This window comes from Microbacterium dextranolyticum (assembly GCF_016907295.1).
Taxonomy (GTDB): Bacteria; Actinomycetota; Actinomycetes; order Actinomycetales; family Microbacteriaceae; genus Microbacterium; species Microbacterium dextranolyticum.
Map to the genome: position 1 here is coordinate 1655221 of NZ_JAFBBR010000001.1, position 57671 is coordinate 1712891.

Annotated in this window: 48 protein-coding genes, 1 tRNA gene and 1 pseudogene (2 of these 50 only partly in view); 42 read left to right on the plus strand and 8 right to left on the minus strand. The window is 69.8% G+C overall.

The window, feature by feature from the left end; translation table 11 throughout:
• Positions 1 to 840 carry the 5' portion of a shikimate dehydrogenase gene (locus JOE64_RS07600; RefSeq protein ID WP_204963692.1) on the minus strand. It extends 57 nt beyond the left edge of the window, so the window shows 840 of its 897 coding nt (coding positions 1–840); its start codon is at positions 838 to 840; its stop codon lies beyond the left edge, outside the window.
• Positions 841 to 936: 96 nt separating this feature from the next.
• Positions 937 to 1563, minus strand: coding sequence for a TetR family transcriptional regulator (locus JOE64_RS07605; RefSeq protein WP_204963693.1), 627 nt, complete (start codon positions 1561 to 1563; stop codon positions 937 to 939).
• A 91-nt stretch (positions 1564 to 1654) separates the two neighbouring features.
• On the opposite strand from JOE64_RS07605, the gene JOE64_RS07610 reads away from it, so the two are divergent.
• The 20 genes from JOE64_RS07610 to rpe all read left to right on the plus strand — a co-directional run bounded on the left by JOE64_RS07610 (position 1655) and on the right by rpe (position 26542).
• On the plus strand, positions 1655 to 3490 hold the full coding sequence (locus tag JOE64_RS07610; RefSeq protein ID WP_204963694.1) for a bifunctional sugar phosphate isomerase/epimerase/4-hydroxyphenylpyruvate dioxygenase family protein: 1836 nt from the start codon (positions 1655 to 1657) through the stop codon (positions 3488 to 3490).
• Positions 3487 to 3948, plus strand: coding sequence for a type II 3-dehydroquinate dehydratase (gene aroQ / locus JOE64_RS07615; protein ID WP_204963695.1), 462 nt, complete (start codon positions 3487 to 3489; stop codon positions 3946 to 3948). The genes JOE64_RS07610 and aroQ overlap by 4 nt, the downstream gene beginning before the upstream one ends.
• A gap of 96 nt (positions 3949 to 4044) precedes the next feature.
• Entirely contained in the window at positions 4045 to 4605 is a 561-nt protein-coding gene (efp, locus tag JOE64_RS07620) for an elongation factor P (protein WP_204963696.1), read from the plus strand.
• Positions 4606 to 4608: 3 nt separating this feature from the next.
• Positions 4609 to 5019, plus strand: a complete 411-nt coding sequence (gene nusB, locus JOE64_RS07625) for a transcription antitermination factor NusB (protein WP_204963697.1) — start codon at positions 4609 to 4611, stop codon at positions 5017 to 5019.
• Positions 5020 to 5115: 96 nt separating this feature from the next.
• Entirely contained in the window at positions 5116 to 8085 is a 2970-nt protein-coding gene (locus tag JOE64_RS07630; protein WP_204963698.1) for a DEAD/DEAH box helicase, read from the plus strand.
• A 108-nt stretch (positions 8086 to 8193) separates the two neighbouring features.
• Positions 8194 to 9759, plus strand: a complete 1566-nt coding sequence (locus JOE64_RS07635; protein ID WP_204963699.1) for a Rieske 2Fe-2S domain-containing protein — start codon at positions 8194 to 8196, stop codon at positions 9757 to 9759.
• A 201-nt stretch (positions 9760 to 9960) separates the two neighbouring features.
• Positions 9961 to 10500, plus strand: a complete 540-nt coding sequence (gene pyrR, locus JOE64_RS07640; protein ID WP_204963700.1) for a bifunctional pyr operon transcriptional regulator/uracil phosphoribosyltransferase PyrR — start codon at positions 9961 to 9963, stop codon at positions 10498 to 10500.
• Entirely contained in the window at positions 10497 to 11498 is a 1002-nt protein-coding gene (locus JOE64_RS07645) for an aspartate carbamoyltransferase catalytic subunit (RefSeq protein WP_204963701.1), read from the plus strand. The genes pyrR and JOE64_RS07645 overlap by 4 nt, the downstream gene beginning before the upstream one ends.
• Entirely contained in the window at positions 11495 to 12805 is a 1311-nt protein-coding gene (locus JOE64_RS07650) for a dihydroorotase (protein WP_204963702.1), read from the plus strand. The genes JOE64_RS07645 and JOE64_RS07650 overlap by 4 nt, the downstream gene beginning before the upstream one ends.
• On the plus strand, positions 12802 to 13359 hold the full coding sequence (locus JOE64_RS07655; RefSeq protein WP_204963703.1) for a PH-like domain-containing protein: 558 nt from the start codon (positions 12802 to 12804) through the stop codon (positions 13357 to 13359). Before JOE64_RS07650 ends, JOE64_RS07655 begins: the two co-directional genes overlap by 4 nt.
• Positions 13356 to 14549, plus strand: a complete 1194-nt coding sequence (gene carA, locus JOE64_RS07660) for a glutamine-hydrolyzing carbamoyl-phosphate synthase small subunit (protein ID WP_204963704.1) — start codon at positions 13356 to 13358, stop codon at positions 14547 to 14549. The genes JOE64_RS07655 and carA overlap by 4 nt, the downstream gene beginning before the upstream one ends.
• Positions 14549 to 17839, plus strand: coding sequence for a carbamoyl-phosphate synthase large subunit (gene carB, locus JOE64_RS07665; RefSeq protein ID WP_204963705.1), 3291 nt, complete (start codon positions 14549 to 14551; stop codon positions 17837 to 17839). Before carA ends, carB begins: the two co-directional genes overlap by 1 nt.
• A gap of 79 nt (positions 17840 to 17918) precedes the next feature.
• A complete protein-coding gene (gene pyrF / locus JOE64_RS07670) occupies positions 17919 to 18752 on the plus strand; it encodes an orotidine-5'-phosphate decarboxylase (protein ID WP_204963706.1) in 834 nt (277 codons plus the stop codon).
• Entirely contained in the window at positions 18749 to 19645 is an 897-nt protein-coding gene (gene gmk, locus JOE64_RS07675) for a guanylate kinase (protein ID WP_204963707.1), read from the plus strand. Before pyrF ends, gmk begins: the two co-directional genes overlap by 4 nt.
• 87 nt (positions 19646 to 19732) lie before the next feature.
• On the plus strand, positions 19733 to 19987 hold the full coding sequence (gene rpoZ / locus JOE64_RS07680) for a DNA-directed RNA polymerase subunit omega (RefSeq protein WP_204963708.1): 255 nt from the start codon (positions 19733 to 19735) through the stop codon (positions 19985 to 19987).
• A gap of 118 nt (positions 19988 to 20105) precedes the next feature.
• A complete protein-coding gene (metK, locus tag JOE64_RS07685) occupies positions 20106 to 21299 on the plus strand; it encodes a methionine adenosyltransferase (RefSeq protein WP_204963709.1) in 1194 nt (397 codons plus the stop codon).
• A 10-nt stretch (positions 21300 to 21309) separates the two neighbouring features.
• Positions 21310 to 23361, plus strand: a complete 2052-nt coding sequence (locus JOE64_RS07690) for a primosomal protein N' family DNA-binding protein (protein WP_204963710.1) — start codon at positions 21310 to 21312, stop codon at positions 23359 to 23361.
• Between the two features lie 26 nt (positions 23362 to 23387).
• Positions 23388 to 24347, plus strand: coding sequence for a methionyl-tRNA formyltransferase (fmt, locus tag JOE64_RS07695; RefSeq protein WP_204963711.1), 960 nt, complete (start codon positions 23388 to 23390; stop codon positions 24345 to 24347).
• Positions 24344 to 25780 (plus strand): RsmB/NOP family class I SAM-dependent RNA methyltransferase, encoded by a 1437-nt coding sequence (locus tag JOE64_RS07700; protein ID WP_204963712.1) that lies wholly within the window; start codon positions 24344 to 24346, stop codon positions 25778 to 25780. Before fmt ends, JOE64_RS07700 begins: the two co-directional genes overlap by 4 nt.
• Positions 25781 to 25873: 93 nt before the next feature.
• The gene (gene rpe / locus JOE64_RS07705) at positions 25874 to 26542 is read left to right on the plus strand and encodes a ribulose-phosphate 3-epimerase (RefSeq protein ID WP_204963713.1); all 669 of its coding nucleotides are present in this window, start codon (positions 25874 to 25876) and stop codon (positions 26540 to 26542) included.
• A 39-nt stretch (positions 26543 to 26581) separates the two neighbouring features.
• Here rpe and glsA read toward each other — a convergent pair.
• Positions 26582 to 27960 (minus strand): annotated as a pseudogene (glsA, locus tag JOE64_RS07710) (glutaminase A).
• Between glsA and JOE64_RS07715 the strand changes: the two are divergent.
• The 13 genes from JOE64_RS07715 (at position 27857) to pyk (ending at position 42497) form a co-directional block, all read left to right on the plus strand.
• Positions 27857 to 28120 carry a phosphoribosyl-ATP diphosphatase gene (locus JOE64_RS07715; RefSeq protein WP_204963714.1) on the plus strand — a complete coding sequence of 88 codons (264 nt, stop codon included), beginning with the start codon at positions 27857 to 27859 and terminating at the stop codon, positions 28118 to 28120. The pseudogene glsA and the gene JOE64_RS07715 overlap by 104 nt on opposite strands.
• A 52-nt stretch (positions 28121 to 28172) precedes the next feature.
• A complete protein-coding gene (gene hisG / locus JOE64_RS07720) occupies positions 28173 to 29015 on the plus strand; it encodes an ATP phosphoribosyltransferase (protein ID WP_204963715.1) in 843 nt (280 codons plus the stop codon).
• Positions 29015 to 29779, plus strand: coding sequence for an imidazole glycerol phosphate synthase subunit HisF (hisF, locus tag JOE64_RS07725; RefSeq protein ID WP_204963716.1), 765 nt, complete (start codon positions 29015 to 29017; stop codon positions 29777 to 29779). Before hisG ends, hisF begins: the two co-directional genes overlap by 1 nt.
• Entirely contained in the window at positions 29776 to 30129 is a 354-nt protein-coding gene (gene hisI / locus JOE64_RS07730; RefSeq protein ID WP_204963717.1) for a phosphoribosyl-AMP cyclohydrolase, read from the plus strand. Before hisF ends, hisI begins: the two co-directional genes overlap by 4 nt.
• Positions 30126 to 30737 carry a Trp biosynthesis-associated membrane protein gene (locus JOE64_RS07735; RefSeq protein WP_204963718.1) on the plus strand — a complete coding sequence of 204 codons (612 nt, stop codon included), beginning with the start codon at positions 30126 to 30128 and terminating at the stop codon, positions 30735 to 30737. The genes hisI and JOE64_RS07735 overlap by 4 nt, the downstream gene beginning before the upstream one ends.
• A gap of 31 nt (positions 30738 to 30768) precedes the next feature.
• On the plus strand, positions 30769 to 30999 hold the full coding sequence (locus tag JOE64_RS07740; RefSeq protein WP_204963719.1) for a DUF6704 family protein: 231 nt from the start codon (positions 30769 to 30771) through the stop codon (positions 30997 to 30999).
• A gap of 2 nt (positions 31000 to 31001) precedes the next feature.
• The gene (gene trpC / locus JOE64_RS07745; RefSeq protein WP_204963720.1) at positions 31002 to 31778 is read left to right on the plus strand and encodes an indole-3-glycerol phosphate synthase TrpC; all 777 of its coding nucleotides are present in this window, start codon (positions 31002 to 31004) and stop codon (positions 31776 to 31778) included.
• Positions 31775 to 33037 (plus strand): tryptophan synthase subunit beta, encoded by a 1263-nt coding sequence (trpB, locus tag JOE64_RS07750; RefSeq protein WP_204963721.1) that lies wholly within the window; start codon positions 31775 to 31777, stop codon positions 33035 to 33037. Before trpC ends, trpB begins: the two co-directional genes overlap by 4 nt.
• Positions 33034 to 33816 (plus strand): tryptophan synthase subunit alpha, encoded by a 783-nt coding sequence (gene trpA / locus JOE64_RS07755; RefSeq protein WP_204963722.1) that lies wholly within the window; start codon positions 33034 to 33036, stop codon positions 33814 to 33816. The genes trpB and trpA overlap by 4 nt, the downstream gene beginning before the upstream one ends.
• A gap of 75 nt (positions 33817 to 33891) precedes the next feature.
• Entirely contained in the window at positions 33892 to 34878 is a 987-nt protein-coding gene (lgt, locus tag JOE64_RS07760) for a prolipoprotein diacylglyceryl transferase (protein WP_204963723.1), read from the plus strand.
• A gap of 64 nt (positions 34879 to 34942) precedes the next feature.
• Complete coding sequence (gene gltB, locus JOE64_RS07765) at positions 34943 to 39541, plus strand: glutamate synthase large subunit (RefSeq protein ID WP_204963724.1); 4599 nt, start codon at positions 34943 to 34945, stop codon at positions 39539 to 39541.
• Positions 39534 to 41003 (plus strand): glutamate synthase subunit beta, encoded by a 1470-nt coding sequence (locus tag JOE64_RS07770; protein ID WP_204963725.1) that lies wholly within the window; start codon positions 39534 to 39536, stop codon positions 41001 to 41003. The genes gltB and JOE64_RS07770 overlap by 8 nt, the downstream gene beginning before the upstream one ends.
• Before the next feature lie 45 nt (positions 41004 to 41048).
• Positions 41049 to 42497: a pyruvate kinase gene (pyk, locus tag JOE64_RS07775; RefSeq protein ID WP_204963726.1), complete on the plus strand. Its 1449-nt coding sequence runs from the start codon at positions 41049 to 41051 to the stop codon at positions 42495 to 42497.
• A gap of 129 nt (positions 42498 to 42626) precedes the next feature.
• Here the strand turns inward: pyk and JOE64_RS07780 are convergent.
• Positions 42627 to 42712: transfer RNA gene (locus JOE64_RS07780), tRNA-Leu, on the minus strand.
• Positions 42713 to 42746: 34 nt separating this feature from the next.
• On the opposite strand from JOE64_RS07780, the gene JOE64_RS07785 reads away from it, so the two are divergent.
• Positions 42747 to 43367 (plus strand): ANTAR domain-containing response regulator, encoded by a 621-nt coding sequence (locus JOE64_RS07785; protein WP_204963727.1) that lies wholly within the window; start codon positions 42747 to 42749, stop codon positions 43365 to 43367.
• 38 nt (positions 43368 to 43405) lie between these two features.
• Here JOE64_RS07785 and JOE64_RS07790 read toward each other — a convergent pair whose 3' ends face one another.
• Positions 43406 to 43840: a hotdog fold thioesterase gene (locus JOE64_RS07790; RefSeq protein ID WP_204963728.1), complete on the minus strand. Its 435-nt coding sequence runs from the start codon at positions 43838 to 43840 to the stop codon at positions 43406 to 43408.
• A gap of 67 nt (positions 43841 to 43907) precedes the next feature.
• Between JOE64_RS07790 and polA the strand changes: the two genes are divergently transcribed.
• From polA to JOE64_RS07815, 5 genes are all read left to right on the plus strand, one after another.
• Positions 43908 to 46565 (plus strand): DNA polymerase I, encoded by a 2658-nt coding sequence (gene polA / locus JOE64_RS07795; protein ID WP_204963729.1) that lies wholly within the window; start codon positions 43908 to 43910, stop codon positions 46563 to 46565.
• Positions 46566 to 46588: 23 nt separating this feature from the next.
• Positions 46589 to 48265, plus strand: coding sequence for a DUF885 domain-containing protein (locus JOE64_RS07800; protein WP_204963730.1), 1677 nt, complete (start codon positions 46589 to 46591; stop codon positions 48263 to 48265).
• 87 nt (positions 48266 to 48352) lie between these two features.
• On the plus strand, positions 48353 to 49393 hold the full coding sequence (locus JOE64_RS07805) for an LLM class flavin-dependent oxidoreductase (protein ID WP_204963731.1): 1041 nt from the start codon (positions 48353 to 48355) through the stop codon (positions 49391 to 49393).
• A gap of 59 nt (positions 49394 to 49452) precedes the next feature.
• A complete protein-coding gene (locus JOE64_RS07810) occupies positions 49453 to 50814 on the plus strand; it encodes an MFS transporter (protein WP_204963732.1) in 1362 nt (453 codons plus the stop codon).
• A 47-nt stretch (positions 50815 to 50861) separates the two neighbouring features.
• A complete protein-coding gene (locus JOE64_RS07815; protein WP_204963733.1) occupies positions 50862 to 51623 on the plus strand; it encodes an SGNH/GDSL hydrolase family protein in 762 nt (253 codons plus the stop codon).
• Between the two features lie 85 nt (positions 51624 to 51708).
• Here JOE64_RS07815 and JOE64_RS07820 read toward each other — a convergent pair whose 3' ends face one another.
• Positions 51709 to 52974, minus strand: a complete 1266-nt coding sequence (locus tag JOE64_RS07820) for an MFS transporter (protein ID WP_204965009.1) — start codon at positions 52972 to 52974, stop codon at positions 51709 to 51711.
• A gap of 277 nt (positions 52975 to 53251) precedes the next feature.
• On the opposite strand from JOE64_RS07820, the gene JOE64_RS07825 reads away from it, so the two are divergent.
• Positions 53252 to 53803 (plus strand): HdeD family acid-resistance protein, encoded by a 552-nt coding sequence (locus JOE64_RS07825; protein ID WP_204963734.1) that lies wholly within the window; start codon positions 53252 to 53254, stop codon positions 53801 to 53803.
• A 74-nt stretch (positions 53804 to 53877) separates the two neighbouring features.
• Here JOE64_RS07825 and JOE64_RS07830 read toward each other — a convergent pair whose 3' ends face one another.
• A complete protein-coding gene (locus JOE64_RS07830) occupies positions 53878 to 55875 on the minus strand; it encodes a S9 family peptidase (RefSeq protein WP_204965010.1) in 1998 nt (665 codons plus the stop codon).
• Between the two features lie 2 nt (positions 55876 to 55877).
• Positions 55878 to 56642, minus strand: a complete 765-nt coding sequence (locus JOE64_RS07835) for an SDR family oxidoreductase (protein ID WP_204963735.1) — start codon at positions 56640 to 56642, stop codon at positions 55878 to 55880.
• Positions 56643 to 56764: 122 nt separating this feature from the next.
• Here JOE64_RS07835 and JOE64_RS07840 point away from each other — a divergent pair, with 122 nt between their 5' ends.
• On the plus strand, positions 56765 to 57289 hold the full coding sequence (locus tag JOE64_RS07840) for an NfeD family protein (RefSeq protein WP_204963736.1): 525 nt from the start codon (positions 56765 to 56767) through the stop codon (positions 57287 to 57289).
• On the plus strand, positions 57289 to 57671 hold the start of the coding sequence (locus JOE64_RS07845) for an SPFH domain-containing protein (RefSeq protein ID WP_204963737.1). The gene runs 793 nt beyond the window's last position; only the first 383 of its 1176 coding nucleotides appear in the window; it begins with the start codon at positions 57289 to 57291; the stop codon falls past the right edge of the window. The genes JOE64_RS07840 and JOE64_RS07845 overlap by 1 nt, the downstream gene beginning before the upstream one ends.

Consider the following 57671-nt stretch of genomic DNA (forward strand, 5'->3'; position numbering starts at 1 on the left):
GCGGTCGGCGTCGGGGCGTTCCCCGGTGATCAGTTCGAACGCGTCGACGGCCTGATGGACCGCCATGCGACCGCCGTCGAGCGTGCGGCAGCCGCGTGCGCGGGCGGCCGCGAGCAAAGCCGTGTCGAACGGTCGGTAGACGATGTCGGCGACCCACAGGTCGGCGTGCAGCAGATCAGCCGGCAGAGGAAGGCCGGGGTGCTCGGCCATGCCGGTCGGCGTGCAGTGCACCAGTCCGTCGGCCGCCGCGAGCAGGCGCGCGAGATCGGTCGAGGAAGCGGCGCGTGCACGGGAGCCGCCGTGCCGGGCGCAGAGATCGGCGGCCAGACGGGCGGCGCGATCCGGGTCGACGTCGACGATGCTGAGCTCGGTCACTCCGACCCGCAACAGGGCGTCGCCGACCGCGGAACCCGCACCCCCGGCGCCGAGCTGCACGACGCGGTCCGTCCTGACGTCGGGGAGCCCGGTGAGGAATCCGGCGGCGAACCCCGTCGTGTCGGTGTTGTAGCCGATACGACCGCTCGGGGTGAGGAGCACCGTGTTGACGGCGCCGAGGGCTGCCGCGAGCGGGTCGACGGCGTCCAGATGGGCGATCACCGTCTGCTTGCACGGGTGGGTGATGTTCAGGGCGTCGTAGCCGAGCCGCTCCGCCCAGGTGAGGACCTCTCCGATGGCGTCGGGGGAGAGGCTCAGCGTGGTGAGGTCGATCGGCCGGTACACGTAGTCCAGTCCGAGCGCGGCAGCCTCGGCCATGTGCATCGGCGGCGTGAGCGAGGGGGTGACGCCCGTGCCGACGAGGCCGACGAGGTACGGACGTCCCGCAGCGGTGCTGCTGCTCATGAGTACTCCTTCGTACGATCCGGTTATGTACTAACCGGTACGTCCAGAGTGAAGCATGAGAAATCGACGAGTGTCAATGATTTTTTACGGCGCGAGTCACCGCGCGTGCAGCCACGCGACGACGACGTCGCCGATGAGGCTGCGCCAGTGCGCGCGGTCGCGGGAGAAGTCGGTGTCGAACAGGTACGCGAACGTATAGCGGTTCGCGACCTGGAACACGCAGTACGAGCTGATGAGCAGGTGGACGTCGATCGCCGACACGTCATCGCGGAATGCTCCAGTCGCGCGCCCGCGTTCGAGGATGTCGTCGAGGAGCGTCTTGGCGGGCTGCGAGAGCGTGCGCAGCGTGTCGATCCGACGGATGAACTCGCCACGGTGGATGTTCTCGATCGACACGAGGCGGATGAACGCATCGTGGCTGACGTGGTGGTCGAAGGTGAGCTCGGCGAGTTCGCGGATGGCGTCGACGGGATCGGCATGCCTCACGTCGATCGCGCGCTCCGCCTCGCGGATGCCGCGATACGCGCTTTCCAGGACGGCCAGGTAGAGGCCTTCCTTGCTGCCGAAGTAGTAGTAGATCATCCGCTTCGTCGTGCGCGTCCGCTCTGCGATGTCGTCGACGCGCGCCCCGGAGTACCCGTCCTCGGCGAACACCTCGGTCGCCACGGCCAGCAGCTCGGCACGGGTGCGTTCGGCGTCTCTCGAGGCGGCGGGTGCGGGCATCCTCCGATGCTATCCGCCAGCTCCCGTGTCATGCCGCGAGAGGCCGCCAGGGTCTTCCCTCGGCAATGTACTGCCTGGTACATTGCCCGCCATGAGAACGTCGATCGCCACGGTGTGCGTCAGCGGCACGCTCGTCGAGAAGCTGCACGCGTGTGCCGCTGCCGGATTCGACGGGGTCGAGATCTTCGCCCCCGATCTGGTGGCCGCTCGCGAGAGCCCCGAAGAGATCCGAGCTTTGGCGGCGCGCCTCGGTCTGCGGCTCGATCTCTACCAGCCGCTCCGCGACGTCGAAGGAGTGGACGAGGCGGAGTTCGCGCGGGTGCTGCGCCGGGCCGAGGCGACCTTCGCGCTCACGGAGCGGCTGGGCATCGACACGGTCCTCTGCTGCAGCAACGTTGCGACCGCCACGATCGACGACGACGAAACGAGCGCGGCCCAGCTGCGCGCCCTCGGCGATCTCGCGGCCGCCCGCGGCATCCGTATCGCGTTCGAAGCGCTGGCGTGGGGCCGGTTCGTGGACGATTACCGCCGTGCGTGGCGGATCGTGGAACTCGCCGACCATCCGGCGGTCGGCGTGTGCCTCGATTCGTTCCACATCCTCTCTCGAGGGCACGACCCCGCCGCCATCCGCACCATTCCCGGCGAGCGCATCTTCTTCGTGCAGCTCGCGGACGCACCGCGCCTCTCGCTCGACGTGCTCTCGTGGAGTCGGCACCACCGCCTCTTCCCGGGAGAGGGGGCGTTCGATCTCGTCGGCTTCATGGGGCACATCCTGCATGCGGGCTACGTCGGACCGTGGTCGCTCGAAGTGTTCAACGACACGTTCCGACAGACCGACGTCGCCCGGACCGCGGCCCACGCGCACCGCTCGCTCCGGTGGCTGGAGGATGCCGTCGCGCGCTCGGACGCGGCGCTGGGCGGGCTGCGGATGCTTCCCGACTCGGCGGCGCCGTCCGGTGTCGACTTCGTCGAGATCAGGGCCGAAGACACCTCCGACGTCGAGGAGCTGCTGGCACAAGCGGGGTTCACATCGCGGGGCCGTCACCGGACGAAGCCCGTCACCCTCTGGACAGCGGGTCGCGCGCGGGTGGTGCTGAACGAGCAGCACGCGCGGGACCTCGTGCCGCATCTGGCTGCGATCGGGTTCGAGGTGGACGATGCGGATGCCGTGTCGCGTCGTGTCGACGACCGCCGCTGCATCCGACTGTTCCGACGCACGTACGCCGCCGAAGAGCCGCTCGGTGCCGTCGTGGCGCCCGACGGCATGGGAGTGCTCTGGTCGCAGGCGGCGGATGCCGGCGAGCCGGGCTGGGTCGCGGAGTTCGAGCATGGCGGAGCACACGTGGCCACCGGGGTGGTCGGTGTCGATCACGTGAGCATGACCCAGCCGTGGCATGTGATCGACGAGAGCGTGCTGTTCTACGCCGCGGCCTTCGGTCTGCGGCCCACGAGCGTCACCGACGTCCCCGGGCCTCAGGGACTGGTCCACTCGCGAGTGCTCGCGAGTCCGGACGGGCGTGTGCGCCTGCCGCTGAACGTCGCCCCGCCGATCGTGGCCGAACGCGGCGGCGAGGCGGCACACGCGCAGCACATCGCCTTCCTCTGCGCGGACGTGCGCGAGCTGGCGCGCGCCGCCAGGCGGCGAGGAATGGAGATCCTCCCCATCCCCGACAACTACTACGACGACCTCGCGGCGAGGTTCGACCTCGACCGCGCGCTTCTCGCCGAACTGCACGACCTGGGCCTCGTCTACGACCGGGACGGCGACGGCGAGTACCTGCACCTCTACACCCGCACTGTCGGGCAGGTCTTCCTCGAGTTCGTGGAGCGGCGCGGTGGCTACGACGGGTTCGGCGCAGGGAACGCGCCCGTACGGCTCACCTCGCAACGCGCCGACGGAGCCACGGCGGGTAGGGTGAGGTCGTGACCACCGCCTCTCGTCGGCTGCTCCTCGTCAACGGGCCGAATCTGAACCTGCTCGGCACACGCGAACCCGGCATCTACGGGCACGTGACCCTCGCCGACGTCGAACGGATCGCGACGGAGGCCGCCGCGGAGCGGGGATTCGAGATTCGCGCCGTGCAGAGCAACCACGAGGGCGTGCTGCTCGACGCGATCCACGATGCGCGAACGGACTGCGCGGGCATCGTCATCAACCCGGGCGGGCTGACCCACACCTCCGTCGTGCTGCGCGACGCACTCTCGGGGGTGGCTCTTCCCGTCGCGGAGGTCCATATCTCCAACGTGTACGAGCGCGAGGAGTTCCGACACCATTCCTACGTGCACGATGTGGCTCTGGTCCACGTGATCGGCGAGGGTGCGCCCGGTTACTCTCGCGCGGTGAGCCTTCTGATCGACGCGATCACGGGCGCCGCCGAGGGCTGATCCGGGCGCGAGGCGGACCCATCCCGTAAGATGGGGCGCTGGGCCGACGGCTGTCGCCGCGCCCGCAGACCTCACGACGAACGGAAACTCCCACTCATGGCATCCACTGCAGACATCAAGAACGGCGTCGTCCTCAACATCGACGGACAGCTCTGGAGCGTCGTGGAGTTCCAACACGTCAAGCCTGGCAAGGGCGGTGCGTTCGTGCGCACCAAGTTGAAGAACGTGATGACCGGCAAGGTCGTCGACCGGACATTCAACGCCGGTGCGAAGGTCGAGCTCGAGAACGTCGACCGCCGCGACTTCACCTACCTCTACAACGACGGTGACAGCTTCGTGTTCATGGACGTCGACAACTACGACCAGCTCTCGGTGGGTGCGGCGACCGTCGGCGACGCGGCGAACTTCCTGCTGGAGAACCAGCAGGTGCAGATCGCCCTGAACAACGACAACCCGCTCTATGTCGAGATGCCGGCCTCGGTGGTCCTCGAGATCACCTACACCGAGCCGGGCCTCCAAGGAGACCGTTCGTCCGCCGGCACGAAGCCCGCGACGGTCGAGACGGGCTATGAGATCCAGGTCCCGCTGTTCGTCGAGCAGGGCACGAAGGTCAAGGTCGACACCCGCACGGGCGACTACCTCGGCCGCGTCAGCTGACGCGTGAGCGCCCGCAGCAAGGCGCGCAAGCGCGCCCTCGACATCCTGTTCCAGTCCGACATCCGCGGCGACGAACTCCCCGTGACCCTCGCCGCCGAGGCGAAGCGCGCGGCGAGCGAGCCTGCCCGTGAGGCGTCGTGGCTGTACGCCCGCGAGATCGTCGACGGCGTCATCGAGGAGCAGAGCGCGATCGACGAGCAGATCGTCACGCACGCGCGCGATTGGAAGATCGAGCGGATGCCGGCGGTGGACCGTGCCATCCTCCGGATCGCGGTCTGGGAGCTGCTCTTCAACGACGAGGTGCCCGCCGCGGTCGCGATCGACGAGGCGGTGGAACTCGCCAAGGAGTTCTCGACCGACGAATCGGGCTCGTTCGTGCATGGGGTGCTGGCGCGCGTCGCGCGGGCGAGCTGATTCGAGCCGCGGCGCGCGCCGACCTGCGGCGGCGACGGCGGCGCCCCGTCGCGACACCGCTCGTCCGTGTCGGCGGTGCTCGGCAGGATGGATGTCATGACGTCGTGGCGGTCCGTGCTGCTTGCGCCGCCGGCCGACGCCGGTGATGCGCTGGCGCTCGGCGTGGAGCTGCGTCGCCGCGAGTCCGCGGATGCCGCGCACTGGGGTCCGCGCCGGGTGCGCGCTGCCACAGTGGAAGATCTCTCCGACGATCGTGCCGAGTTCACGCTCGGCGTGCGGCCATTGTCGCGTCGCCGCGAATCCGGCGGCTGGGTCCGAGGCGACGTCTCATGGGACGCCCTGCGACGAGGCGCCGGCGCTTTCCGCGCCGACCAGCGCACGTGGTTCGTCGAGCTGTACGGCATCGCCCATGACGTGCGGCTGCTCGCCGGCCTGCGCGACGACTCGGACTGGGTGACACTGGACAGCGTCACCTCGCCGCTGCTGTGGTCGCACCTGAGGGCGGCCGCAGCCGTGGAGGTGCCCGTCGTCGCCGCCGCTCGCCGCCAGCAGGTCCAGATCGCGTCGTCGGCCGATGTCGCGGTGCGCATCTCTCGCGCGTCCGAAGGGGCGCTCCGTCTGCGCGCGCAGGTCGCGCTCGACGGACGAGGCATCGACGCCGGCAGCATCCGTGCCATCGGGACGTCGGGTGTCTACGCGGTCGACGCGGACGCGACCCTCATCCGGATCACCCTCGGCGAGTCGGCGCTCGGCGACGGCGTCGTCGGCCTGCTCGCGGCACGCTCCGGTGTCGTCGTGCCCGCGAGCGACGCTCGGGATTTCGCGCGGTTGGCGCTCCCACAGTTGCAACGCCGGGGGATGCTCACGACCGATCCCGACGTCGTGCTGCCGCGCGCCGAGCCCACGGTGCTCGTGGCAACGGTGGTCTTCGGCGCGGGCGACCCTGGCACAGGTGGCTCCGGCGGAGGGGGTTCTGACGCAGAGGATTCGGTGGCGTACCGGCTCGAATGGCTGCGCCGCGGAATCCGGCGTGCGCCGTGGTCCCACACCGAGTCCGGCGATGGTGATGAGAGCGCTGTGCGCGACGCCGTCGCGGCGGCATGGGCGGTGGCCCCGGATCTGCCGTACGGTGAGGCGTCGAGGCTCTATGGGGTGGATGCCGCCGAGTTCGTCGCGCTCGTGCTGCCCGCCCTCGAGGCGCTCGACGGCGTGCGGGTGGAGATCCGCGGACAGCGGCGCGAGTTCCGCGAACTGCGCGGTGAACCGCGGATCACGGTCCGCACCGTCGAGACCGATGATCCCGACTGGTTCGACCTCGGCATCATCGTCGAGATCGACGGCCGCCGCATCCCGTTCACCCCGCTGTTCACCGCGCTCGCCCTGCGACGCAAGAAGATGCTCCTCGCCGACGGCCGCTTCTTCTCGCTCGCCCATCCGGCGCTGGATCGCCTGCGCGAGCTGCTCGACGATGCCGCGGAGCTCGGCGAGTGGGAGGCCGGCCCGCGGATCGCGCGCTATCACGTCCCGCTCTGGGAGGACTTCGAAGACCTCGCGGACCAGGCCGAACCCGCGGTCGCGTGGCGCGCGGCCGCCCGCGCGCTTCGCGACGGCGGAGTCCCGGAGCCGGTGGCGGTGCCGCGGGGGGTGAACGCCGAGCTGCGGCCGTACCAGCGCACGGGACTCGATCGTCTCGCGCTCTGGCGTCGGTACGGACTCGGCGGAATCCTCGCCGATGACATGGGCCTCGGCAAGACGCTGCAGGTCCTCGCCCTTCTCGCCCACGCCCGTGACGAGGGCGAGGGGCGGCCGTTCCTGGTCGTCGCACCGACCTCCGTGATGTCGACCTGGCGCGAGGAGGCGGAGCGGTTCACTCCAGGTTTGCGGGTGCATCTGCACGATCGAACCGTGGGGGCGGGCGCGAGGCACCCGGCCGAGGTGACGGCGGATGTCGTCGTGACCTCCTACGGCCTTCTCCGCCACGACGAGGAAGCATTCGCCGCGGTGCTCTGGGCCGTCGTCGTGCTCGACGAGGCGCAGTTCGTCAAGAACCCGGCCACGCGCCAGCACCGTGCCGTCGCCGGATTGCGCGCCGGCATGGTGCTGGCAGTCACCGGCACACCGCTGGAGAACTCGCTCACCGAGCTCTGGGCGATCCTCTCGCTCACCTGCCCCGGGCTGTTCCCTTCCGCGCGCCGATTCCGCGAGGAGTACGTGAAACCGATCGAACGCGGAAAGGTGCCCGAGAACGCCGAAGGCGCCCCCGGGCGGCAGGCACGGCTGGCACGTCTTCGCTCTCGACTACGGCCGTTCGTGCTGCGCCGGACCAAGGAATCCGTCGCACCCGAGCTCCCAGCCCGTCAGGAGCAGGAGGTGCGGGTCGAACTGAGCCCCGCGCATCGCGCCGTCTACGAGACCGTGCTCCAGCGCGAACGGCAGAAGGTCCTCGGGCTGCTCGACGACCTCGACCGCCATCGCTTCATCGTCTTCCGGTCCCTGACTCTGCTCCGCATGCTCGCCCTGGCCCCCGAACTCGTGGACGCCGGTGCGCCGGGCATCCGTTCGACCAAGCTGGACGCCCTGCGAGAACACCTACGGGAACTCGCGGCGGAGGGGCACCGCGCGCTCGTGTTCAGCCAGTTCACGTCCTATCTCGATCTCGTGCGCACCGACCTCGTCGCGCACGGGATCGACATCGAGTACCTGGACGGGTCGACGAGGCGGCGGCAGGACGTGATCCGCAGATTCCGCACCGGGTCCGCCGCGGTGTTCCTCATCAGCCTCAAAGCCGGAGGGTTCGGCCTCACACTCACCGAGGCGGATTACGTCTTCCTGCTCGATCCGTGGTGGAACCCCGCCGCCGAGGCGCAGGCGGTCGACCGCACGCACCGCATCGGGCAGACGCGCCCGGTGAACGTGTACCGTCTGATCGCAGCGGGCACCATCGAGGAGAAGGTGGTCGCCCTGCAGCAGCGGAAGGCGCGCCTGTTTCAGGCGGTGCTCGGCGACGACGACGCGCTCGCGCAGTCGCTCACCGCCGACGACATCCGCGGGCTTCTCGCCGATTGATCCCGCCGAGAAGACGGGGGCACCCCGGGATCCTTTCCACGGCGCGCGGACAGGATGGCCCGGCACCCGCCGCGTAGACTCGACGACGCTGAACGGAAGGACGCCCGCATGCGCATCACAGGCCTCGGCCACGCTGGAATGTTCATCGAGACGACGGGTGGCAGCATCCTGTGCGATCCGGTGATCGGACCGAGTTTCTTCGGATCCTGGTTCCCGTTCCCCGACAATCGTGCGCTCGACTGGGAGCGCTTCGGCGCCGCGGACTTCCTCTACATCTCACACCGGCATCGTGACCACTTCGATCCGGCGCTGCTCGAGAGATACGTGCCGAAGGACATCAGCGTGCTGCTGCCCGCGTACCCGACCGACGATCTCGAGGCCGACATCCGCGCGCTCGGCTACGAGAACATCGTGTACACCCAGCCCGGAGAAGTTCTGGAGTACGAGGGCGGCCTGAAGATCATGGTGACGCCGTTGCGCGCGCCCAGCGATGGTCCGATCGGCGACTCGTCGCTGTCCGTGGACGACGGCACCGCGTCGATCCTCAACCAGAACGACTCGCACCCCCTCGATCTCGAGAAGCTGCTGTCGTTCTCGAAACCCGATGCGTACTTCACGCAGGTGTCGGGAGCGATCTGGTGGCCGATGGTCTACGACCTGCCGCAGGAGGCGAAGCAGAACTTCGCCCAGCTCAAGCGTGATGCGCAGAACAAGCGCGCGATGTACTACATCGACAAGGTCGACGCCGAGCACGTCTTCCCGATGGCGGGACCGCCCATGTTCCTGCGGGAGGACCTCTTCCGCTACAACGGCTATGGTCTCGAGAACGACTCGATCTTCACCGACCAGCGGCAGTTCCTCGCCCACATGCGCGAACAGCGACCGACGCAGAAAGGCTACGAGTTCGTGCCCGGCACGCAGGTCGACCTGCACGCCGGCGCGATGGAGATCACCCAGACCCTCTACACGCCCGACGAGATCGACCGCATCTTCGACGACAAGTGGGCCTACCTCGCGGAGCAGCGAGATGCCCGCCAGGCCGAGGTCGCCGCCGAGGTCGCGCGGCGCGCCGACATCCTTGCCCCGCAAGAGATGCTCGCCGCCCTCAAGCAGTGGTGGGAGCCGCTGCTGCGCCGGGCCCGCACGATCCGGCTCGGCGTGGGCGGCAACGTGCGTTTCCGCATCGGCGAGCTCGACATGGTGGTGGATTTCCCCAAGGCGAAGGTGCGCGAGTACGCGGGCGAGGAGTGCATCTACTGGTACACGATCCCCGCCGATCTCGTCTCGACGAACATCGCCGACCACGAGATCGACTGGTCGAACTCGATCTTCCTGTCGATGCAGTTCGACGTGGGGCGCTCCGGGAAGTTCAACGAGTTCCTGACGACGTTCCTCAAATGCCTGTCGCGCGACCGCATCGAGTACGTCGAGAACTGGTACGCCGAGCAGAGCGACCAGACCGAAGACGCCGACATCGACGAGTGGACCGTGCAGCGCCGCTGCCCGCACCTGCGCGCCGACCTGACCAAGACCGGCAAGATCGAGGACGGCGTGCTGACCTGCGCGCTCCACGACTGGAAGTGGGATCTGGAGTCGGGACAGTGTCTGACGACGCCGGGGCACCCGATCCGGGCATCCCGCATCGTGGAGACCGCGGCAGCCGCGAGCGCCTGAGCGCCTTCCTTCGACCGGGGCGAGGCCCCGCGGTTCGCCCGGTGACGTCGACACCGCGTCCACGCGTCGAGACCGCCGCCACGAGTCGCCGTCTCGACGCGGAAGGACGGTCTCGGTGCCCTCTCCGAGATCCGGTACGCTGGAAGGCGAAATCACAGCAACCTTTAACCCCGTCCCGTGAGGCGGAGAAGGGAGCGGCGGATGACTGTGGACGAGTCCCCACGGACGGTTCTGCATGCGGCCGACATCGCTCGCGCACTGACTCGGATCTCGCACGAGATCCTGGAGTCCAACCGTGGCGCCGATGATCTCGTGCTTCTCGGCATCCCGACGCGCGGCGTCACTCTCGCCCGGCGGATCGGCGGACTGCTCGCCGAGTTCTCCGGCGTCGAGGTGCCCGTCGGTGCACTCGATGTGACGATGTACCGCGACGATCTGCACCGCAATCCGACGCGCGCGCCGCACCCGACCGACATCCCCGCGGGTGGGCTCGATGGGCGCACGGTCGTCCTCGTCGACGACGTGCTGTTCTCTGGACGCTCGATCCGGGCGGCCCTCGATGCGCTCGGCGACATCGGACGCCCGGCAGCGGTGCGGCTGGCGATCCTCGTCGACCGTGGACACCGCGAGCTCCCGATCCGCCCCGACTTCGTGGGTAAGAACCTCCCCAGCGCACGCAGCGAGCGGGTCAACGTCCACCTCGCCGAGGTCGACGGCATCGAAGAGGTGACGATCGCATGAGGAACCTGCTCGACACGAAGCACCTCGGGCTCGAGGACGCGTTGCGGATCCTGGACGTCGCCGAGGACATGCGCGACACTCAGACGCGCGAGGTCAAGAAGCTGCCGACGCTGCGCGGCAAGACCGTTGTCAACCTCTTCTTCGAGGACTCGACCCGCACGCGCATCTCGTTCGAGGCGGCGGCGAAGCGGCTCTCCGCCGACGTCATCAACTTCTCCGCGAAGGGCTCGTCGGTGAGCAAGGGGGAGTCGCTGCAGGACACCGCGCAGACCCTGCAGGCGATGGGTGCGGATGCCGTCGTGATCCGGCACGGGGCCTCCGGCGCGCCGCACACGCTCGCCACGAGCGGTTGGATCAGCGCGGGCGTCATCAACGCCGGTGACGGCACGCACGAGCATCCGACCCAGGCGCTCCTCGACGCGTTCACGATCCGCAAGCGGCGATTCGGCGCCGACAGCCGCGGACGCGATCTGTCGGGCGTGCGCGTGGTGATCGTCGGTGACGTGCTGCACTCACGTGTCGCCCGCTCGAACGTGTGGCTGCTGTCGACCCTCGGCGCCGACGTCACCCTGGTCGCGCCTCCCACCCTGGTGCCGCAGGACGTCTCGGCGTGGCCGGTGCGGATCGTCTACGACCTCGACGAGGCGATCGCCGGCGCTCCCGACGCGATCATGATGCTCCGGATCCAACTGGAGCGCATGAACGCGGCATATTTCCCGACTGAACGGGAGTATTCGCGCCGATGGGGGTTGGATGCCGCACGCCTGCGCGCCCTCCCGGACGGTAGCATCGTCATGCACCCCGGTCCGATGAACCGGGGTCTGGAGATCTCCGCCGACGCCGCCGATTCACCGCAGTCGACTGTGCTCGAGCAGGTCGCGAACGGCGTGTCTGTGCGTATGGCGGCGCTGTACCTGCTGCTCGCCGGAGGACGCGGCGAGACCCCCGCCCCCGCCGGCACCACGACGACCCACACCGCAGAGGAGTCCGCACGATGACCGAGACCCACCTCATCCGCGGAGCCCGGATCGCCGGAGGCGACGCCGCCGACCTGATCGTCGAAGGCGGGCGCATCGCCGAGGTCGGCACGGGTCTCTCCCGCGTCGGCGCGACTGTGATCGATGCCGACGGCCTCATCGCCCTGCCGGGCCTCGTCGACCTGCACACGCACCTCCGTGAGCCCGGCTACGAGGCCTCCGAGACGATCGTCAGCGGATCGCGCGCCGCCGCCGCCGGCGGCTACACGACCGTCTTCGCCATGCCGAACACCTCGCCGGTGGCCGACACCGCAGGCGTCGTCGAGCAGGAACTCGCCCTCGGCGAAGCCGCCGGCTACGTCCACGTGCAGCCGATCGGCGCCGTGACCGTCGGGCAGAAGGGCGAGCGCCTCGCCGAGCTCGGCGCCATGGCATCCAGCCGCGCCCGCGTGCGCGTCTTCAGCGACGACGGCTTCTGCGTCTTCGATCCGCTGATCATGCGGCGGGCGCTGGAGTACGTCAAGGCGTTCGACGGCGTCGTCGCCCAGCACGCGCAGGATCCCCGCCTCACCGAGGGGGCGCAGATGAACGAGGGCACGGTGTCGGCCGAACTCGGCCTCGCCGGCTGGCCGGCCGTGGCCGAGGAGTCGATCATCGCCCGCGACGTTCTGCTCGCCGAGCACGTCGGGTCGCGCCTGCACGTCTGCCACCTCTCCACCGCCGGCTCGGTCGACATCATCCGATGGGCCAAGCAGCGTGGCGTGAACGTGACCGCTGAGGTCACCCCGCACCACCTGCTGCTGACCGAAGAGCTCGTCCGGGGCTATGACGCGCGGTTCAAGGTCAACCCGCCTCTGCGCCGCGATGAGGACGTGCAGGCGGTGCGCGAAGGACTCGCCGACGGCACGATCGACATCGTCGCGACCGATCACGCCCCCCACCCCGCCGAGGCGAAGTCCTGCGAGTGGCAGGCCGCGGCCAACGGCATGGTCGGCCTCGAGTCGGCGCTGCGGGTGGTGCAGCAGGCGATGGTCGACACGGGTCTGCTCGCCTGGCAGGACGTCGCGCGCGTGATGTCGTCTGCGCCCGCCCGCATCGGCCGCCTCGCCGACGCCGGCACCGACCTCGTCGTCGGGGCACCCGCCTCGCTGACGCTGTACGACCCGTCGCCCGTGCGCGCGTTCGCGCGCTCCGACCTGCGCGGCCTCAGCGTCAACTCGCCCTACCTGGGGCGCGAGCTTCCCGGTGACGTCCGATGGACGCTGTTCCGCGGCGTGCCCACCGTGGTCGACGGGCACGTCGTGGAGCACGTGGGGGAGCGCGCATGACCCGCGAGGGCGCCCTGCTGGTGATGCTCGGCGTCGTGGTCGTGCTGCTCGGCCTCGGCGTCGTCGCGTGGCTCCGCCGACGACGCCGCGATGGAGGCCTCGTGACACCGTACGGCGACGCACCCTCCGACGCGGCGGAGCGTTTCGCCGCGTCGGGGTTCTACGTGGCCACGACCCGTCGGGGCGAACCGCTCGAGCGGCTGGCGATCCGGGGCCTCGGGTTCCGCTCCCGCGTCGACGTCACGGTGACAGACCGCGGTGTCGCCTTGGCGATGCCCGGCCAGGCGACGGTGTTCCTCCCGGTCGACCGCCTCGACGACGTGTCGCTGGCGACCGTCGCGATCGATCGCGTCGTCGAGCCGGGCGGACTCGTGCGCGTGGCGTGGCGGATCGACACCGCTGCCGGTGCGCCCCAGAGCGTCGACACCTATCTGCGACCGCAGGACGTTTCGGCCCGTGTGCTCGCCGACGCGATCGACGCGATCCTCACCCCGGAGCCGCACCCCAGCACTTCTTCCCCTTCCACCGCGACCCCGACGGGAAACGACGCATGACCCATTCGACACGCTCCGGGGCCGCCCCGACGCCCTCCTTCTCGCAAGACCCCGCCGTCCTCGTCCTCGAAGACGGATCGCGACACCCGGGTCGTGCCTACGGCGCCCGTGGCACGACCTTCGGCGAGGTCGTCTTCTCCACCGGGATGACCGGCTACCAGGAGACGCTCACCGATCCTTCCTACGCCGGCCAGATCGTCCTGCAGACCGCGCCCCACATCGGCAACACCGGCATGAACGGCGAAGACCCCGAGTCGCGCCGCATCTGGGTCGCCGGCTACATCGTGCGCGACCCCTCGCGCGTCGTGTCGAACTGGCGCGCCGAGGAGTCGCTCGACGACGCGCTGGTGCGCGACGGGATCGTCGGCATCTCCGGCATCGACACCCGCGCCGTGACCCGTGTGCTCCGCTCGGCCGGTTCGATGCGCGGCGGCGTGTTCTCCGGCGCCGACGCGGCACTGGATGCCGAGGAGCAGCTGCGCCTCGTCCGCGAGGCGCCCGAGATGGCGGGGCAGAACCTCTCCGCGGCGGTCTCGGTCTCGGCGGTGGAGGTCGTCCCGGCGACGATCGCCGACGAGGCCCAGCGCCTCGGCAACCTGGCCGTGCTCGACCTCGGCGTCAAGCAGGCCACGATCGACAACCTCGCCGCGCGCGGCTTCGACGTGCACGTCCTTCCGCAGGACGTGACGATCGAGGGGATCCGCGCGATCGACCCGGTTGCCGTCTTCTACTCGAACGGTCCCGGCGACCCCGCGGCATCCGGTGACCACGTCGCGCTGCTGCGCTCCGTGCTCGACGAGCGCCTGCCCTTCTTCGGCATCTGCTTCGGCAACCAGCTGCTCGGCCGCGCACTCGGCTTCGGCACGTACAAGCTGCCGTTCGGCCACCGCGGGATCAACCAGCCGGTGCTCGACAAGCAGACCGGCCGCGTGGAGATCACGGCGCACAACCACGGCTTCGCCGTCGACGCACCCCTCGAGGGCAGCGTCGAGAGCCCGAACGGCTACGGCCGCGTCGAGGTGAGCCACATCGGCCTCAACGACAACGTGGTCGAGGGGCTTCGCGCCCTCGACATCCCGGCGTTCAGCGTGCAGTACCACCCCGAGGCCGCCGCCGGCCCGCACGACGCCAACTACCTCTTCGACCGCTTCGCCGACATGGTGCGCACCTCCCGGGAGAACAACAACTGATGCCCAAGCGCGACGACATCCAGAGCGTCCTCGTCATCGGGTCCGGCCCGATCGTCATCGGACAGGCGTGCGAGTTCGACTACTCCGGCACCCAGGCGTGCCGCGTGCTCCGCGAGGAGGGCGTGCGGGTCATCCTCGTGAACTCCAACCCGGCCACGATCATGACCGACCCCGACTTCGCCGACGCGACCTACATCGAGCCGATCACCCCCGCGGTGATCGAGACGATCATCGCGAAGGAGAAGCCGGATGCCATCCTGCCGACCCTCGGCGGTCAGACGGCGCTCAACGCGGCGATGGCCCTCCACGAGCAGGGCATCCTCGAGAAGTACGGCGTCGAGCTCATCGGCGCGAAGGTCGACGCCATCCGCAAGGGCGAGGACCGGCAGATCTTCAAGCAGCTCGTGCTGGATGCCGGGGCGGACGTCGCCCGGAGCGTCATCGCCCACACGATGGACGACCTGCTCGCCGGTGCCGCCGAGCTCGGCTATCCGCTCGTCGTGCGCCCGTCGTTCACGATGGGGGGCCTGGGCTCGGGCTTCGCGTACGACGAGGAGGACCTCCGCCGTATCGGTGGCGCGGGCCTGCGCGACTCGCCGACCACCGAGGTGCTCCTGGAGGAGTCGATCCTCGGCTGGAAGGAGTACGAGCTCGAGCTCATGCGCGACACCGCCGACAACACGGTCGTCGTCTGCTCGATCGAGAATGTCGACCCCGTCGGCGTGCACACGGGAGACTCGATCACGGTCGCCCCGGCTCTCACCCTCACCGACCGCGAATATCAGAAGCTTCGCGACATCGGCATCGACATCATCCGCGCCGTCGGCGTCGACACCGGCGGCTGCAACATCCAGTTCGCCGTCGACCCGGCGACGGGGCGCATCATCGTCATCGAGATGAACCCGCGCGTGTCGCGCTCGTCGGCGCTCGCCTCGAAGGCGACGGGCTTCCCGATCGCGAAGCTCGCGGCGAAGCTCGCCATCGGGTATCGCCTCGACGAGGTGCCCAACGACATCACGAAGGCGACACCGGCCAGCTTCGAGCCGACGCTCGACTACGTCGTGGTGAAGGTGCCGCGCTTCAACTTCGAGAAGTTCCCGAACGCCGACGCGACGCTCACGACGACCATGAAATCGGTCGGCGAGGCCATGGCGATCGGACGCAACTACACGACGGCGCTGCAGAAGGCGCTGCGGTCGCTGGAGAAGCGCGGTTCGAGCTTCCACTGGGGCGTCGAGCCCCGATCGGTGGAAGAGCTGCTGGAGATCGCGAAGACGCCGACCGACGGCCGGATCGTGACGCTGCAGCAGGCGATGCGCAAGGGTGCGAGCATCGAGCAGGCCTTCGAAGCCACCAAGATCGACCCGTGGTTCCTCGACCAGATGGCGCTCATCAACGAGGTCGCGGCCTTCGTCGAGGCCGCGCCCGAGCTCGATGCGAACACCCTCCGCATCGCGAAGGAGCACGGCTTCAGCGACGCACAGATCGCGCAGCTGCGCGGCGTCTCCGAGTCCGAGGTGCGCGGCGTGCGGCACGGCCTCGACATCCGCCCCGTGTACAAGACCGTCGACACGTGCGCGGGAGAGTTCCCGGCGCTCACGCCATACCACTACTCGAGCTACGACCACGAGACCGAGGTCACTCCCTCCGAGCGCACCAAGGTCGTCATCATCGGATCGGGTCCGAACCGCATCGGCCAGGGAGTGGAGTTCGACTACTCGTGCGTCCACGCGTCGTTCGCGCTGTCGGATGCCGGCTACGAGACCATCATGGTCAACTGCAACCCCGAGACCGTCTCGACCGACTACGACACCAGCGACCGGCTGTACTTCGAGCCACTGACCCTCGAGGACGTCCTCGAGGTGCTGCACGCCGAGAGCGCGTCCGGCACGATCCTGGGTGTCGTCTGCCAGCTGGGCGGCCAGACGCCGCTGGGCCTTGCCAAGGGCATCGAAGAGGCCGGCTACACGATCCTCGGCACGTCGCCGGCGGCCATCGACATCGCCGAGGAGCGCGAGCTCTTCTCGCAGCTGCTCGACCGCGCGGGGCTCGTCGCCCCGCGTCACGACACCGCGATCGATGAGGCGGGCGCGGTCGCGATCGCCGAGGAGATCGGCTACCCCGTGCTCGTGCGCCCGAGCTTCGTGCTCGGTGGTCGCGGCATGGAGATCGTGTACGACACGGAGAGCCTGCGCGACTACTTCGTGCGCGCCGCCGGCGAGGTCGTCATCGAAGAGGGCAAGCCCCTGCTCGTGGACCGCTTCCTCGACGACGCGATCGAGCTCGACGTCGACGCGCTCTACGACGGCCGGGAGCTGTACATCGGCGGCGTCATGGAGCATCTGGAGGAGGCCGGCATCCACTCCGGCGACTCGTCCTGCACCCTGCCTCCCATTTCTCTCGGCCGCACCGAGATCGACCGGGTGCGCGCCGCGACCCTCGCCATCGCCGAGGGCGTGGGCGTACGCGGACTCCTGAACGTCCAGTTCGCCGTCTCGGCAGGTGTGCTCTACGTCATCGAGGCCAACCCTCGCGCCTCGCGCACGGTGCCCTTCGTCTCGAAGGCCCTCGGCATCCCCCTGGCCAAGGCGGCCTCGCGCATCATGGCCGGCGCCAGCGTCGCAGAGCTGAAGGCGGAGGGGCTGCTTCCCGCCGAGGACGGCTCCCGGGTGCCGCTGGATGCCCCCGTCGCCGTCAAGGAGGCGGTGCTGCCGTTCAAGCGCTTCCGCACCGCAGACGGCCACACGGTCGATTCCGTTCTCGGTCCGGAGATGCGTTCGACCGGCGAGGTCATGGGCATCGACCGGGACTTCCCGACAGCGTTCGCGAAGAGCCAGGCCGCGGCGTACGGCGGCATGCCGACCGAGGGCACGGTGTTCCTGTCGGTCGCCGACGACGACAAGCGTGCGGTGATCCTCCCGGCCCACCGCCTGCAGGAGCTCGGCTTCCGCCTGGTCGCGACGGAGGGGACCGCCGAGATCCTCGCGCGCAACGGCATCCGCGTCGACATCGTGAACAAGTACTCGGCGACGCAGGTCTCGGGGGAGCGGAACGTCGTCGACCTCATCAACGCCGGTGAGATCGACATCGTCGTGAACACCCCCTCGGGGGGGATCGCCCGCGCCGACGGGTACGAGATCCGCGCCGCGGCCGTCGCCGCCGACAAGGCGCTGTTCACCACGATGGCCGTCCTCGGTGCCGCGGTCAGTGCGCTGCCGGTGCTCCGGACCGGCTTCGAGGTGCGGAGCCTGCAGGAGTACGCCGCCGACCGCGCCGCGGCCCGCGGATGAGCGCCGCACGGCACTCGCCGCCGCCTGCTCCCCGGCCCGCGGCGTCGGCCGTTGCCCCGAGTCGGTCCGGGGCACTCCGGTGAGCACGTTCGGCCAGCGACTGCGCCAGGCGATCGACGCGCGCGGTCCGCTGTGCGTCGGCATCGATCCGCATGAGGCGCTGCTACGCGCCTGGGGGCTCGATGCATCGGCCGCGGGCGTGCGGGAATTCGGTCTGCGCACGGTGGATGCCGCGCGCGGGCGCGCCGGGATCGTGAAGCCCCAGGTCGCGTTCTTCGAGCGCTACGGCTCCGCCGGATTCGCCGCACTCGAGGAGGTCATCGCCGCCGCCCGCGCCGCTGACCTGCTGGTGATCGCGGATGCCAAACGCGGAGACATCGGCACGACGATGGACGGCTATGCCGAGGCGTGGCTGCGCCCCGGCGCACCGCTGGAGAGCGATGCCGTCACGCTCAGTCCGTACCTCGGCACCGATGCCCTGCACGCCGCACTGACGATGGCCCTCGAACACGACAAGGGTGCTTTCGTCCTCGCTGCGACGAGCAACCCCGAGGCCGCGGCCCTGCAGAAGGCCCGTGTCGACGAGGAGGAGACCGTCGCGGAACGCGTTGCGCACGACGTCGCCGCTCGCAACATCGGAGCCCCGGGCTCGCTCGGGCCGATCGGACTCGTCGTGGGCGCCACCGTCGACCGACGGGCGTTCGGTCTCGACGACATCGTCCTGGCCGGGACCCCGATCCTGGCGCCGGGCTTCGGCGCTCAGGGTGCGCAGCCCGCCGACCTCGGGTCGATCTTCGGGTACGTGGCGTCGCAGGTCGTGGCCAGTGAGAGCCGCAGCGTGCTCTCGGCCGGCCCCGATGACCTGGCGACGCGGATCGAGGAGCGCGCGGCGCTGTACCGTGGTCAGCGATGAGTGAGAAGCGCCGCCCCCCCGAGGTCGACCGCGCCGCCGCCTCCCGTCGCGCCGTCGCCGCGCGTCGTGAGCGCGCGGCCCTGAAGCACGATGTCGCCATGCGCGTCATCACCCCGCAGGAGCTGCTGCGGCGCGCGCTGGAGAACCCGGCCTCGCCGGCGGGCGCCATGCGGGTCACCGAGTACCTGACGGCTCTGCCGGCCATCGGCGAGGGCAAGCGCGATCGCATCCTCGCCGATCTCGACATCTCGCCGGTCAAGCGACTGGGCGGACTCGGCACGCGACAGCGCACCGCGCTCTCGCAGTGGCTCGACGGGAGATTCCCCGCACCCGCCGCCCGCGCGGGACGCAGCCGCCTGCTCGTGCTGGCCGGCCCGACGGCCGTCGGCAAGGGCACGGTCGCCGCGCACATCCGCGACCACCACCCCGAGATCCTGCTGTCGGTCTCGGCGACGACGCGGCAACCCCGCCCCGGCGAGGTCCACGGCGAGCACTACTACTTCGTCGACGACGCCGAGTTCGATCGGCTGATCGCCGCGGGGGAGCTCCTCGAGCACGCCACGGTGCACAACAAGTACCGCTACGGCACGCCCAAGGCGCCCATCGAGGCGGCCCTGGCCGAGGGACGCACCGTCCTTCTGGAGATCGATCTGCAGGGTGCCCGCCAGGTGCGCGCCGCGGCTCCCGACGCCACTCTCGTCTTCCTGCTGCCGCCGAGCTGGGACGAGCTCGTGCAACGGCTCGTGGGGCGCGGTACCGAAGACGCCGAGGAGCGGGCGCGGCGTCTGCGCACGGCCAAGACGGAGCTGGCCTCGCAGGGGGAGTTCGACTATCGCGTCGTCAACGACGAGGTCGCCCGCGCGGCGGCCGAGGTCGCAGCGCTCGCACGCTGATAGAATGATCGGATGCCGCGGGCTCCCGCGGCCTTGCGGCATCCGCATCTCAGATTCTCCACCGCCATCCGATCCTGGAGGTTCATCATGGCTGGACGTGACAAGGGCATCATCGACCCGCCCATCGACGCATTGCTCGAGAAGGTCGACTCGAAGTACCAGCTGGTCATCTACGCGTCCAAGCGCGCCCGCCAGATCAACGACTACTACTCGGACCTGCACGAGGGCAACCTGTTCGACAACGTCGGACCGCTCGTGGACTCGAGCGTCGAGGACAAGCCGCTGACGATCGCACTGCACGAGATCCACGAGGACAAGCTGCGCCTGCGTCAGGCCGACTGAGGTCCGCGCCACCGGTCCTGTGACCGTTCGTGGCGCTCCACCGTGCCCGCGTTTCCCGCCATGTCGGGGACCGCGGGCATGATTGTCTGCGTACCCGCCGAACCCCGAGGAGCATCCGATGAGCGGCCTGCGTCTGTTCACCTCCGAGTCCGTGACCGAGGGTCACCCCGACAAGATCTGCGACCAGATCTCCGACTCGATCCTCGACGCGCTGCTCGCGGTCGACCCGGGCAGCCGCGTCGCGGTGGAGACGCTCGTCACGACGGGTCTCGTCCACGTCGCCGGTGAGGTGCGCACCGATGGCTACGTCGACATCCCCGGCATCGTGCGTCGCGTGGTCAACCGCATCGGCTACACCTCGAGCGAGACCGGCTTCGACGGCGACTCCTGCGGCGTGACCGTATCGATCGGCGAGCAGTCCGGCGATATCGCCGCCGGCGTCGACACCGCCATCGAGCACCGCGAGGGCGGCTCCTCCGACCCGATCTCGGCGCTCGGCGCGGGCGATCAGGGCATCATGTTCGGCTACGCCACGACCGAGACGCCGCAGCTCATGCCGATGGCGATCTGGACTGCCCACCGGCTCGCGGAGCGGCTGACGGATGCCCGTCGCTCGGGCGCTCTCGGATTCCTCCGCCCCGACGGCAAGACCCAGGTGACGCTCGGGTACGACGGTGCGGTGCCCCGCACCGTCGACACGGTCGTCCTCTCGACGCAGCACAACCCGGACATCTCGCTCCCGGCCCTGCGGGCCGCCGTGCAGGTCGAGGTCATCGACCCGGTTCTGGCGACGACCGGGCTCGACATCTCCGACGTGCGCTACGTCATCAATCCGGCGGGTCCGTTCGTCACGGGTGGCCCGAAGGGCGACGCCGGACTGACGGGTCGCAAGATCATCATCGACACCTACGGCGGGGCATCCCGACACGGCGGCGGTGCGTTCAGCGGAAAGGACCCGTCCAAGGTCGATCGCTCGGCTGCCTACGCGATGCGCTGGGTCGCCAAGAACGCGGTCGCCGCGGGTCTCGCCGATCGCCTCGAGGTGCAGGTCGCGTACGCGATCGGTCGCGCGGAGCCGGTCGGCCTCTATGTCGAGACCTTCGGGACGGGGCACGTCCCCGACGAGCGCATCACTGCGGCGATCCGCGAGGTGTTCGACCTGCGCCCGCAGGCCATCATCGACAGCCTCGACCTGCTGCGGCCGATCTACGCACAGACGGCCGCGTACGGCCATTTCGGCCGCGAGCTTCCCGAGTTCACCTGGGAGCGCACCGACCGGGTCCACGAGCTCCGCAGCGCGTCGGGGCTCTGACCGGGGCTCCATGCCGCTCGTCGCGCGCGTCCTGATCGACTCGCCGCTGCCTCAGCTGGATCGGCTCTTCGACTACGCGGTTCCGCCGATTCTGGAGGGCGAGGTACGCCCCGGCGTTCGGGTGAAGGTGCCGTTGCGCACCGTCGGTCGCATGGTCGAGGGGTATCTCATCGAGACGATCGCCCAGGCTGCGACGCCGCCGCCCGCCAAGCCGCTGTCGGAGCTCGACAGCGTCGTCTCGCCCGTCGCCGTCCTCACGCCCGAACTGTATGCCCTGGCGCGTCGCGCGGCTGATCGGTCGGCGGGATCAGCGGGCGACATCTTGCGCCTGGTCATCCCGAAGCGGATGGTGCGCGCCGAGAAGACGTGGCTCGCGGCGCGCGCCGCGGCTGCAGGCGAGGTCGAGTCCATCGAGGCATCCGATCCGTCGCACGTCGGCACTCCGCCCGGGAGCGCGGCCCCGCCCGTGGCGATCCCCGCCGCCAGCGCCGAGTGGGCCGGGCGCCTCCTCGACGAGTACCCCGACCTCGCCGATCGCATCGACCAGGGCGCTCGGCTCGCCGTCGACCCGCCGCCGCACCCCGCGTCGGACCTCCCCGTGGGGGCGTGGGCGGAACTCGTCGCGGCGATGGCCGTCCACGCTCTGGCGCGCGGCACGAGCGCGCTGATCGTGGTGCCCGATCAGCGCGACGAAGACCAGGTGCTCGCGGTGCTCGCGGCGCGGATGCCCGGTGACGCGGTCGTCCGCGACGACGCGCGGCGGTCGGGACCCGAACGCTATGCCGGCTACCTGCGGCTGCTGGACGAGCATCCGTTGATCGTCGTCGGAAACCGATCGACCGTGTACGCGCCGGCGGCGCGCGTGGGTGTCGTCATCGTCTGGGACGACGGCGACCCGCTGCTCGCCGAGCCCTTGAGCCCGGGCGTGCACGCCCGAGACGCGGCCCTGCTGCGGCAGGAGCTGGAAGGCTCGGCGCTCGTCTTCGCCGGGCACACGCGGACGACCGATGTCGAGCGGCTCGTCCAACTGGGCTGGGTGCTCGACACCCCCGCGCGCCGGCGGTCGAGCCCGACCGTCGTGCTCTCGGCGACGCGCGAGGGCGAGTCCCGTGGCCAACGCGTGCCGTCCGCCGCGTTCGCGGCCGCGCGGGAGGCACTCGCGCACGGGCCCGTTCTCGTCCAGGTCGCGCGGCCGGGATACGCACCGGTTCTCGTCTGCGGCGGGTGTCGCACGCCGGCACGCTGCCCGCACTGCACGGGACCGCTGCGCGCCCGACGTCAGGGCGCCGCGCCCGAGTGCTCGTGGTGCGGACGCACGATTCCCCGGTGGTCGTGCCCGCGCTGTCAGGGCACCACCCTGCGCATGGCGTCGTCGGGTAGCGAACGCACGGCCGACGAGCTCGGCAGGGCCTTCCCGAACACCCGTGTCATCGTCGCCGACGGCGACCACCCCGTCGCCCACGTCGATGCGCGTCCGGCGCTGGTGATCGCCACCCGCGGTGCCGAGCCGCAGGCAGCGGGCGGCTACCGTGCCGTCATCCTGCTCGACGGCGATCGGATGCTGATGGCCGAGCACCTGCGCATCGGCGAGTCGTGTCTGCGGTGGTGGTCGAACGCGGCGGCGCTGGCGGCTCCGGGCGCCCCCGTGCACCTCGTCGGAGTGGCCGGCCCCGTCGCGCGTGCGCTCGCGACGTGGACGCAGCCGTCGTACGCGCGCGCGGAACTGGCGGATCGTGCGCCGCTGCACATGCCGCCGACGGTGCGCGTGGCATCCGTCGAAGGGACGGCCGCGTCCGTCGGCACAGCGCTCGACACGCTGCGTGCAGAGATCCCGACGCTCAGCGGGTGGAACGTCCTCGGTCCGGTTCCGGTCGACGGCGGACGTGTCCGCGCGCTCGTCCGATTCGACTACGCGTCGGGCCGTACGGTCGCCGAGACGCTGCGTGCCGCGGTCGTCGCCGATGCACTCCACGGCCGGCGCGCGCCGCGCGGGAGCGCCGACCGCGCCGCTCCGCGCACTACACTCAGGGTGCGGCTCGACGTTCCCGAGCTCGATCTGTGACCGTCTCCAGCTTCTCGAGGACTCCGATGCGCATCGTCTTCGCCGGCACCCCCGAGCCCGCGATCCCGTCGCTGCGCGCCCTGGCCGCCTCTCATCACGACGTCGTCGGCGTCGTCACCCGTACCGATGCCCCTCTCGGACGCAAGCGTGTGCTGACGCCATCGGCGGTGGCCCGCGCCGCAGAGGACCTCGGCCTGCCCGTGGTCAAGGCCGACCGGCTGGACGACGCGGCGACCGCGCAGATCGCGGCGCTGCGGCCCGAGCTCGGGGTGATCGTCGCCTACGGCGGATTGGTGCGAGAGCCGCTGCTGTCGCTTCCGACCCACGGCTGGATCAATCTGCACTTCTCGCTGCTGCCGCGGTGGCGCGGCGCCGCCCCGGTGCAGCGTGCACTGATCGCCGGGGACCGGGTCACCGGCGCCGCGGTCTTCCAGCTGGTGCCTGCGCTCGACGCCGGTGACGTGTACGCGCAGCTGTCCTACGACGTCCCGGAGGACGCGACAGCGGGAGACGTGCTCGCCGCTCTGGCCGACTCCGGCGCCGGGCTGGTCGCATCCGTGGTCGATGACATCGCCGACGGACGCGCGGTCGCCGTCCCGCAGCGGGGTGAACCGACTCTCGCTCCCAAGCTCACGCTCGCGGACGGCGCGCTGGATCTGTCCGCATCCGCAGATGCGGTGCTGGACCGGCTGCGGGGCACGACCCCCGAGCCCGGCGCGCATATCGTGATCGACGGCCAGCGGTTCAAGATCCTCGCCGCGCGGCGAGGCCCCGACCGGTCGGCGGAATTCGCTCTGCCGCCGGGCGCGTTCGCACTGTCGGGGCGCGAGGTGCTGCTCGGCGCCGGCGACGGCACACTGGCGCTCACCACGGTGCAGCCGGCGGGCAAGGGCGCGATGAACGCCGCGGACTGGTGGCGGGGCCTGCGCGGCGCGGAGCCGCGCGCGGTCGTCGCGCCCCGCCCCGGTGCGGGGGATGCCTCGTGAGCTCTGCTTCTCAGGGGCGCCCGCGCCAGCCCCGTCACGACGTACCTCCGCCCACGACCGCGCCCCGCGGCGACTCCTCGGGACGATCCGCTCGATGGGTCGCGTACGACACGCTGCGCTCGGTGCACGCCTCGGACGCGTACGCGAACCTCCTGCTGCCGCGCGAGATCGCTCGCGCGCGCCTCACCGGCGCCGACGCCGCACTGGCCACCGAGCTCACCTACGGAACGCTGCGGCGCCAGGGCACGTACGACGCGATCATCGCGGATGCGGCCGGGCGAGCGGTCGACGCGATCGATCCCGACGTGCTCGATGCGCTGCGTCTCGGGGTGCATCAGCTCGTGTCGATGCGGACCCCGTCGCACGCCGCCGTGAACGAGACCGTTCGACAGGTGCGGCAAGCGAGCGGCCGCGCCGCATCGGGCTTCGCCAATGCCGTGCTGCGGCGTGTCTCGGAGCGGACCACCGACGAGTGGCTGGATCGTCTCGACGCGGCGGCGCGCTCGGAGGACGAGCGCCTGGGCGTGCGTTTCGCGCATCCCGTGTGGGTCATCCGCGCGTTCCGGCGGGCGCTGGCATCGGAGGGCCGGGCGGACGAGCTCGAGGCCCTGCTCTCCTCCGACAACGCGTCGCCGGTCGTGACCCTCGCCGCGCTTCCCGGACTGGCGGCGGTGCCCGCCGACGCCTCGCGGACCGCGTACTCGCCGATCGGATTCCGCTCTGCGGGCGGTGACCCCGCCGGTCTCATCACGGCTTCGGACGGACGCATCCGCGTGCAGGACGAAGGCTCCCAGCTCGCTGCTCTCGCTCTGGCCCGGGCGCTCCCGGTGCGGCCGGGCGAGCGGTGGCTCGACCTGTGCGCCGCGCCCGGCGGGAAGACGGCGGTCCTGGCCGCCGAAGCGCTCGCCCACGGCGCGAGCCTCGAAGCCAACGAGCTCTCCGCGGCGCGCGCGGGCCTCGTGCGGGACTCGGTCGCGGGCGTGCCGCTCGACGTCCCCGTCTCGGAGGAGGACGGCCGCGTGCGCGCGGGGCGCGGCCGGTACGACCGCATCCTGGTCGACGCGCCGTGCACCGGTCTCGGCGCGCTTCGCCGCCGTCCGGAGGCGCGCTGGCGCAAGCAGCCCTCCGACGTACCGGAGCTCGCCGCTCTGCAGACCGGGCTGCTCGATGCGGCCATCGCCGCTCTGAGCCCCGGCGGGGTCGTCGCGTATGTGACGTGCTCGCCGCATCTCGCCGAGACCGCTGCGGTGGTGGCCGAGGCGCTCCGCACGCACGGCGACGCGATCGAGGAACTGGATGCCCGCGCCGTGATCTCCGACATCTCGGACGCCCCGATCGATCTCGCCGCCGCCGACGGCACCGGCCGTGCGCAGCTGTGGCCGCACCGTCACGGCACCGACGCGATGTCGATCTCGCTGCTGCGCCGTCGCTGATCCGCGACGTCGCGGACCGGACCCCAGGGCGGTCGGTCGGAGCGTGTCGATGGATCCGACCGGCTTACGGATGCCCCAGTGAATAATGGGACGGTGCCCGGCATCCGCATCAATCCCAGCATCCTCTCCGCCGACTTCGTGAACATGCAGGCCGACCTCGAGCGGATCGGCTCGGCCGACTTCGTCCACGTCGACGTGATGGACAACCACTTCGTGCCGAACCTCACCTTCGGTCCGCAGATGGTCGAACGCGTGCAACAGACGAGCCCTGTCCCGCTCGACGTGCACCTGATGATCACCGACGTCGACCGCTGGGCCCCCGGCTATGCAGAGCTCGGGGCCGCGTCGGTCACCTTCCATCTGGAGGCCGCCGCGGATCCCATCGCGCTCGCCCGGCGCCTGCGCGACATCGGGGCGCGCGCCGGGGTCGCGGTGAAGCCCGCAACTCCCGTCGAGGGCCTCTTCGAGGTGCTCGACGAGTTCGACCAGATCCTCGTGATGACCGTCGAGCCGGGATTCGGCGGACAGTCCTTCATGGCCGACCAGATGCCCAAACTCGCCCGCCTGCACGATGAGGCCCGCCGACGCGGATCGCAGGTGTGGCTGCAGGTCGACGGCGGCATCTCCGAATCGACCATCGCGCAGGCCGCGCAGGCGGGCGCCGACACGTTCGTCGCGGGCTCCGCGGTGTTCGGGGCCGACGATCCGGGGCGCGCGATCGAGGCGCTCCGCCGCGAGGCGTCCTCGGCCCACCGCCACTGACCGACGCCGCACCGTGGCATCGGGTCCGCCGCGGGCCCGTCAGCCCTCGACGTGGACGCGCCCGCCGAGCGCGGCGACCTCGTCGCGCAGCACCGCGACGGCGGCCGGATGCATCTGGGTCAGCCGGTGCAGATCGACGACGAGGTCACGCCCCGTCCCGGGCCGTCCGTCGTCGCCCGGGTCGGCTCCGTTCAGATCGGCCCCGCGCACAGCGGCGAGCACACGCTCCGCGCCGCTGAAGGAGAGCTCGCCGTCGAGTACCAGCCGAACGACGCCGTCCTCGGATCGCACGATCTCCACTCCGGGGGTGGCGATGCCCTCGTGCTGCTCGAAGACATGCATGCCCAGCGCCTCGGACAGTCGCGCGAGCAGAAGCTGTCCGCGCGTGCTGTTGCCGTACGTATCGAGTCGGGGACTGAAGACCCCGACGCCGAACTGCGACGGCGAGAGGGCGAGTAGGCCCCCCGAGACCCCGCTCTTGGTCGGCAGCCCGACCTCGAGCAGCCACGACCCCGACGCGTCGTACATGCCGCAGCCGGTCATGACGGAGATGACGTCGCGCGCCGTGCGGGGCGACACCACCTGCTCGCCGGTCACGGGGTGGCGTCCGCCGAAGGCGAGCGTTCCCGCCATGACGGCGAGGTCTGCCACCGTCACGAGCGCCGAGCACTGCCGGAAGTACGCCTCCACGACGGCATGGGGATCGTCGGCGATGATCTCGTGCGAGCGCAGCAGATGGGCGAGGGCTCGGTTGCGGTCACCCGTCGAGGACTCCGAACGGTACACCGCCTCGTCGACCTCGAGCGGTCGCCCGGCGAACCGTGAGAGACCCGCGAGGATCCGGGCGCCGCGATCCACGCCGGCGCGATCGCGGATCAGTCCGGTGGTCGCGATCGCGCCGGCGTTGATGAGCGGATTGGCGGGTCGGCCCGTCCCCGCCTCGAGGCTGATCGCGTTGAACGGCTCGCCGCTGGGCTCGACGCCGACTGACGGAGCACCGCGGCTCTGCCGAGCTCCTCGACGGCGAGGGCGAAGACGAACGGCTTCGAGATCGACTGGATCGTGAACGTCGCGTCGACATCACCGACGGCGATCGTCCGGCCCCGCGGGCCCACGACGGCCAGCGCGAGGCGATCGGGGTCCGCTGCGGCGAGCTCGGGGATGTAGTGTGCGGTCGCGCCCGCATCGAGGTCCCGCACATCGTCGACGACGGCGGTCAGCATCTGCTGGATCGGATCCATGACACCGACCCTAACGAGCACCGACGCGCGGATGCCGCGACGTCCACCTCGGCGATGCCGGTAGCCTGTCAGAGTGAAGACGTTCGACGGACTGTTCGCGGAGCTCACCGCCACCGCCGCCTCCCGCCCCGATGGATCGGGCACGGTCGCGCAGCTGGATCGCGGCGTGCACGCCATCGGCAAGAAGATCGTCGAAGAGGCCGCCGAGGTCTGGATGGCGGCCGAGTACCAGTCCGACGTCGAGGCGGCCGAGGAGATCTCGCAGCTGCTGTACCACGTGCAGGTCATGATGATCGCCAAGGGACTCTCCCTCGACGACGTGTACCGACATCTCTGAGCCCCCGCCTCCGCTCAGACACCGACGCTCCCACAACGAAAGCTCCCGCGACATGCTGCGAATCGCCGTGCCGAACAAGGGGTCGCTCGCCGACACCGCCGCCGAGATGCTCGCCGAGGCCGGATACACCGGTCGACGTGACTCCAAGGAACTGCACATCATCGACCCGGTCAACGAGGTCGAGTTCTTCTACCTGCGTCCGAAGGATATCGCCACGTACGTCGGCTCCGGCGCGCTGGACGTCGGGATCACGGGCCGTGATCTGCTGCTGGACGCGCGCATGCCCGGCGCCCGCGAGATCGAGAGCCTCGGCTTCGCCCGGTCGACGTTCCGCTTCGCGGGGCGGCCCGGAACGTTTTCAGAGGTCGCCGACCTCGACGGCGTGCGGATCGCGACCTCGTACCCCGGGCTCGTCGACGGATTCCTCGACTCGCACGGGGTGGCGGCCGACCTCGTCCCCCTGGACGGCGCGGTCGAGTCGGCGATCGACCTCGGCGTGGCAGATGCGATCGCGGACGTCGTGGAGACCGGGACGACGCTGCGTCAGGCCGGGCTCGAGGTCTTCGGGCCTGTCATCCTCCAGTCCGAAGCAGTGCTCATCGGCGCCCCGACCGAGGCGGCGGGCACCGACACGCTCCTGCGGCGCCTGCGGGGCGTCATGGTGGCGCGACAGTACGTGCTCATCGACTACGACCTGCCGGCCGATCTCGTGGACCGCGCCGTGGAGATCGCGCCCGGGATCGAGTCGCCGACCGTGTCGCCGCTGCGCGATCCCTCGTGGGTCGCGGTGCGCGTGATGACGCCGCGGGCGACGGTCAACCAGGTGATGGACGCCCTCTACGCCATCGGGGCCCGGGCGATCCTGGTGACCGCGATCCGCGGCGCGAGGCTCTGATGTCGCTCGCGTGTCGGGTCATCCCGTGTCTCGACGTGGCGGCGGGCCGTGTCGTTAAGGGAGTGAACTTCGAGAACCTCCGCGACATGGGCGACCCGACCGAACTCGCCTCCCTGTACTTCGCGCAGGGCGCCGACGAGCTCACCTTCCTCGATGTGACGGCCACGGTCGATGACCGCTCGACGACGTACGACGTCGTCCGGCGTACGGCGGAGCAGGTATTCATCCCGCTGACCGTCGGCGGCGGCGTGCGCTCCGCCGAGGACGTCGCGCGCCTGCTCGGGGTCGGTGCCGACAAGGTCGGCGTCAACTCGGCCTCGATCGCCCGCCCCGACCTCATCGGCGAGATCGCGGACCGCTTCGGTGCGCAGGTGCTCGTGCTGAGCCTCGACGTGAAGCGTGCTGCCGGCACGCGGTCCGGCTTCGTCGTGACCACCCACGGCGGGCGGACGGCGACCTCGCTCGACGCGCTCGAGTGGGCGCGGGAGGCGATCGACCGCGGTGCGGGGGAGCTGCTGGTGAACTCGATCGACGCCGACGGCACCAAGGACGGCTTCGACCTCGAGCTCATCGGACTGATGCGGGAGATCTCCTCGGTTCCGGTGATCGCATCCGGGGGCGCGGGTCGCGTGGGCGACTTCGCCCCCGCCATCGCCGCCGGTGCCGATGCGGTGCTCGCGGCATCCGTCTTCCACTCCGGTGAACTCACGATCGGCGACGTGAAGGATGCCCTCGCCTCCGGCGGCGTCGAGGTGCGGCGATGACCGGCGCCGACCCACGCCTGGAGCGCGTGCGTTTCGACACGAACGGACTCGTGGCCGCCATCATCCAGCAGCACGACACCGGCGAGGTGCTGATGCTCGGATGGATGGACGCCGAGGCACTCCGGCGCACACTCACGGAGGGTCGTGTCACGTTCTGGTCGCGCTCGCGCCAGGAGTACTGGCGCAAGGGCGACACGTCCGGTCACGCGCAGTACGTCAAGGGCGCGCGGTTGGACTGCGACGGCGACGCGCTCCTCATCTCCGTCGAGCAGATCGGGGCTGCGTGCCACACCGGCGACCGCACCTGCTTCGACGCGGACGATCTCGCCCCCGTCGAGGGAGCGCCGTGATCGCACGCGCGCGCATGATCGCCGTGCTCGGCATCGTGCTCGGCGGTGCCGTCGGCGTCATCTCGTCGACGCAGACGTGGCTCGAGGTCGCGCTGCGCTCCGGCTCGGCCGACGCCCTCGCCGTTCCGGGTGCATCGGCGATGGCGCTCCTCGCGCCCCTGAGCCTTGCGGCACTCGCCCTCGGGCTCGCGCTCACGGTCGTCGGCCGCGTGCTCCGCTACGCGTTCGGCGTCCTCGCGGCGGCGATCGGCGTCACGATGCTCGCCGGTTCCGCCCGGATCGCGTTCGAGCGCCCGGTGGATGCGGCGGCATCCGTCGTGACGAGTGCGACCGGACTCTCGGGTCGCGACGCGATCGCCGATCTGGTCGAGGCAATCGCTGCCACGGCGTGGCCGTTCGCGGCTGCGGTCGCGGGGCTCGTCATCCTCGCCGGCGGACTCTGGACCCTCGCCACGGCGCACCGCTGGCGGGGAAGCGGTCGCCGCTACGAGCGTGAGACGAGTGCCCCGACCGCGCGCGGGGGTGCGCGCCCGCACGACGCGTCGCGCGATAACGCCATCGACTCGTGGGACGACCTGTCGCACGGCGACGATCCGACCGACCGCTAGACTGGCGGGGACCCGCACCCGAAGGAGAGCAATGAGCAGCAGCATCGAAGACCCCGGCCACGGACACTCGCCGGCGGCCTGGACGGCCGTCGTGATCATGCTCGTCGCGGTCTCCCTCGGCACGCTGTTCTTCGTGCTCGACATGCCGGTGCTCGTCTGGGCCTCGGCCGGACTTCTCGTCGTCGGACTCATCGTCGGATGGGTGATGGCCAAGGCCGGCTACGGCGCGCACAGTCCCAAGTACGCCGCGAAGCAGCACTGATCATGCTGGCAGGCCTCACCGCCGGCGCGGTGGAGGATGCCGAGGTGCGCGCGCAGGACCGCCCGCTGGCGGATGTCGAGCGCGCCGCGCTCGCGCAGGCGCCGGCACTCGCCGCCCTCGCCGCCCTCGCACCCGCCGACCGCGTCAAGATCATCGCCGAGGTCAAGCGCGCGAGCCCGTCGCGCGGCGACCTGGCGGCCATCCCCGACCCCGCGCTGCAGGCGGCGCTCTACCAGCAGGGCGGCGCGTCGGCCATCTCGGTGCTCACCGAGGGACGTCGCTTCAAGGGTTCTCTGGCCGACCTCGAAGCAGTGAAGGCACGCGTCGACGTACCGGTGCTGCGCAAGGACTTCATCGCCACCCCCTACCAGGTGCTCGAAGCCCGCGCCTCGGGCGCGGACCTGGTGCTGCTGATCGTCGCGGCTCTGGACCAGCCCCTGCTGAGACAGCTGCACGAACTGACCCTGCAGCTGGGGATGACGCCGCTCGTCGAGACGCATTCGCGCGACGAACTGAAGCGCGCAGCCGACCTGGGCGCCCGGTTGATCGGGGTCAACGCTCGGAACCTCTCCACGTTCGACCTGGATCGTGACCTGTTCGGCTCGCTCGCCGAGCACTTCCCGTCGGATGCCATTCGAATCGCCGAGTCGGCGGTGCTGGCGCCCGCGGACGTCGCCCACTACCGTGCCGCCGGCGCCGATGTGGTCCTCGTCGGCGAGGCGCTCGTGACCAACGACCCGGTGACCACCCTGCACGCCTTCTTGGAGGCCGGATCATGACGAGCCTGCGCGACCAGCCCGGTCCCTTCTTCGGAGATTTCGGCGGGAGGTTCATGCCGGAGTCGCTGATCGCCGCCATCGACGAGCTCACGGGGGTCTACGAGACCGCCCTCGCCGATCCCGCATTCCACGCGGAGTACGAGCAGCTGCTGCACTCCTACGCCGGACGTCCCTCCGCTCTGACCGAGGTCCCCCGCTTCGCCGCGCACGCGGGCGGGGCGCGGGTCTTCCTCAAGCGCGAAGACCTCAACCACACCGGCTCGCACAAGATCAACAACGTGATCGGCCAGGCGCTGCTGACGCAGCGGCTCGGCAAGACGCGGGTGATCGCCGAGACCGGTGCGGGGCAGCACGGCGTGGCGACGGCGACAGCGGCGGCCCTGTTCGGCTTCGACTGCACGATCTACATGGGCGAAGTCGACACGGAGCGCCAGGCGCTGAACGTCGCCCGCATGCGCCTGCTCGGTGCCGAGGTGATCCCGGTGACCACGGGGTCGCGCACGCTCAAGGACGCGATCAACGAGGCCTACCGCGATTGGGTGGCCTCGGTCGAGACGACCAACTACATCTTCGGCACCGCCGCCGGGCCGCACCCGTTCCCGGCGATGGTGCGCGACTTCCAGAAGATCATCTCGGAGGAGGCTCGCCAGCAGCTGCTCGACGAGACCGGGCGACTGCCCGATGCCGTGGTCGCGTGCGTCGGCGGCGGCTCGAACGCGATCGGCATGTTCGACGCGTTCCTCGACGACGAGGACGTCGCCCTCTACGGTGTCGAGGCGGCCGGCGACGGCGTCGACACGCCGAAGCACGCGGCATCCATCGAGCGCGGGCGGCCCGGCGTTCTGCACGGTGCCAAGACCTACGTGCTCCAGGACGAGGACGGCCAGACCGTCGAGTCCCACTCGATCTCCGCGGGACTCGACTATCCGGGCGTCGGTCCCGAGCACGCGTGGCTGTCCGACATCGGCCGGGCGACCTACATCCCCGCGACCGACGCCGAGGCGATGGACGCCCTCCGGCTGCTGTCGCGGACCGAGGGCATCATCCCCGCCATCGAATCGGCCCACGCCCTCGCCGGAGCCCTGCGACTGGGGCGGGAGCTGGGTCCGGATGCGATCATCGCCGTGAGCCTGTCCGGCCGGGGCGACAAGGACATGGACACGGCCGCACGCTGGTTCGGCCTGTACGACGATGGCGAGGGGCCGGTCGAGGCGCCGCCGTCCGATGAGGACGCCCACGGAGAGGGGATCGAGCTGTGAGCCGGGTCGCCGATGCCATCGCCGCGGCGCGTTCCGCAGGGCGCGGCGCCTTCGTGGGATACCTGCCGCTCGGCTTCCCCGACCTCGAGACGAGCATCGACGCCGCGGTCGCCCTCGCCGAGGCCGGAGCCGATGTCCTCGAGCTCGGACCGCCGTACTCCGACCCCGTGATGGACGGCACCGTCATCCAGGAGGCGACGCAGGCCGCCCTGGCCGGCGGTTTCCGGATGCGCGACACGTTCACCGCGGTGCGCCAGATCGCGGCCCGTACCGACGTGCCGATCCTCGTCATGACGTACTGGAACCCCGTGCTGCAGTACGGCGTGGACCGTTTCGCCGACGACCTGGCCGCGGCCGGCGGCGCGGGCCTGATCACGCCCGACATCACCCCGGACGCCGCGGCCGACTGGATCGCCGCGTCCGAGCGCACCGGGCTCGACCGGGTCTTCCTCGCGGCGCCGACCTCGACCGACGCGCGTCTGCGGATGATCGCGGAATCCTCCACCGGCTTCGTCTACACCGTGTCGACCATGGGCATCACGGGCGAGCGGGCCGAACTGGATGCCGCGGCACGCACGCTCGTCGCCCGCCTGCGCGGATTCGGGGTCGAGAACGCCTGCGTGGGCATCGGCATCTCCACGCCCGACCAGGTGTCCGGCGTCGTCGAGTACGCGGACGGCGCCATCGTCGGAACGGCTCTCGTCCGTGCGCTGCGCGACGGCGGGGTGGACGGCCTCGCCGCCGAGGCGCGCGCACTGGCATCCGGCACCGTTCGCTGAGCCGGATCTCGGGCGCGACGCTCGCGGGGCCGGTGCGGCGTCGGCGTGCGTGCGCGGCGAAGTAGACTTCCCCTCGTGCTTTTCTCCGCCTCGGTCGTCGCCAGCATCCCCAGTCCGTCGATCAGTTCGTTTTCGGTGGGTCCGCTGACGATCCACTTCTACGCGCTGTGCATTCTGGCGGGCATCATCGCAGCGGCCTTCCTGACGAATCGGCGCCTCACGGCGCGCGGAGCGGAGCCCTGGGTCGTCATCGACATCTGTCTGATCGCGGTTCCTCTCGCCATCATCGGCGCGCGCCTGTTCCACGTGGTCACCCACTGGAGCTACTACTTCGACCAGGGCCGCGAGTGGTGGAACCCCTTCGTCAAAGACGCGATCTGGAACGTCTGGGACGGCGGCATCGCCATCTTCGGCGCCCTGATCGCCGGTGCCGTCGGCGCGTGGCTCGGCTGCAAGTGGACGGGTGTCCGCTTCTGGACCTTCGCCGACGCGCTGGCTCCCGGCCTGCTCCTCGCCCAGGCGATGGGTCGCTTCGGCAACTGGTTCAACCAGGAGCTGTACGGACTGCCGACCGACCTGCCCTGGGGCTTGCAGATCTCGTATCCGAACCCGGCGTGGCCGGCGGGTCTTCCCGAGGGGACGCTGTTCCACCCCACATTCCTGTACGAGGTCATCTGGAACACGCTCGGCGTGCTGTTCCTGCTGTGGGTCGGCAAGCGCTTTACCCTGCAGTGGGGACGCCTGTTCGCGCTCTACCTCGTCTGGTACAGCGCGGGCCGCATCGTGTGGGAGAGCATCCGCATCGATCCCAGCGACGTGTTCTTCGGGCTGCGCACCAACGTGTGGGCCGCGATCGCGGGCGTGGTCGTCGGGCTGGCGATCTTCGTCGTCCAGAAGCGGCGCCACCCGGGGCTCGAACCCTCGCCGTACCGGCCCGGACGTGAGCGCGCGGTCGGCGGGGCTGTACAATCGCAGAACACCGACGACTTCGTGGACGTGAGCGCACCCCCTGCGTCCGAGTTCGTCGCGGACGCTGCCACAAGCACAGTCGCCTCGAAGTAACACACACAGCACCATCGCAGGGCCGACGTCGTCCCGGATCAGCTTGACCATGAGGACGGTAGCAATGGCCTCGAGCCCCCGTCGCGGAGAAACTCCCGACAGCATCGCGCTGAGCGCATCGGGCATCCCCTCGAAGCAGGGTATGTACAACCCGGCATTCGAGAAGGACGCCTGCGGTCTCGCCATGGTGGCGACGCTGCGCGGCACGCCCGGGCACGACATCGTCGACCTGGCGCTCACCGCGCTGCGCAATCTCGAGCATCGTGGGGCCATCGGCTCCGACGCCGGGACGGGCGACGGCGCCGGCATCCTCACGCAGATGCCCGATGCCTTCCTGCGCGCGGTCGTCGGATTCGATCTGCCGCCGGTGGGGGAGTACGCCGCGGGTCTCGCGTTCCTGCCGCTGGAGGACGGCGCGCGCGCCGAGGTGAAGGCCGGCGTCGAGCGGGTCGCCGCCTCGGAGGGACTGACCGTGCTCGGCTGGCGCGTCGTGCCCACGGAGGACGAGCACCTCGGCAAGCTGGCCTTCGCCGCGCGTCCCGCCTTCGAGCAGCTCTTCGTCTCGCGCCCGGCCGTCGGCGACGCGCCGGCGCTGAGCGGTATCGACCTGGATCGTCGCGTCTATCGTCTGCGCAAGCGCGCGCGGCGCGAGCACGGTGCGTACTTCGTCTCGCTGAGCGCCCGGACGCTCGGGTACAAGGGCATGGTCACCACGCTCCAGCTCGAGCCGTTCTACCCGGACCTGCAGGACGAACGCTTCGAGAGCGAGCTGGCGGTCGTCCACTCGCGCTACTCGACGAACACCTTCCCCTCGTGGCCGCTCGCCCAGCCGCTGCGCATGCTCGCGCACAACGGTGAGATCAACACCGTGGGCGCGAACCGCAACTGGATGCGAGCGCGGCAGTCGCAGCTCGAGTCCGAGCTCGTGGGCGACATCCGCCCGCTCCTGCCGATCTGCACCGAGGGCGCGAGCGACTCGGCGTCGTTCGACGAGGTGCTGGAGCTTCTCACGCTCACGGGTCGGAGCCTGCCGCACGCCGTCATGATGATGGTGCCCGAAGCGTACGAGAAGCAGACGACGCTCGACCCCGATCTGCGCGCCTTCTACGAGTACCACTCCATGCAGATGGAGCCCTGGGACGGCCCCGCGGCGCTGATCTTCACCGACGGCACGCTCGTGGGCGCGACGCTCGACCGCAACGGTCTGCGCCCGGGCCGCTGGACCGAGACGACCGACGGCCTCGTCGTCATCGGCTCCGAGACCGGTGTGCTGGACTTCGAGCCGGCGCGCATCAAGCGTCGCGGACGTCTGCGTCCCGGCCGCATGTTCGTCGTCGACACCGCGCAGCGCCGCATCATCGAGGACGAAGAGGTCAAGCGCGACCTCGCGAACCTGAAGCCGTGGCAGGAGTGGCTCGATGCCGGGCGCGTACGCCTGAAGGACCTGCCCGAGCGGGAGCACATCGTGCACCCGATCGCGTCGATCACGCGCCGCCAGCGTACGTTCGGGTACACCGAGGAGGAAGTGCGCATCCTCCTCACCCCCATGGGTCAGAACGGCGCCGAGCCGCTCGGCGCAATGGGGTCGGATGCGCCGATCGCGGTGCTCAGCGAGCGTCCGCGCCTGCTGTTCGACTACTTCGTGCAGCAGTTCGCGCAGGTGACGAACCCGCCGCTCGACTCGATCCGCGAAGAGGTCGTGACGTCGCTGTCGCTGGGTCTCGGACCCGAGCGGAACCTGCTGTCGTGGGGTCCGGAGCACACGCGCACCGTGACACTCGACTTCCCCGTGATCGACAACGACGAACTCGCCAAGCTGCAGAACATCGACAAGGCGATGCCCGGACGGCGCAGTGCCACGATCCGTGGCCTGTACCACTTCGACCAGGGCGATCACTCGCTCGAGAAGCGCATCGAAGAGATGTGCGCGGAGGTCGATGCGGCGATCGCCGACGGCGCCGAGTTCATCATCCTGAGCGACCGGGACTCCAACAAGGATCTCGTGCCGATCCCGTCGCTGCTGATGCTCTCGGCCGTGCATCATCACCTGATCCGGCGCGAGAACCGCATGAAGGTCGGCCTGGTGGTCGAAGCGGGCGACGTGCGCGAAGTTCACCACGTCGCGACGCTCATCGGCTACGGCGCATCCGCCGTGAACCCGTACCTCGCGATGGAGACGGTCGAGTACCTCGTGCGCGCCGGCTTCATCACCGGGATCTCGCCGGAGAAGGCGGTCGCGAACCTCATCTATGCGCTCGGCAAGGGCGTGTTGAAGATCATGTCCAAGATGGGTATCTCGACGGTCTCGTCGTACGCCGGGTCGCAGGTGTTCGAGGCGGTCGGTTTGTCGGAGGACTTCGTCGAGAAGTACTTCACGGGTACCGAGACGAAGCTCGGCGGCGTCGGCATCGTCGAGATCGCACGCGAGAACCAGGCGCGTCACGACTACGCCTACCCCGAGGACGAGGCGGCGCGCACGCACGAGCGGCTGTGGACAGGCGGCGAGTACCAGTGGCGCCGGGACGGTGCGCCGCACCTGTTCAACCCCGACACCGTGTTCCGTCTGCAGCACTCCACCCGTGAGCGCCGCTACGACATCTTCCGCCAGTACACGAAGCTCGTCGACGACCAGTCGGCCGAGCTGAAGACGCTGCGCGGCATGTTCCGTCTGAAGACCGGGGAGCGTCCGCCCGTCCCGATCGACGAGGTCGAGCCCGTCTCGTCGATCGTGCGGCGTTTCTCGACCGGAGCGATGAGCTACGGCTCGATCTCCAAAGAGGCGCACGAGACCCTCGCGATCGCGATGAACTCGATCGGCGCGAAGTCCAACACGGGCGAGGGTGGCGAGGACGTCGAGCGTCTGCTCGACCCGTCCCGTCGCAGCGCGATCAAGCAGGTCGCCTCGGGCCGGTTCGGTGTCACGAGCATGTATCTGACGCACGCGGATGACATCCAGATCAAGCTCGCGCAGGGTGCCAAACCCGGCGAGGGCGGTCAGCTGCCGCCGGCCAAGGTCTACCCGTGGATCGCGCGCACCCGCGGCGGGACGCCGGGTGTCGGACTGATCTCGCCGCCGCCCCACCACGACATCTACTCGATCGAAGACCTGAAGCAGCTCATCTTCGACCTGAAGCGTGCGAACCCCGCGGCGCGGGTGCACGTCAAGCTCGTGAGCCAGTCGGGAATCGGCGCGGTCGCGGCCGGAACGGCCAAGGCTCTCGCGGATGTGATCCTGGTCTCCGGCCACGACGGCGGCACCGGCGCCAGCCCGCTGAACTCGCTCAAGCACGCGGGTACGCCGTGGGAGCTGGGTCTGGCCGAGACGCAGCAGACGTTGATGCTCAACGACATGCGCGACCGCGTGGTCGTCCAGGCGGATGGACAGCTCAAGACCGGTCGCGACGTCGTCATCGCCGCGCTGCTGGGCGCGGAGGAGTTCGGCTTCGCCACGACCGCTCTCGTGGTGGAAGGCTGCGTCATGATGCGCGTCTGCCATCTCGACACCTGCCCCGTGGGCGTGGCCACGCAGAATCCGGTGCTCCGCAAGCGCTTCACGGGCAAGCCCGAGCACGTCGTGAACTTCATGGAGTTCGTGGCGCAGGAGGTGCGCGAGTACCTCGCCGAACTCGGTTTCCGTACGCTCGACGAAGCGATCGGCCGCAACGACATGCTCGACACGAGCGGCGCCGTGGACCACTGGAAGGCGGCCGACCTCGACCTCGCTCCGATCCTCGCCGGTCCGGCTTTCGGTCCCGACGTGCCGCGGCGCCATCTGCGCGATCAGGACCACGAGCTCGAGAAGCACTTCGACGTCGGCCTCATCGAACGGTCGCAGGATGTCATCGCCCACGGCGGTCACCTCGCGATCGATCTGCCGATCCGCAACACGGAGCGCGCCGTCGGGACGATGCTCGGCAACCGCGTCACCCTGCAGCATGGCGAGCACGGACTGCCGTCCGGCAGCATCGAGGTCAACCTCACCGGGTCGGCGGGGCAGTCCTTCGGCGCCTTCCTGCCCGCCGGGATCACGCTGCGCCTCGAGGGCGACTCGAACGATTACGTCGGCAAGGGCCTCTCCGGTGGTCAGATCGTCGTGCGGCCTCCGCGCGACGCTGCGTTCGACGCGTCGCAGAACGTGATCGCGGGCAACGTGATCGGGTACGGTGCGACCCAGGGGAGCCTCTTCCTCCGCGGCGTCGTGGGGGAGCGCTTCCTGGTGCGCAACTCGGGTGCCACCGCGGTCGTCGAGGGCGTGGGCGACCACGCGCTCGAGTACATGACCGGCGGGCTCGCGGTCATCCTCGGCGCCACCGGGCGCAACCTCGGAGCCGGCATGTCCGGCGGCACCGCCTACATCTACAAGCTCGACCGCGACTTGGTGAACAGTGAGGCCCTGGCCAGCGGCGAACTGGAACTGCTCGCGCTGGGGTCCGGTGACGCCGAGATCCTGCACGACCTGCTCGAGCGGCACGTCGCCGAGACCGGCTCGACCCTCGCCGCAGGCCTCCTGGAGGACTTCGAGGCCGAGACGCACAACTTCGTCCGAGTACGGCCGCGTGACTACGCGGCCGTGCTGCAGACCCGACAGGACGCCGCCGCCGAGGGGCTGGACCCCGACAGCGACGTCGTCTGGACACGCATCCTGGAGGTGACCGGTGGCTGACCCGAAGGGCTTCCTGAAGACCACCGAGCGCGAGCTCCCGGCGCGCCGGCCGGTTCCCGTGCGCATCATGGACTGGAAAGAGGTCTACGAACCGGGCGACAGCGCGGTTCTGCGACGCCAAGCGGGACGCTGCATGGACTGCGGCATTCCGTTCTGCCACAAGGGATGCCCCTTGGGGAACCTCATCCCGGAGTGGAACGACCTCATGTGGCGCGGCGAGGGCCGTTCGGCCATCGAACGTCTGCACGCGACGAACAACTTCCCCGAGTTCACGGGGCGCCTGTGCCCGGCTCCGTGCGAGAGCTCCTGCGTGCTGGGCATCAACCAGCCCGCCGTCACCATCAAGCAGGTCGAGGTGTCCATCATCGACGACGCCTTCGCCAGCGGGTGGGTGGAGCCCGAGCCGCCTGCTCGGCTCACGGGCAAGACCGTCGCGGTCGTCGGCTCCGGTCCCGCGGGTCTCGCCGCGGCGCAGCAGCTGACCCGCGCCGGTCACACGGTGGCGGTCTTCGAGCGAGACGACCGCATCGGCGGTCTCCTGCGCTACGGCATCCCCGACTTCAAGATGGAGAAGCGGCACATCGAGTCGCGTCTGCGTCAGATGCAGGACGAGGGCACGCGCTTCCGCGCGGGCGTCGAGATCGGCGTCGACATCACCTGGAGCGATCTGCGGGCACGGTACGACGCCGTCGTCGTCGCCACCGGCTCCACGGTTCCCCGTGACATCCCGATTCCGGGCCGCGACCTGGACGGCGTGCACTTCGCGATGGAGTACCTCGTCGAGTCCAACAAGGTCGTGGCGGGCGACCAGGTTCCCCAGCAGATCGACGCCGAAGGCAAGCACGTCATCGTCATCGGCGGCGGCGACACCGGTGCGGACTGCATCGGGACGGCGCACCGTCAGGGCGCGCTGAGCGTGACGAACCTCGCGATCGGCACGCAGCCGCCGACGGCACGCCCCGACCACCAGCCGTGGCCGACGATGCCAACCCTGTTCGAGGTCTCGTCGGCGCACGAGGAAGGCGGTGAGCGCACCTACCTCGCGTCGACCGTCGAGTTCCTCGGCAACGAGGCGGGCGAGGTGCGTGCGCTTCGGCTGGCCGAGACCGAGTACCTGCCCGACGGACGCCGTGTGCCCAAGAGCGGCACCGAGCGGGAGATCCCCGCCGACCTCGTCCTCATCGCGATGGGTTTCACCGGCCCGGAGCGCGGCGCGCTCGAAGACCAGCTGGGTACCGTGTTCACGGGCCGCGGCAACGTCGAACGCGGCGACGACTACCAGTCGACCGCTGCGGGTGTCTTCGTGGCGGGCGATGCCGGTCGTGGCCAGTCCCTGATCGTCTGGGCGATCGCCGAGGGGCGGGCCGCCGCGGCAGCCGTCGACGAGTACCTCATGGGGCGGACGAACCTGCCCGCCCCCGTGGGACCGCGAGACATCGCGATCGGCCTTCAGCCCGCGTAGGCTGAGCACAACCCCCGAAAACACACACAGACCGGAGAGTCAGTAGTGAGACGCGCGAAGATCGTCGCAACCCTGGGACCCGCCACCGAATCGTACGAGATGATCCGCGCGATCATCGAGGCCGGAGTGGACGTCGCCCGATTGAACCTGAGCCACGGCTCCTACACCGAGCACGGTGGCCGTTTCGCCAACGTGCGCAAGGCGGCGGAGGACGCGGGCAAGGCCGTCGCGATCCTCGTCGATCTGCAGGGCCCCAAGATCCGCCTCGGCAAGTTCTCGGACGGGCCCCACGACCTCGAGGTGGGCGAGACGTTCCGCATCACCACGGATGAGGTGGTCGGCACCCGCGACCTCGTCGGCACGACCTTCAAGGGTCTCGCCGGCGACGTGAAGCCCGGTGACTCGCTTCTGATCGACGACGGCAAGGTCCGCGTCGAGGTCGTGAGCGTGGACGGCCCCGTCGTGACCACGAAGGTCGTCGTGGCCGGCACGGTCTCCAACAACAAGGGCATCAACCTGCCCGGCGTCGCCGTGAGCGTTCCCGCCCTGTCCGAGAAGGACGAGGCCGACCTGCGCTGGGGTCTGCAGGCCGGTGCCGACCTCATCGCCCTGTCGTTCGTGCGCAACGCCGCCGACATCACCCGCGTGCACGAGATCATGGCGGAGGAGGGCCGCAAGGTCCCCGTCATCGCCAAGATCGAGAAGCCGCAGGCCGTCGACAACCTCGAGGAGATCATCGACGCCTTCGACGGCATCATGGTCGCCCGTGGCGACCTGGCCGTCGAGCTGCCGCTCGAGGCGGTGCCGATCGTCCAGAAGCGCGCCGTCGAGCTCTGCCGCCGCATGGCGAAGCCGGTCATCGTCGCGACGCAGATGCTCGAGTCGATGACGCACGCTCCGGTGCCGACGCGCGCCGAGGCATCCGACGTCGCCAACGCCGTCCTCGACGGCGCCGACGCGGTCATGCTCTCGGGCGAGACGAGCGTGGGTGACTATCCGGTCGTGACGGTCCAGACGATGGCCCGCATCGTGGAGTCCACCGAGGACCACGGTCTCGACCGCATCAAGCCGGTTCCGACGCGTCCCCGCACGCAGGGCGGCATCATCACGCTCGCCGCCAACGAGGTCGCCGAGTTCGTCGAGGCGGCCTACATCTGCATCTTCACTGAATCGGGTGACACGGCGCGACGTATGTCCCGTCTGCGCCCCGGCATCCCGATGATGGCATTCGCCGTCGACCCCGCGATCCGTCGTCGCATGGCGCTGACCTGGGGCGTGCAGTCGACCCTCGTCGAGCACGTCGCGCACACGGATCTGATGTTCAAGCAGGTCGACGAATTCTTCCTGGGCCAGGGCCTCGCGAAGGAAGGCGACAAGGTCGTCGTGATCTCCGGATCCCCTCCCGGGATCATCGGGTCGACGAACGACATCCGCGTCCACAAGATCGGCGACGCCGTCAACGGCAAGGCACCGATCTACAAGGCCGAGGCGTAAGTCGACGCAGCGCAGGGCGGATGCCCGGGGAACAGCCCCGGGCATCCGCCCTGCGGCGTTGACGGCGGTCCATACACGGCTGCTGGGGCCGCGCGGGGAGGGATTCCGAGGCTCTGCCTCGGAAGAGTGTGGTGCCGGTGGTGGGAGTCGAACCCACACGCCCTTTCGGGCAACCGAGTTTGAGTCGGTCGCGTCTGCCATTCCGCCACACCGGCGTGTGACGAATCGACGATACCGTAGGATTCAAAGGTGACTGAGCAGGAACTGAGCACCCCACCCGCCGCGACCACCCCGCGCCGCGTCGTCGTGGCCGAGGACGAGTCGCTGATCCGCCTCGACATCGTGGAGATCCTCCGCGACAACGGCTTCGATGTCGTCGGTGAAGCGGGCGACGGCGAGACGGCCGTGCAGCTTGCCACGGAACTGCGCCCCGACCTCGTCATCATGGACGTGAAGATGCCCGTCCTCGACGGCATCAGCGCAGCTGAGAAGCTCAGCAAGAACCACGTCGCTCCCGTCGTGCTGCTGACGGCGTTCAGCCAGAAGGAGCTGGTGGAGCGTGCGAGCGAGGCGGGCGCCCTCGCGTACGTCGTGAAGCCGTTCACCCCGAACGACCTGCTGCCCGCGATCGAGATCGCGCTGGCCCGCTACGAGCAGATCATCACCCTTGAGGCCGAGGTCGCCGACATGGTCGAGCGCTTCGAGACGCGCAAGCTCGTCGACCGCGCGAAGGGCCTGCTGAACGAGAAGATGGGCCTCAGCGAGCCGGAGGCGTTCCGCTGGATCCAGAAGGCGTCCATGGACCGTCGCCTCACGATGCAGGACGTCGCGAAGGCGATCATCGAGCAGCTCTCGCCCAAGAAGGGCTGACCGCGGGGGAGCGGTCGCCGGAGCATCCGGCGGGCCGATCAGCCGACCGGGCGATCCTTGATCAGGTTCGTGATCCGGATGGTAGAGCACCGACGCCCTGCCTCATCGGTGACGGCGATCTCGTGCACGGTCATCGTCCGTCCGAGGTGGATCGGCGTGCACACGCCCGTGACGAGACCGCTGGTCGCCGAGCGGGTGTGCGTCGCGTTGATGTCGACGCCGACGGCGAGCCGCTCGGGGCCGGCATGGAGGTTCGCCGCCATCGACCCGAGCGACTCGCCCAGCACGACGTAGGCACCGCCGTGCAGCAGACCCACGGGTTGCGTGTTCCCCTCGACGGGCATGGTCGCCACGGCGCGCCCGACCGTGAACTCGACGAACTCGATGCCCATCTTCTCCGCGAGTGCACCCTTGCCGCGCTCTCGCGCCCAGGCGATTCCGTCGATGTCTGCGGGGGTGCGGGGATCGGTCATCATCCACCTTCGGAAGCGATCGGAACGAGGGAGGTCCGGTGTCTGTGCCCGCGTCTAGGCTGTCAGGGTGACGGACTCCGGAAAGCCTACTCTTCTCGTCGTCGACGGCCATTCGCTCGCCTACCGCGCGTTCTTCGCCCTGCCGGTCGACAACTTCTCGACGAAGGACGGGCAGCACACCAACGGGATCTACGGATTCCTGTCGATGTTCGTGAACCTGATCAAGGCGGAGAAGCCGACCCACCTCGCGGTCGCGTTCGACACGTCCCGGCACTCGTTTCGGACGGATGAGTATCCCGAGTACAAGGCGACGCGCTCGGCGTCGCCGGTGGAGTTCACGGGGCAGATCCCGCTTCTGCAGGAGTGTCTCGCTGCCATGAACGTGACCGTCCTCACCAAGGAGGGCGTCGAGGCCGACGACATCCTCGCGACCCTCGCCACAGAAGGCGCGGCGGCCGGCTTCGACGTGCTGGTGTGCTCGGGCGATCGCGACACGATCCAGCTGGTCACCGACGACGTGACGCTGCTCTACCCGAGCGTTCAGGGCGTCTCGCAGCTCAAGCGCTACACGCCCGACGCCGTCGTCGAGAAGTACGGGATGCCGCCGGCGAACTATCCCGATATCGCTGCACTCGTGGGCGAGACGAGCGACAACCTTCCCGGCGTGCCCAAAGTCGGTGAGAAGACGGCGGTGAAGTGGCTCACGCAATGGGGCAGCCTCGACGCCCTGCTCGAGAACGCCGACAAGGTTACCGGCGTCGTGGGGGGGAACCTCCGTGAGCACCTCGACGACGTCCGCCGCAACCGCGCGCTGAACGCGCTGCTGCGCGATGTGGAGCTCCCTGTCGGCCCCGAGGACCTCGCGGTACGGGCGATCGACGCGCAGGCGGTGCGGGAGATCTTCGCACGATTGGAGTTCCGCACGCTGCTTCCCCGTGTCTTCGACGCAGTCGGCGTCGAAGAGGGCGATGCCGAGGGATCGGATGCCACCGTCGTTGCTGCTCCCGTCGCCGCACAGCTGGATGGCGTCGGCGCCGCCGCCTGGATCGCGTCGCACGCGGACGAGCTCGGCGTCACGGTGACGCTCGACAACGGCCGCCCGATTCGGGTCGGCGTCGCAACGGTCGATCCCACCGAAGACCAGCCGGCGGTGATCGAGGTGACGTGGAGCGACGATGTCGCCGACGTCCTCCGGCCCTGGCTCGAGAGCGACGCGCCGAAGGTGCTCGTCGACGCGAAACCGCAGGTCAAGGCGCTGCGCCGTGCGGGGGTGTCGCTCGGCGGGTTGACGTTCGATCCGGTCCTGGCCGGATGGCTGTCGCGGCCGAGCTTTCCCGACAAGACGCTGGGCGATCTCGTGGAGCGCCACCTCGACGAGAAGCTGCCGGAGGCCGATCCCTCGCAGCTCGTCCCTGAGACGGAAGGCGCCACGCCCGGCCAACTGGCCTGGTACGCGCTGCGCGTGACCGACGCGATCCGGCAGGAGATGCCGGCATCCGTCGGCCGCGTCTTCACCGAGATCGAGCTGCCCACCCTGGGGGCACTCGCCGACATGGAGCTCGCCGGCGTGGCGATCTCGCATGAGAAGCTGTCGGCGTTCTCCGCCGAGTTGTCCGCGCGCGCCGACGACATCGCCCAGCGCGCCTACGCCGAGATCGACCGTGAGGTCAACCTCGGGTCGCCCAAGCAGCTGCAGGACGTCCTCTTCGAGCAGCTTCAGCTTCCGAAGACGCGCAAGACCAAGACAGGCTATTCGACGGATGCCGCCGTTCTCGCGGATCTGCAGGCGAGCAACCCGCACCCGTTCCTCGATCTGCTGCTGCAGCACCGCGAGGCCACGAAACTGCGGCAGATCATCGACTCGCTCGACGTCTCGATCGGCCCGGACGGGCGCACCCACACGACCTACCTGCAGACCGGCAGCCAGACGGGGCGTCTGTCGAGCACGGATCCGAATCTGCAGAACATCCCGATCCGCAACGAGGAGTCGCATCGCATCCGCGCGGCCTTCGAGGTGGGCGAGGGGTACGAGACCCTGCTCACCGCCGACTACTCGCAGATCGAGATGCGGATCATGGCGCATCTGTCCGGTGACGAAGGGCTCATCGAAGCCTTCAATTCCGGCGAGGACCTCCACCGTTTCGTCGGCTCCCGGGTCTTCGGTGTGGAACCTGCCGACGTGTCGCCGGCGATGCGCACGAAGGTCAAAGCGATGAGCTACGGCCTGGTGTACGGGCTGAGCGCATTCGGCCTCTCGAAGCAGCTGCGGATCGAGCAGTCCGAGGCCAAGCAGCTCATGACCGAGTACTTCGCGCGCTTCGGCGCGGTTCGGGACTACCTCCGCTCGTCGGTGGAGCAGGCGCGTATCGACGGGTACACCGAGACGATCTTCGGCCGCCGTCGGCCATTCCCCGACCTCGCCAGCCCCAATCGCGTGCTGCGCGAGAACGCCGAGCGCGCCGCGCTGAACGCCCCCATTCAGGGGAGCGCGGCCGACATCATGAAACTCGGTCTGCTCCACATCCACGAACAGCTGCGTGCGGACGGTCTGCGATCGCGTGTTCTGCTGCAGATCCACGACGAACTGGTCGTGGAGGTCGCGGCAGGGGAGTGGGATGCGGTCGAGAGGATCGTGCGTGCGCGCATGGGCGATGCGGCGGACCTGTCGGTTCCCCTCGATGTGCAGATCGGACGAGGCGCCAACTGGGACGTCGCCGGGCACTGATCCGGTCGGCCTATGCTCGAATGATGACCGACACGACACGCACGCCGACCCCCATCGATGCGATCGCCGAGACGTGGGTCGACATCGCGGCGGAGAACTCCCCGGCGCTGGCGACGTACATCGGGCGGTTCGAGCACAACGGGCGACTCGATGACCTGTCGCCCGACGGGCACGCCCGCGCCCACGCAGTTGCTCGCGACACGCTTGCGGCACTGGCGACGACGGATGCCGTCGACGAGGTGGACGTCGTCACGAAAGCGGACCTCTCCGCCGATCTGGCTCTGCAGATCGCGCTGTACGACGCCGGCGCCCATCAGCGCGACCTGAACGTCATCGCCTCGCCGGCCCAGGAGCTGCGGAACGTCTTCGACCTGATGCCGACAGACACCGTGGAGGATTGGGCCACGGTCTCCACGCGGCTGGCTGCGCTCCCCGCCGCGCTCGAGGGCTACGTCGCGACTCTGCGCGAGGGCATCGCCGCCGGGAACGTGCCGGCGCGTCGGCAGGTCGCGGAGGTCGTCACCCAGATCGCCCGCTACACGGCGGACAGCGGCTACTTCGCCGAGTTCGCCGCCGGTGCAGCGCCCTCGACCGGGCAGCTCCCGGCATCCCTCGCCCGCGAGCTCGCGAACGGAAGCAATGCGGCGCGCGTCGCCTACGACGCCTTCGCCGCCTTCCTCGCCCGTGAGCTCGCGCCCGTGGCATCCGAGCAGGACGCGGTCGGACGAGACCTCTACGCCCTGCACTCGCGTCGGTTCCTCGGGGCCGAGATCGACCTCGACGAGACCTACGAGTGGGGTGTCGAAGAACTCGCGCGCATGGTGGCGGAGCAGGAGGCGATCGCGCAGGAGATCTCCGCGGGCGCCAGCGTGGAAGATGCCGTCGCCCTGCTCGAGCAGGACGAGTCGCGGAAGCTGCACGGTACAGACGCACTGCAGCGATGGATGCAGGAGACGAGCGACCGCGCGGTCGCAGAGCTCGGACGCACACACTTCGACATTCCCGAGCCCATTCGCACTCTCGAGTGCATGATCGCACCGACCCACGAGGGCGGCATCTACTACACCGGGCCGACTGACGACTTCTCCCGGCCCGGTCGCATGTGGTGGTCCGTGCCGGACGGCGTCGACTCGTTCGACACCTGGCGTGAGCTCACGACGGTGTATCACGAGGGAGTGCCCGGGCACCACCTGCAGATCGCTCAGGCCGTGTACAACCGGGCGGAGCTGAACTCGTGGCGGCGGCTGTTGGCCGGATCCAGCGGGCACGCCGAAGGATGGGCGCTCTACGCGGAGCGGCTGATGGAGCAGCTCGGCTATCTCGACGATCCCGCCGATCGCCTCGGCATGCTCGACGGTCAGCGCATGCGCGCCGCGCGCGTCGTGCTCGACATCGGCGTGCACCTCGGCAAGCAGCGCCCTGACGGCGCGGGCGTGTGGGATGCCGATTTCGCCCTCGAGTTCATGCGTCGGAACGTGAACATGCCCGACGAGTTCATCCGCTTCGAGGTGAACCGCTATCTGGGCTGGCCCGGGCAGGCGCCGTCCTACAAGGTCGGTCAGCGCATCTGGGAGCAGATCCGCGACGAGTCCGCCGAGCGCGACGGCGACTCGTTCGACATCAAGCGCTTCCACATGCGGGCGCTGCGGCTGGGCGGTGTCGGCCTCGACACCCTGCGGATGGCTCTCGCGCAGGGTTGAGAGCGGGGTAGGGGCGGGGCGCGCGTGCTCCCCATCGCGTGATCGCCGCAGGGGAATGCCGAGCGCACAACGATGGTTCGCATTCACATGGATGAAGTGGAACTCGGGCTCGACACCTTCGGCGATGTCACGGTGGGAGACGACGGCACCCGCATCAGCGATGCGCAGACGATCCGCGACATCGTCGATCAGGCGGTGCTCGCCGACCAGGTCGGCCTGTCGTTCTTCGGCGTGGGCGAGCATCACCGTCACGAGTTCGCGGTCTCGAGTCCCGAGATCGTGCTGGCGGCCATCGCCGCCCGCACGGATCGCATCCACGTCGGAACGGCCGTCACCGTGCTCTCCAGCGACGATCCGGTGCGGGTCTACGAGCGATTCGCCACCCTCGACGCGATCTCGCGCGGGCGCGCCGAGGTCATCCTCGGACGGGGCTCGTTCATCGAATCCTTCCCGCTCTTCGGCTATGACCTGAGCGACTACGAGGTGCTGTTCGACGAGAAGCTCGACCTGTTCTCGCAGCTGCGCACCGAGCAGCCGGTCACCTGGCAGGGAACCACACGGGCGGCGCTGAGCGATGCCGACGTGTTCCCCAAGACTGAGAACGGCATCCGCGCGTGGGTCGGCGTGGGCGGCTCGCCGGAATCGGTGGTGCGTACCGCCCGGCACGGATACGGGCTGCTGCTGGCCATCATCGGGGGAGCGGCCGCACGATTCCGCCCCTATGTCGACCTCTACCATCGCTCCCTCGACGAGTTCGGACGTGACCGGCTACCCGTGGGCATCCATTCACCCGGCCACGTCGCCGACACCGACGCGCAGGCCTGGGAGGAGCTCTACCCGGCAATGGAGGCGAACCGCAACGCCATCGGCGCCGAGCGCGGATGGCCTCCGTACAGTCGCCTGCAGTTCCAGCACGACATCGGTCCGGAGGGCGCGGTGTACGCCGGATCGCCCGAGACCGTCGCCCGCAAGATCGCGGCGACGGTGCGGACGCTCGGAGCCGACCGCTTCGACCTGAAGTATGCGAACGGCACGTTGTCGCACGCGCGGATGATGCGATCGATCGAGCTCTACGGCAGTCGGGTGGCGCCGATGGTGCGCGACCTCCTGGCATCCGACGCCACGTGACGGCCTGAGGCACCGGAGCCGAGATGACGTCGGCGCCTCAGGTTCCGTAGCATGCAGACATGACCGATGCTCCGACCCGCACCGGATCCGCGATCGCGACGCGGCTCGACCGGCTGCCGTTCACACGCGCGCACCTCAAGGTCGTGACCGGGTCAGGACTCGGCTGGGCGCTCGACGCGATGGACGTCGGTCTCGTCTCGTTCGTCATCGCCGCGCTGATCTCGGAGTGGTCGCTCACGGGGGAGCAGGCGTCGTGGATCGCCTCGGCGGGATTCATCGGCATGGCGGTCGGGGCGAGCGTGGGCGGGTTGCTCGCCGACCGATTCGGTCGTCGGTCCGTCTTCGCCGTCACGCTGCTCGTCTACGGTCTGGCCACCGGTGCCAGTGCTCTGGCGGGGGGAGTGGCCGTCTTGATCGCGCTGCGCGTGATCGTCGGCCTCGGACTCGGCGCCGAGCTACCCGTGGCGAGCACCTATGTCAGCGAGTTCGCTCCCGCGCGGATCCGGGGCCGCGTCATCGTGATCCTCGAGGCGTTCTGGGCCGTGGGCTGGAGCGCGGCGGCTCTCATCGGCTACCTCGTGATTCCGTCGATCGAGGACGGATGGCGGTGGGCGCTGGCGCTCGGAGCGGTGCCGGCGGCGTACGCGCTCGTGGTGCGGTGGGGACTGCCGGAGTCGGCTCGCTGGCTCGAGCGGCGCGGTCGCCACGCCGAGGCGAGCGACGTGGTCGCGCGGTTCGAGTCGTCGCGACCGCTCCGCGCGGGGTCGGATGCGCCTGTCGCACCCTTGCCTGCCGCGCCCGGGCCGTCCGTCGCGACACACGAGCGACGGATCCGCGAGCTGTGGTCGCCCGAGCTGTCGGCGCGCACGGCGGCGCTGTGGGTGGTCTGGTTCTGCGTCAACTTCGCGTACTACGGCGCGTTCATCTGGATTCCGGCGATCCTGTTCTCGCAGGGGTACGACCTCGTGAAGTCGTTCGGATTCACCCTCGTGATCACTCTGGCGCAGCTGCCCGGCTATGCCGTGGCCGCCTGGCTCATCGAGGTCTGGGGGCGGCGGGCGACTCTGTCGGTCTTCCTCGTCGGCGCCGCCGGTTCCGCTGTGTTCTTCGGAACGGCGGCGGGGGAGGGAGGGGTGATCGGCGCCGGCATGGCGCTCTCCTTCTTCACCCTCGGAGCCTGGGGTGCGCTCTACGCCGTGACGCCCGAGATGTATCCGACATCGCTGCGCGCCGCGGGAGCCGGCTGGGCCGCCGGAGTCGGCCGGATCGCCTCGATCGTCGCGCCGCTGAGCGTCCCGCCGTTGCTGGCACTCGGCGGCACGCCTTTTCTGTTCGCGATCTTCGCGGCCTTCTTCGTCGTGGCCGCGGCGGCGGCGTGGGGACTCGCCGACCGTCGCGGCATCCCGCTCGACGACCGGTGACAGGGAGTCGTCACGGGCGGCAGGCGCGGCGGTCGTAGGCTGAGCGGATGGCATCCGTACGTTTCGTCGCCATCGGCGACTCCTTCACCGAGGGCGTGGGCGACGAACTGCCCGACGGCGCCGTGCGCGGATGGGCGGACCTCGTGGCCGCCGGCTGGGCGCAGTCCCGCGGGGAGTCGATCGAGTACGCCAACCTCGCGATCCGCGGCAAGCTTGTCTGGCCCATCGTCGCGCAGCAGCTCGAACCGGCGCTGGCGCTGAAACCGACGCACCTGTCGTTCAACGGCGGCGGCAACGACATGCTGCGGCCGCGCACCTCGGTGGCCCACATCGCCGACGCCTTCAGCCAGGTGCTGCGCCGCTGCGACGAGGAAGGGGTGCGACTGATCCTTCTGTCGGGCGCGAACCCGTCGGCGCAGCTGCCGTTGTCACGCGTGATCCAGCGTCGGGGCGACCTCATGTCGGCCGCGGTCGTGGAGCGGATGGGCGGACGGGGCGACGTCGTGCAGGCGCTGAACTGGCCGGATGCCGCTCTGTCGGACTCCTCCTACTGGTCCGAGGATCGGCTGCACATGAATGCTCGGGGACACCACCGGGTCGCCGCACGCGTGCTCGACGCGCTGGGGGAGCGGGTGCCGGAGGGTTGGTGGTCTCTTCCGGAGCTGCCCGCATCGGCGCGTCTCGCCCGCGGCGAGTACTTTCGCGAGCACCTCGGGCCGTGGTTCCGGCGCCGTCTCACCGGGACCTCCTCGGGGGACGGACGCGAACCGAAGTTCGGCGGCGGCTATGTCGAGGTCGTTCCGCGCTGAGCCCGGGTCATCCCGCGGGGGAGTGCGGGTGGGTGCCGGGTCGCGGGGGAGTGCGGGTGGGTGCCGGGTCGCGGCGGACCGCGTCTCAGCTGCCGGAAGGCGCCCGACGCGGGCGGCGGGGTTCGTCCATCCCGATCAGCACGCGTGTCTTCCGGCGCTCGATCACGATGAACGTCCAGCCGAGGATCCACAGCGGGAACTGCGTGAGGAAGGCGAGCCGGAACGCATCGAGGCGGTAGGTCGACGGCGTTCCCGCGCCCTGCAGGTCGAGCGCGACGCCGATCGCGAAGATCGCGACGAGTGCCGCGAGGAATCCGCCGACGTTCGTGATGCCCGTCGCCGTGCTGAGGCGATGCGCCGGATTGTGCGTGCGCGCGTGGTCGAAGGCGATCATCGATGCCGGTCCACCCATGGCGAGGGCGAATGCCAGGCCGTAGAGCAGCCAGAGGGGAGCGAGCCCGGGCCAGGCGATGACGACGATCCACGCCACGGCCTGCACGGCGATCGCGGGGAGCACCAGTGCGCGTGAGCGCAGGTGCGGGACGCGACGCGACAGGTCGCCCATCACGGGACCGAGGACCATGCCGATGAGGACGTAGGTGGACAGGATGCCGGCGGCGTGGCCCTTGTCCAGGCCCTCGCCCGCCGTCAGGAACGGCATGCCCCAGAGAAGCACGAAGGCCGTGCCGGCGAACGGTGCGGTGAAGTGCGACCAGAAGGCGAGCCGCGTCCCCGGATGCGCCCAGGCTGCGCGGATGCCCACGCCGGTGTCGATCGATGAGCGTACGACCTGGATGGCCCCGGTATGGGTGTCGACGGAGACGTCGGCTCCGACCTCGGGCGGATGGTTGCGCACGACGACGTACACGAGGATGCCGAACAGCACGCAGAGCCCGGCGATGCCGCCGAAGACGACCTCCCAGCTCGTTGCGTGCAGGAGCGCGGCCAGCGGTGCCAGTGCGAGCAGCTGGCCAGCCTGACCCACGAGGCCGGTCATCTGACTCATCAACGGCGCCCGCTGGGCGGGGAACCAGGTCGCCACCAGACGGAGCACGGCGGGGAACACCGCTGCATCGCCGGCGCCGAGGAGCATGCGCGCCACGATGGCGACACCGACACTGGGGGAGAAGGCGAGGGTGAGCTGCCCGGCCGCCATCAGGAGCATCCCGATGGTGATGATGGGGCGTGCCCCATAGCGGTCGAGCAGCAGACCGATGGGGATCTGCATGCCGCCATACACCGCGAGCTGCACGACCGCGAACAGGGACAGCGTCGCGGCATCCGCGCCGAATCGCTCGGCCGCGTCGACGCCGACGGCCGACAGCGAACTGCGGTTGACGACGGCGAGCATGTACGCCGCGACGCCCACGCCCCAGATGAGCCATCCGCGCCATCCGGGGCCGGCGACGGACAGCGGGATGCGGGGGACACTCACCCCTTCACGCTACTCGCGTCGCGGGTCGGGGCCTGAATCGCGGGTGATGCTCAGTCAACCTGACATAATGTGCATTATCAGTGCATCCTCACCCGTCTGAGGCGACTCGGGGCGCGCCATCCGACACCGCGTCATGGTCGCGGTCTATCATGAAGGCGTTCGGTTCACAGCAGTCTCCCAGAAAGGGTCTCTCATGACCGCTGACACAGATTTCGGAAAGTCCGCCACCAACAGCATCCGCACGGCCCTCGGTCTCGGCGGCGCGCTGTCGATCATCCTGGGTCTGCTGATCCTCATCTGGCCCGGGAAGACGGCAATGGTCGTCGCAGCGATCGTCGCGATCTACGCCATCGCCGCCGGCCTCGTGTACGCCGGTATCGGTATCTTCGCCGCCAACAAGGGCGGCTGGTCGCGCATCGGCCACATCGTTCTCGGTGTCCTGTTCGTGATCGCCGGTATCGTCGCGTTCGCCAACCTCGGCGCGACCACCCTGTGGCTCGCCGCCTTCCTCGGCATCCTGGTCGGCATCATGTGGATCGTCGAAGGCGTCGTCGCTTTGTCGACTCTCGACCTCGCGCCGTCGAAGGGATGGACGATCTTCTTCGCGATCGTCTCGCTCCTCGCCGGCATCACGCTGCTGTTCTCGCCGATCTGGGGTGCGGCGACGCTGTGGTGGCTTCTCGGCATCGGCGCGATCGTCCTCGGGGCAATCCAGGTCGGCCGCGCGTTCTCGTTCGGTAAGTAGCCCACGGTCGACCACGAAAGCCCCGCAGCACCGAGCTGCGGGGCTTTCGTCGTATCGCGGCGAGGGCGCGGCGTTCAGTCCGTCGGGAGGTGGCGTGACCACCATTCGATGACCGCGTCGAATCGCTCGACGCGGTGACGAGGCCGGCCCGCGCGGGTGAGTTCGTGGTTCTCCCCCGGGAAGATCAGCATCTCGGCATCCGTTCCCTGACGCTTGAGCGCCGAGTAGTAACGCGTTGCCTGCTCGAGCGGGCACCGGAAGTCGAGCTCCGAATGCATGACGAGAGTCGGCGTGCGAACGGCGCCGACCGCCGCCATCGGGCTCTGGCGCGTCATGGCCGCAGGGTCGGTTCCGACGTACTCGTCGCCGAAGAAAGACCCGATGTCGCTCGTGCCTCGGAAGCTCACGGGGTCGAGGAAACCCCGCTCGACAATCGCCGCGGCGAACCGATGATCGTGCGCGATGATCCACGCCGTGAGATACCCGCCGTACGAGCCGCCCTGGATGCCGACGCGCGAGCCGTCGAGGCGCGCGTCGCTCTCGACCACCGCGTCGAAGAAGTCCAGGACGTCCGACATGTCGACGGTGCCCATGGCGCCGCGGATACTCCGGCCGTGCGCGCGGCCGTATCCGGCGCTGCCGCGTGGGTTGCAGTAGACGACGGCGTAGCCCGCATCGACGAGGACCTGGGTCTCGTCGAACAGGTGCACCCCGTACGCCGCATAGGGACCGCCGTGGATCTGGAGGATCACCGGGAAGGGCCCCTCACCTGCGGGAACCGCCACCCAGCCGTGCACCGGATACCCGTCCCGGCCTGTGATCTCACGCTCTGCGGGGCGCACGATGCCGCGTGCGCCGATTGCGTCGCCGAACGAGGTGAGCGTCCCTGTTCCGAGCAGGGACAGCTCCCCCACGCTCGATGGCGTCGCGTGCGAGAACACGATCCGGTCGCCCGCGGCGGCGTGGCCGCCGACTTCGACGTCTCCGTCGACGAGCGTGCGGACGGCTCCCTCGCGCGACACGCGCAGCAGCTCGACACGTCCGCGCGTTCTGTTCTGCACGAGGAAGTCGGCGCCGACGGTGGTGATGTGGGAACCCACCTCGTCGAGGTCGGTCGCCTCCGGATCGGTGAGGCGTCGCGGTACGGATGCCCCGAGTTCGCCCTCGAGGATGTAGAGCGCGACGTCGGGGGCGATGAAGTCGCGTCCCGAATCCCCCGGGCGCGACGCCAACACGGCGATGGTGCCATCCTCGGCAACCGCGACGTCGCCCACCGCGAATCCCGCGGCCCGCTCGAGCACCTCGGTCTCGTCCGATCCGGCGACGGCGACGGCGACGAGGGCAGTCCGCAGATCCCGGTGATCCTGCTCGATCTCGTCGCGCACGGTGAGAAGGTGGCCGCCATCGGCGGTGAACACCACGCCGTCATGCGAGACGGCGCCGGAGGTGAGCTGCGTCGCCTCTGCTGCTACCCGCCGCACGGTCTCGCTCGTGTGCGCGGTCGACGTCGTGGATGCGGTCGGCGCCGGCGAGTAGAACGGCTCTGCGTCGACGTCGGGCGCATCGACGACGAACAGGTGGACGGGCCGGTCGGCGATGTAGCCGAGTCCGTTCGCGTGCCATCGGACGCCGGTGATGCGCCGCGGTGATTCGGCCTCGGCGGGCAGCCCCTCGACCGTGCCGTATCGGCCCTGCTCCGGCACGCGTGCGGCAAAGCCGATGCGAGCCGAATCGGGCGACCAGGCGAACGAGGTCACGCCGCCGCGCACATCGGTGGCCTGCACGGGTTCGCCGCCGGATGCCGGGATGACGAACACCTGCTGCGCGCCATCGGCGTCTGCGCGAAGGAACGCGATCCGTCCGCCGTCCGGCGACACCTGCGGTTGCGTGTCGGCGACGCCCCGCGTGAGGCGCCGGGGTGTGCCGTCCGGAAGATCGATGCGCCAGATCTGACCGACGTTCCGATCGGCGACGATGTCAGGGCGCGACGTGGCGAAGACCGCGACGCCGGCGTCGGGTGCGAGAGAAGGTCGGCCGAGCGAGACGAGCGCGGCGATGTCGGTTGCGCGCACCGTCATTCACCACCGAAGGAGCTCACGTCCCCGACGAGGCGCGTGTTGTCCGCCGAGATGGGCTCGACTGCCGCGAGGGCGACCTCGGCGGCGAACTCGGAGACGTTGTAGAGGCGCCCGGCCGACTCGCGGCGCTGAGAGATCGCGCCCGGGTTGGCACGCTCGAGGAGAGTCGCGGTGATGGTGCCTTCGATCATGTCGCCGGACACCACGACGAAATCGATGCCCTCGGCGGTGAGCGCCGGGATCCGCTCGCGCAGCGCGTCTTCCCCGGCACGCTTCGACAGGGCGACCGGCTCGTACTCCGGCATCGTGGGCGTCGTGCGGATGAAGTGGGCCTGGTGGCTCGTCACGAAGACGACGCGCGAGCCGTCGTGGAGCAGCGGCATCGCGGCATCCAGCACGTTGAGCTGCGCGTCGCGGTTGAGGACGAGGGCGTAGTCCTCGCCCATGCCGCTCTCCATGCCGCCGGACGCATTCAGTACCAGCAGGTCGAGTCGCCCGAACGTCTCGCCCACGCGCGTCATCATGTCGGCGACCGAGGCCGGGTCGGTGAGGTCTGCGCCGACGACGAGGACCTCGACGCCGAGCTCACGCAGCTGTGCCGCGAGCTTCTCGGCGCGCGGCGCCTTGTTGCGGAAGTTGATGACGACATTCGCGCCGGCCTGCGCCAGATAGGTCGCGGTGTCGGCGCCGATGCCGCGCGAAGAGCCGGTGACGAGGGCCGTCCGGCCCGAGAGGGAACCGGCGGGGATGGGCTGGGACATGGATGACTCCTGCACTGATACGGACGTTCTCCGCCGCTCGGGCGACCCTCCGACACTACCAACGGAGCCGTGCGGGCACGGGAATGTTAGAGTGCGGACAGGAGCGCCGAAAGGGCAGGGTCATGTTGCCGGATCTCACGCAGTACCTGTGGATCGCCTGGCTCGTCCTCGCCCTCCTGTTCGTCATCATCGAGTTGCTGACGCTCGAGTTCACGTTCCTCATGCTGGCGGGCGGAACCCTCATCGGCGGTCTCGGCGTGAACCTTCTCGGCGGATCCTGGTGGCTCCAGGTCCTCGCCGCCGCCGCGGTGGCGGCATTGCTGCTGTTCACCATCCGGCCGCTGCTGCTGCGGGCGTTGCATCGATCGAGCGTCCTGCAGCCGACCAACGTCGACGCGATCCGCGGCCTCGGCGGCCGCCTGGTCGCGCCGTTCACCGGCGATGTCGCGGCTGCCCGACTCGACAACGGCGAGCTCTGGTCGGTGGCCGCCTCGCCCACGAGCGATCACCTCACCGTCGGCGACCGCATCGAGGTGATCGCCGTCCGCGGGGCCATGGTGGAAATCGGCGCCGCACCGGCATCCCCCACACCTCTCACGGATCCGTCCCCCGCGGATCCGTCCCTCTCGGATCGGAGCGCAGACTGATGGTCGATGTCGGAGCCTTCGCAGGGCAGATCTTCGTGATCGTCCTGCTCGTGGTGGTGGCGATCTTCGTCGTCGTCGTGATCTTCCGTTCCATCCGGATCATCCCGCAGGCCTATTCGGGGGTCGTCGAACGCCTGGGCCGGTACCAGCGCACCCTCTCCCCCGGGCTCAACCTCCTGGTGCCCTTCGTCGACCGGCTGCGTCCGCTCGTCGACATGCGCGAGCAGGTGGTCTCCTTCCCGCCCCAGCCGGTGATCACCGAGGACAACCTGGTCGTCTCGATCGACACGGTGGTGTACTTCCAGGTGACGGATGCCCGGGCAGCGACCTACGAGATCGCCAACTACCTCTCCGCCGTCGAGCAGCTCACCACCACGACCCT

Coding starts and splice junctions, on each gene's coding strand:
- JOE64_RS07605 (WP_204963693.1), bottom strand. CDS start 1,563: ATGCCCGCACCCGCCGCCTCGAGAGACGCCGAACGCACCCGTGCCGAG.
- JOE64_RS07610 (WP_204963694.1), top strand. CDS start 1,655: ATGAGAACGTCGATCGCCACGGTGTGCGTCAGCGGCACGCTCGTCGAG.
- efp (WP_204963696.1), top strand. CDS start 4,045: ATGGCATCCACTGCAGACATCAAGAACGGCGTCGTCCTCAACATCGAC.
- JOE64_RS07630 (WP_204963698.1), top strand. CDS start 5,116: ATGACGTCGTGGCGGTCCGTGCTGCTTGCGCCGCCGGCCGACGCCGGT.
- JOE64_RS07635 (WP_204963699.1), top strand. CDS start 8,194: ATGCGCATCACAGGCCTCGGCCACGCTGGAATGTTCATCGAGACGACG.
- pyrR (WP_204963700.1), top strand. CDS start 9,961: ATGACTGTGGACGAGTCCCCACGGACGGTTCTGCATGCGGCCGACATC.
- JOE64_RS07645 (WP_204963701.1), top strand. CDS start 10,497: ATGAGGAACCTGCTCGACACGAAGCACCTCGGGCTCGAGGACGCGTTG.
- JOE64_RS07650 (WP_204963702.1), top strand. CDS start 11,495: ATGACCGAGACCCACCTCATCCGCGGAGCCCGGATCGCCGGAGGCGAC.
- JOE64_RS07655 (WP_204963703.1), top strand. CDS start 12,802: ATGACCCGCGAGGGCGCCCTGCTGGTGATGCTCGGCGTCGTGGTCGTG.
- carA (WP_204963704.1), top strand. CDS start 13,356: ATGACCCATTCGACACGCTCCGGGGCCGCCCCGACGCCCTCCTTCTCG.
- carB (WP_204963705.1), top strand. CDS start 14,549: ATGCCCAAGCGCGACGACATCCAGAGCGTCCTCGTCATCGGGTCCGGC.
- gmk (WP_204963707.1), top strand. CDS start 18,749: ATGAGTGAGAAGCGCCGCCCCCCCGAGGTCGACCGCGCCGCCGCCTCC.
- rpoZ (WP_204963708.1), top strand. CDS start 19,733: ATGGCTGGACGTGACAAGGGCATCATCGACCCGCCCATCGACGCATTG.
- metK (WP_204963709.1), top strand. CDS start 20,106: ATGAGCGGCCTGCGTCTGTTCACCTCCGAGTCCGTGACCGAGGGTCAC.
- JOE64_RS07690 (WP_204963710.1), top strand. CDS start 21,310: ATGCCGCTCGTCGCGCGCGTCCTGATCGACTCGCCGCTGCCTCAGCTG.
- fmt (WP_204963711.1), top strand. CDS start 23,388: ATGCGCATCGTCTTCGCCGGCACCCCCGAGCCCGCGATCCCGTCGCTG.
- hisG (WP_204963715.1), top strand. CDS start 28,173: ATGCTGCGAATCGCCGTGCCGAACAAGGGGTCGCTCGCCGACACCGCC.
- hisF (WP_204963716.1), top strand. CDS start 29,015: ATGTCGCTCGCGTGTCGGGTCATCCCGTGTCTCGACGTGGCGGCGGGC.
- hisI (WP_204963717.1), top strand. CDS start 29,776: ATGACCGGCGCCGACCCACGCCTGGAGCGCGTGCGTTTCGACACGAAC.
- JOE64_RS07740 (WP_204963719.1), top strand. CDS start 30,769: ATGAGCAGCAGCATCGAAGACCCCGGCCACGGACACTCGCCGGCGGCC.
- trpC (WP_204963720.1), top strand. CDS start 31,002: ATGCTGGCAGGCCTCACCGCCGGCGCGGTGGAGGATGCCGAGGTGCGC.
- trpB (WP_204963721.1), top strand. CDS start 31,775: ATGACGAGCCTGCGCGACCAGCCCGGTCCCTTCTTCGGAGATTTCGGC.
- gltB (WP_204963724.1), top strand. CDS start 34,943: ATGGCCTCGAGCCCCCGTCGCGGAGAAACTCCCGACAGCATCGCGCTG.
- JOE64_RS07790 (WP_204963728.1), bottom strand. CDS start 43,840: ATGACCGATCCCCGCACCCCCGCAGACATCGACGGAATCGCCTGGGCG.
- JOE64_RS07800 (WP_204963730.1), top strand. CDS start 46,589: ATGACCGACACGACACGCACGCCGACCCCCATCGATGCGATCGCCGAG.
- JOE64_RS07805 (WP_204963731.1), top strand. CDS start 48,353: ATGGATGAAGTGGAACTCGGGCTCGACACCTTCGGCGATGTCACGGTG.
- JOE64_RS07810 (WP_204963732.1), top strand. CDS start 49,453: ATGACCGATGCTCCGACCCGCACCGGATCCGCGATCGCGACGCGGCTC.
- JOE64_RS07815 (WP_204963733.1), top strand. CDS start 50,862: ATGGCATCCGTACGTTTCGTCGCCATCGGCGACTCCTTCACCGAGGGC.
- JOE64_RS07820 (WP_204965009.1), bottom strand. CDS start 52,974: ATGCTCGCCGTCGTCAACCGCAGTTCGCTGTCGGCCGTCGGCGTCGAC.
- JOE64_RS07825 (WP_204963734.1), top strand. CDS start 53,252: ATGACCGCTGACACAGATTTCGGAAAGTCCGCCACCAACAGCATCCGC.
- JOE64_RS07835 (WP_204963735.1), bottom strand. CDS start 56,642: ATGTCCCAGCCCATCCCCGCCGGTTCCCTCTCGGGCCGGACGGCCCTC.
- JOE64_RS07840 (WP_204963736.1), top strand. CDS start 56,765: ATGTTGCCGGATCTCACGCAGTACCTGTGGATCGCCTGGCTCGTCCTC.